This window comes from Staphylococcus kloosii, assembly GCF_032139365.1.
In the GTDB taxonomy this organism is placed as follows: Bacteria; Bacillota; Bacilli; order Staphylococcales; family Staphylococcaceae; genus Staphylococcus; species Staphylococcus kloosii_A.
On record NZ_JAVTDB010000078.1, the window covers coordinates 1 to 57,671 of the forward strand.

Annotated in this window: 62 protein-coding genes and 1 riboswitch (1 of these 63 running past the window's edge); of the genes, 46 read left to right on the top strand and 16 right to left on the bottom strand. The window is 34.2% G+C overall.

What is annotated here, in order from left to right:
• Positions 1–282: 282 nt before the first annotated feature.
• The 11 genes from xylB to bioB all read left to right on the top strand — a co-directional run bounded on the left by xylB (position 283) and on the right by bioB (position 12,055).
• A complete protein-coding gene (xylB, locus tag RPL90_RS10790) occupies positions 283–1,791 on the top strand; it encodes a xylulokinase (protein ID WP_313549252.1) in 1,509 nt (502 codons plus the stop codon).
• A 90-nt stretch (positions 1,792–1,881) separates the two neighbouring features.
• A riboswitch (TPP riboswitch) is annotated at positions 1,882–1,991 on the top strand.
• A gap of 81 nt (positions 1,992–2,072) precedes the next feature.
• Positions 2,073–2,657: a thiamine phosphate synthase gene (locus RPL90_RS10795; protein ID WP_313549255.1), complete on the top strand. Its 585-nt coding sequence runs from the start codon at positions 2,073–2,075 to the stop codon at positions 2,655–2,657.
• Positions 2,650–3,768 (top strand): glycine oxidase ThiO, encoded by a 1,119-nt coding sequence (thiO, locus tag RPL90_RS10800; RefSeq protein ID WP_313549260.1) that lies wholly within the window; start codon positions 2,650–2,652, stop codon positions 3,766–3,768. Before RPL90_RS10795 ends, thiO begins: the two co-directional genes overlap by 8 nt.
• Complete coding sequence (gene thiS / locus RPL90_RS10805; RefSeq protein WP_313549265.1) at positions 3,752–3,952, top strand: sulfur carrier protein ThiS; 201 nt, start codon at positions 3,752–3,754, stop codon at positions 3,950–3,952. Before thiO ends, thiS begins: the two co-directional genes overlap by 17 nt.
• 1 nt (position 3,953) lies before the next feature.
• On the top strand, positions 3,954–4,721 hold the full coding sequence (locus RPL90_RS10810) for a thiazole synthase (RefSeq protein WP_313549270.1): 768 nt from the start codon (positions 3,954–3,956) through the stop codon (positions 4,719–4,721).
• Complete coding sequence (locus RPL90_RS10815; protein WP_313549717.1) at positions 4,721–5,719, top strand: ThiF family adenylyltransferase; 999 nt, start codon at positions 4,721–4,723, stop codon at positions 5,717–5,719. The genes RPL90_RS10810 and RPL90_RS10815 overlap by 1 nt, the downstream gene beginning before the upstream one ends.
• Before the next feature lie 232 nt (positions 5,720–5,951).
• Complete coding sequence (locus tag RPL90_RS10820) at positions 5,952–7,211, top strand: MFS transporter (RefSeq protein WP_313549273.1); 1,260 nt, start codon at positions 5,952–5,954, stop codon at positions 7,209–7,211.
• Positions 7,212–7,454: 243 nt separating this feature from the next.
• Positions 7,455–8,501, top strand: a complete 1,047-nt coding sequence (gene argF / locus RPL90_RS10825) for an ornithine carbamoyltransferase (RefSeq protein WP_313549277.1) — start codon at positions 7,455–7,457, stop codon at positions 8,499–8,501.
• Positions 8,502–8,800: 299 nt separating this feature from the next.
• Positions 8,801–9,649 carry an AhlS family quorum-quenching N-acyl homoserine lactonase gene (ahlS, locus tag RPL90_RS10830; RefSeq protein ID WP_313549283.1) on the top strand — a complete coding sequence of 283 codons (849 nt, stop codon included), beginning with the start codon at positions 8,801–8,803 and terminating at the stop codon, positions 9,647–9,649.
• A gap of 43 nt (positions 9,650–9,692) precedes the next feature.
• Entirely contained in the window at positions 9,693–10,826 is a 1,134-nt protein-coding gene (locus RPL90_RS10835; RefSeq protein ID WP_313549290.1) for a zinc-dependent alcohol dehydrogenase family protein, read from the top strand.
• A gap of 242 nt (positions 10,827–11,068) precedes the next feature.
• A complete protein-coding gene (gene bioB, locus RPL90_RS10840; protein ID WP_313549296.1) occupies positions 11,069–12,055 on the top strand; it encodes a biotin synthase BioB in 987 nt (328 codons plus the stop codon).
• Between the two features lie 50 nt (positions 12,056–12,105).
• Here bioB and RPL90_RS10845 read toward each other — a convergent pair whose 3' ends face one another.
• Entirely contained in the window at positions 12,106–13,302 is a 1,197-nt protein-coding gene (locus tag RPL90_RS10845; RefSeq protein ID WP_313549300.1) for an ROK family protein, read from the bottom strand.
• 134 nt (positions 13,303–13,436) lie between these two features.
• On the opposite strand from RPL90_RS10845, the gene RPL90_RS10850 reads away from it, so the two are divergent.
• The 11 genes from RPL90_RS10850 to RPL90_RS10900 all read left to right on the top strand — a co-directional run bounded on the left by RPL90_RS10850 (position 13,437) and on the right by RPL90_RS10900 (position 23,053).
• The gene (locus tag RPL90_RS10850) at positions 13,437–14,765 is read left to right on the top strand and encodes a PTS sugar transporter subunit IIC (RefSeq protein WP_313549305.1); all 1,329 of its coding nucleotides are present in this window, start codon (positions 13,437–13,439) and stop codon (positions 14,763–14,765) included.
• A 24-nt stretch (positions 14,766–14,789) separates the two neighbouring features.
• Positions 14,790–15,686 carry a DUF7916 family protein gene (locus RPL90_RS10855; protein ID WP_313549311.1) on the top strand — a complete coding sequence of 299 codons (897 nt, stop codon included), beginning with the start codon at positions 14,790–14,792 and terminating at the stop codon, positions 15,684–15,686.
• A 14-nt stretch (positions 15,687–15,700) separates the two neighbouring features.
• Positions 15,701–16,021, top strand: coding sequence for a PTS sugar transporter subunit IIB (locus RPL90_RS10860; RefSeq protein WP_313549315.1), 321 nt, complete (start codon positions 15,701–15,703; stop codon positions 16,019–16,021).
• Between the two features lie 28 nt (positions 16,022–16,049).
• Positions 16,050–16,358: a PTS lactose/cellobiose transporter subunit IIA gene (locus tag RPL90_RS10865; RefSeq protein WP_313549720.1), complete on the top strand. Its 309-nt coding sequence runs from the start codon at positions 16,050–16,052 to the stop codon at positions 16,356–16,358.
• A 251-nt stretch (positions 16,359–16,609) separates the two neighbouring features.
• The gene (locus RPL90_RS10870) at positions 16,610–17,404 is read left to right on the top strand and encodes an amino acid ABC transporter substrate-binding protein (RefSeq protein WP_313549320.1); all 795 of its coding nucleotides are present in this window, start codon (positions 16,610–16,612) and stop codon (positions 17,402–17,404) included.
• Positions 17,388–18,107 carry an amino acid ABC transporter permease gene (locus tag RPL90_RS10875; protein ID WP_103295647.1) on the top strand — a complete coding sequence of 240 codons (720 nt, stop codon included), beginning with the start codon at positions 17,388–17,390 and terminating at the stop codon, positions 18,105–18,107. Before RPL90_RS10870 ends, RPL90_RS10875 begins: the two co-directional genes overlap by 17 nt.
• Complete coding sequence (locus RPL90_RS10880; protein WP_313549327.1) at positions 18,104–18,835, top strand: amino acid ABC transporter ATP-binding protein; 732 nt, start codon at positions 18,104–18,106, stop codon at positions 18,833–18,835. Before RPL90_RS10875 ends, RPL90_RS10880 begins: the two co-directional genes overlap by 4 nt.
• A gap of 161 nt (positions 18,836–18,996) precedes the next feature.
• A complete protein-coding gene (locus RPL90_RS10885; protein ID WP_313549330.1) occupies positions 18,997–20,937 on the top strand; it encodes a BglG family transcription antiterminator in 1,941 nt (646 codons plus the stop codon).
• Positions 20,938–20,947: 10 nt separating this feature from the next.
• Positions 20,948–21,388, top strand: coding sequence for a PTS sugar transporter subunit IIA (locus tag RPL90_RS10890; protein WP_313549333.1), 441 nt, complete (start codon positions 20,948–20,950; stop codon positions 21,386–21,388).
• Positions 21,389–21,393: 5 nt separating this feature from the next.
• A complete protein-coding gene (locus RPL90_RS10895) occupies positions 21,394–21,678 on the top strand; it encodes a PTS sugar transporter subunit IIB (protein WP_313549336.1) in 285 nt (94 codons plus the stop codon).
• 22 nt (positions 21,679–21,700) lie between these two features.
• Positions 21,701–23,053, top strand: a complete 1,353-nt coding sequence (locus RPL90_RS10900) for a PTS ascorbate transporter subunit IIC (protein WP_313549339.1) — start codon at positions 21,701–21,703, stop codon at positions 23,051–23,053.
• Positions 23,054–23,113: 60 nt separating this feature from the next.
• On the opposite strand, the gene panE is transcribed toward RPL90_RS10900, so the two are convergent.
• Entirely contained in the window at positions 23,114–24,031 is a 918-nt protein-coding gene (gene panE / locus RPL90_RS10905; protein WP_313549342.1) for a 2-dehydropantoate 2-reductase, read from the bottom strand.
• A gap of 306 nt (positions 24,032–24,337) precedes the next feature.
• Here panE and manA point away from each other — a divergent pair, with 306 nt between their 5' ends.
• Positions 24,338–25,273, top strand: a complete 936-nt coding sequence (gene manA / locus RPL90_RS10910; RefSeq protein ID WP_313549345.1) for a mannose-6-phosphate isomerase, class I — start codon at positions 24,338–24,340, stop codon at positions 25,271–25,273.
• Positions 25,274–25,294: 21 nt separating this feature from the next.
• A complete protein-coding gene (locus RPL90_RS10915) occupies positions 25,295–26,185 on the top strand; it encodes an ROK family protein (RefSeq protein WP_313549350.1) in 891 nt (296 codons plus the stop codon).
• 60 nt (positions 26,186–26,245) lie between these two features.
• Here RPL90_RS10915 and RPL90_RS10920 read toward each other — a convergent pair whose 3' ends face one another.
• The 3 genes from RPL90_RS10920 to RPL90_RS10930 all read right to left on the bottom strand — a co-directional run bounded on the left by RPL90_RS10920 (position 26,246) and on the right by RPL90_RS10930 (position 28,965).
• Positions 26,246–26,704, bottom strand: coding sequence for a threonine/serine exporter family protein (locus RPL90_RS10920; RefSeq protein WP_313549356.1), 459 nt, complete (start codon positions 26,702–26,704; stop codon positions 26,246–26,248).
• A 12-nt stretch (positions 26,705–26,716) separates the two neighbouring features.
• The gene (locus tag RPL90_RS10925; RefSeq protein WP_313549362.1) at positions 26,717–27,469 is read right to left on the bottom strand and encodes a threonine/serine exporter family protein; all 753 of its coding nucleotides are present in this window, start codon (positions 27,467–27,469) and stop codon (positions 26,717–26,719) included.
• Between the two features lie 215 nt (positions 27,470–27,684).
• Positions 27,685–28,965 carry a homocysteine synthase gene (locus tag RPL90_RS10930; RefSeq protein WP_313549369.1) on the bottom strand — a complete coding sequence of 427 codons (1,281 nt, stop codon included), beginning with the start codon at positions 28,963–28,965 and terminating at the stop codon, positions 27,685–27,687.
• Between the two features lie 229 nt (positions 28,966–29,194).
• Here RPL90_RS10930 and RPL90_RS10935 point away from each other — a divergent pair, with 229 nt between their 5' ends.
• From RPL90_RS10935 to RPL90_RS10950, 4 genes are all read left to right on the top strand, one after another.
• Positions 29,195–30,340 (top strand): aminotransferase class I/II-fold pyridoxal phosphate-dependent enzyme, encoded by a 1,146-nt coding sequence (locus RPL90_RS10935; RefSeq protein ID WP_313549376.1) that lies wholly within the window; start codon positions 29,195–29,197, stop codon positions 30,338–30,340.
• A gap of 141 nt (positions 30,341–30,481) precedes the next feature.
• Positions 30,482–31,186, top strand: a complete 705-nt coding sequence (locus tag RPL90_RS10940) for an ABC transporter ATP-binding protein (RefSeq protein ID WP_313549384.1) — start codon at positions 30,482–30,484, stop codon at positions 31,184–31,186.
• Between the two features lies 1 nt (position 31,187).
• Complete coding sequence (locus RPL90_RS10945) at positions 31,188–32,318, top strand: ABC transporter permease (protein ID WP_313549389.1); 1,131 nt, start codon at positions 31,188–31,190, stop codon at positions 32,316–32,318.
• 9 nt (positions 32,319–32,327) lie between these two features.
• Positions 32,328–32,978, top strand: coding sequence for a TetR/AcrR family transcriptional regulator (locus RPL90_RS10950; protein ID WP_313549394.1), 651 nt, complete (start codon positions 32,328–32,330; stop codon positions 32,976–32,978).
• Positions 32,979–33,043: 65 nt separating this feature from the next.
• Here RPL90_RS10950 and RPL90_RS10955 read toward each other — a convergent pair whose 3' ends face one another.
• From RPL90_RS10955 to RPL90_RS10990, 8 genes are all read right to left on the bottom strand, one after another.
• On the bottom strand, positions 33,044–33,511 hold the full coding sequence (locus RPL90_RS10955) for a thioesterase family protein (RefSeq protein ID WP_313549397.1): 468 nt from the start codon (positions 33,509–33,511) through the stop codon (positions 33,044–33,046).
• Positions 33,512–33,663: 152 nt separating this feature from the next.
• Complete coding sequence (locus RPL90_RS10960) at positions 33,664–34,500, bottom strand: urease accessory protein UreD (RefSeq protein WP_313549400.1); 837 nt, start codon at positions 34,498–34,500, stop codon at positions 33,664–33,666.
• Complete coding sequence (gene ureG / locus RPL90_RS10965; protein WP_313549402.1) at positions 34,500–35,114, bottom strand: urease accessory protein UreG; 615 nt, start codon at positions 35,112–35,114, stop codon at positions 34,500–34,502. The genes RPL90_RS10960 and ureG overlap by 1 nt, the downstream gene beginning before the upstream one ends.
• Positions 35,115–35,125: 11 nt before the next feature.
• Positions 35,126–35,815 (bottom strand): urease accessory protein UreF, encoded by a 690-nt coding sequence (locus RPL90_RS10970; protein WP_313549406.1) that lies wholly within the window; start codon positions 35,813–35,815, stop codon positions 35,126–35,128.
• Entirely contained in the window at positions 35,808–36,260 is a 453-nt protein-coding gene (gene ureE / locus RPL90_RS10975) for an urease accessory protein UreE (RefSeq protein ID WP_313549409.1), read from the bottom strand. The genes RPL90_RS10970 and ureE overlap by 8 nt, the downstream gene beginning before the upstream one ends.
• A gap of 11 nt (positions 36,261–36,271) precedes the next feature.
• Positions 36,272–37,987, bottom strand: coding sequence for an urease subunit alpha (gene ureC, locus RPL90_RS10980; protein ID WP_313549412.1), 1,716 nt, complete (start codon positions 37,985–37,987; stop codon positions 36,272–36,274).
• A complete protein-coding gene (locus RPL90_RS10985; protein WP_313549415.1) occupies positions 37,984–38,397 on the bottom strand; it encodes an urease subunit beta in 414 nt (137 codons plus the stop codon). Before RPL90_RS10985 ends, ureC begins: the two co-directional genes overlap by 4 nt.
• A gap of 12 nt (positions 38,398–38,409) precedes the next feature.
• Positions 38,410–38,712: an urease subunit gamma gene (locus RPL90_RS10990; protein WP_061853774.1), complete on the bottom strand. Its 303-nt coding sequence runs from the start codon at positions 38,710–38,712 to the stop codon at positions 38,410–38,412.
• Positions 38,713–38,924: 212 nt separating this feature from the next.
• Here RPL90_RS10990 and yut point away from each other — a divergent pair, with 212 nt between their 5' ends.
• The 10 genes from yut to RPL90_RS11040 all read left to right on the top strand — a co-directional run bounded on the left by yut (position 38,925) and on the right by RPL90_RS11040 (position 47,588).
• Positions 38,925–39,845 carry an urea transporter gene (gene yut, locus RPL90_RS10995; protein WP_313549422.1) on the top strand — a complete coding sequence of 307 codons (921 nt, stop codon included), beginning with the start codon at positions 38,925–38,927 and terminating at the stop codon, positions 39,843–39,845.
• Between the two features lie 38 nt (positions 39,846–39,883).
• Positions 39,884–41,368: a nickel ABC transporter substrate-binding protein gene (gene nikA / locus RPL90_RS11000; RefSeq protein ID WP_313549425.1), complete on the top strand. Its 1,485-nt coding sequence runs from the start codon at positions 39,884–39,886 to the stop codon at positions 41,366–41,368.
• Complete coding sequence (gene nikB, locus RPL90_RS11005; RefSeq protein ID WP_313549428.1) at positions 41,358–42,329, top strand: nickel ABC transporter permease; 972 nt, start codon at positions 41,358–41,360, stop codon at positions 42,327–42,329. The genes nikA and nikB overlap by 11 nt, the downstream gene beginning before the upstream one ends.
• The gene (nikC, locus tag RPL90_RS11010; RefSeq protein WP_313549431.1) at positions 42,326–43,153 is read left to right on the top strand and encodes a nickel transporter permease; all 828 of its coding nucleotides are present in this window, start codon (positions 42,326–42,328) and stop codon (positions 43,151–43,153) included. The genes nikB and nikC overlap by 4 nt, the downstream gene beginning before the upstream one ends.
• A complete protein-coding gene (locus tag RPL90_RS11015) occupies positions 43,146–43,934 on the top strand; it encodes an ATP-binding cassette domain-containing protein (protein WP_313549436.1) in 789 nt (262 codons plus the stop codon). The genes nikC and RPL90_RS11015 overlap by 8 nt, the downstream gene beginning before the upstream one ends.
• The gene (locus tag RPL90_RS11020; protein ID WP_313549440.1) at positions 43,918–44,625 is read left to right on the top strand and encodes an ABC transporter ATP-binding protein; all 708 of its coding nucleotides are present in this window, start codon (positions 43,918–43,920) and stop codon (positions 44,623–44,625) included. Before RPL90_RS11015 ends, RPL90_RS11020 begins: the two co-directional genes overlap by 17 nt.
• A gap of 24 nt (positions 44,626–44,649) precedes the next feature.
• Positions 44,650–45,561, top strand: coding sequence for an ABC transporter substrate-binding protein (locus tag RPL90_RS11025; protein WP_313549446.1), 912 nt, complete (start codon positions 44,650–44,652; stop codon positions 45,559–45,561).
• A gap of 187 nt (positions 45,562–45,748) precedes the next feature.
• The gene (locus RPL90_RS11030) at positions 45,749–46,165 is read left to right on the top strand and encodes a MarR family winged helix-turn-helix transcriptional regulator (RefSeq protein WP_313549454.1); all 417 of its coding nucleotides are present in this window, start codon (positions 45,749–45,751) and stop codon (positions 46,163–46,165) included.
• Between the two features lie 38 nt (positions 46,166–46,203).
• Complete coding sequence (locus RPL90_RS11035) at positions 46,204–46,584, top strand: VOC family protein (RefSeq protein WP_313549460.1); 381 nt, start codon at positions 46,204–46,206, stop codon at positions 46,582–46,584.
• 194 nt (positions 46,585–46,778) lie between these two features.
• Positions 46,779–47,588: a Cof-type HAD-IIB family hydrolase gene (locus tag RPL90_RS11040; RefSeq protein ID WP_313549466.1), complete on the top strand. Its 810-nt coding sequence runs from the start codon at positions 46,779–46,781 to the stop codon at positions 47,586–47,588.
• A 102-nt stretch (positions 47,589–47,690) separates the two neighbouring features.
• On the opposite strand, the gene RPL90_RS11045 is transcribed toward RPL90_RS11040, so the two are convergent.
• Complete coding sequence (locus RPL90_RS11045; protein ID WP_313549472.1) at positions 47,691–48,113, bottom strand: universal stress protein; 423 nt, start codon at positions 48,111–48,113, stop codon at positions 47,691–47,693.
• Between the two features lie 76 nt (positions 48,114–48,189).
• A complete protein-coding gene (locus tag RPL90_RS11050; protein ID WP_313549477.1) occupies positions 48,190–49,254 on the bottom strand; it encodes a quinone-dependent dihydroorotate dehydrogenase in 1,065 nt (354 codons plus the stop codon).
• A gap of 203 nt (positions 49,255–49,457) precedes the next feature.
• Here RPL90_RS11050 and RPL90_RS11055 point away from each other — a divergent pair, with 203 nt between their 5' ends.
• The 6 genes from RPL90_RS11055 (at position 49,458) to RPL90_RS11080 (ending at position 55,568) form a co-directional block, all read left to right on the top strand.
• Positions 49,458–50,312 carry a fructosamine kinase family protein gene (locus RPL90_RS11055; protein WP_313549480.1) on the top strand — a complete coding sequence of 285 codons (855 nt, stop codon included), beginning with the start codon at positions 49,458–49,460 and terminating at the stop codon, positions 50,310–50,312.
• Positions 50,313–50,564: 252 nt separating this feature from the next.
• Positions 50,565–52,082 carry a CoA transferase gene (locus RPL90_RS11060; protein ID WP_313549483.1) on the top strand — a complete coding sequence of 506 codons (1,518 nt, stop codon included), beginning with the start codon at positions 50,565–50,567 and terminating at the stop codon, positions 52,080–52,082.
• A 244-nt stretch (positions 52,083–52,326) separates the two neighbouring features.
• Complete coding sequence (locus RPL90_RS11065) at positions 52,327–53,079, top strand: trypsin-like serine peptidase (RefSeq protein ID WP_313549486.1); 753 nt, start codon at positions 52,327–52,329, stop codon at positions 53,077–53,079.
• A 253-nt stretch (positions 53,080–53,332) separates the two neighbouring features.
• Positions 53,333–53,875 (top strand): M23 family metallopeptidase, encoded by a 543-nt coding sequence (locus tag RPL90_RS11070; protein WP_398573868.1) that lies wholly within the window; start codon positions 53,333–53,335, stop codon positions 53,873–53,875.
• Positions 53,876–53,944: 69 nt separating this feature from the next.
• On the top strand, positions 53,945–54,370 hold the full coding sequence (locus RPL90_RS11075; protein ID WP_313549495.1) for a 6-pyruvoyl trahydropterin synthase family protein: 426 nt from the start codon (positions 53,945–53,947) through the stop codon (positions 54,368–54,370).
• A 154-nt stretch (positions 54,371–54,524) separates the two neighbouring features.
• The gene (locus RPL90_RS11080; RefSeq protein WP_313549498.1) at positions 54,525–55,568 is read left to right on the top strand and encodes a PTS sugar transporter subunit IIC; all 1,044 of its coding nucleotides are present in this window, start codon (positions 54,525–54,527) and stop codon (positions 55,566–55,568) included.
• A 115-nt stretch (positions 55,569–55,683) separates the two neighbouring features.
• Here the strand turns inward: RPL90_RS11080 and RPL90_RS11085 are convergent, their stop codons facing one another.
• Complete coding sequence (locus tag RPL90_RS11085) at positions 55,684–55,974, bottom strand: hypothetical protein (RefSeq protein WP_313549501.1); 291 nt, start codon at positions 55,972–55,974, stop codon at positions 55,684–55,686.
• Between the two features lie 569 nt (positions 55,975–56,543).
• Between RPL90_RS11085 and RPL90_RS11090 the strand changes: the two genes are divergently transcribed.
• Together RPL90_RS11090 and RPL90_RS11095 are read left to right on the top strand one after the other, a co-directional pair.
• A complete protein-coding gene (locus tag RPL90_RS11090; RefSeq protein WP_313549505.1) occupies positions 56,544–57,308 on the top strand; it encodes an aggregation-promoting factor C-terminal-like domain-containing protein in 765 nt (254 codons plus the stop codon).
• Positions 57,309–57,666: 358 nt separating this feature from the next.
• On the top strand, positions 57,667–57,671 hold the 5' portion of the coding sequence (locus RPL90_RS11095) for an aminotransferase class I/II-fold pyridoxal phosphate-dependent enzyme (protein WP_313549508.1). The gene runs 1,153 nt beyond the window's last position; only the first 5 of its 1,158 coding nucleotides appear in the window; the start codon lies at positions 57,667–57,669; the stop codon falls past the right edge of the window.

Sequence of the window (57,671 nt, forward strand, 5' to 3'; positions counted from 1 at the left end):
TTAAATTTGTTTTTACATTTAATATGATTAGTTAACCTTTATTAAGAGACATTGTTATTTTAACAATATAGAGATGTTACATATAATACGTTAAATGGTATGTCTGAAAGATTGTTAAATCAACATTTTAGACGTCCAGTAGTCTTAGTCAGAAGGTGACATTTTTCGGTTGGAAAGTAGTAAAATATTGTAGTCGTTAAGTAAAGAAAGGGACTTGTCAAAAGTAAGTGAATGATGTATTAATTAATTTAAGGTGTTGAGTTAGGAAAGGAAAAAATTAATGTGGAAAAATTAGTATTAGGCATTGATATTGGAACGAGTTCAATCAAGATCTTAGCAGTTAATAACAGAGGTAATATCATTGCTGCTGCGAGTTCGCCATTAACGATTCAACATGCTTATCCTGGTTATAGTGAACAAGATCCCGATGAATGGGTTTCAGTAACTATTGCAACGATGCACAAAGTTATAAATGATTTAAACCAAATTCACTTTGATTTTGAAATAAATGGTATATCGTTTTCTGGTCAAATGCATGGTTTAATTGTGTTGGACAAAGCGTACAAAGTCATTAGACCTGCAATATTGTGGAACGATACGCGTTCTACTGCCCAATGCGAAGCAATTAAATCGCAACTAGGTGACATTGTGTTGGGAAATCCAGTGTTAGAAGGCTTTACGTTAACTAAATTAATGTGGTTAAAGCAACACGAACCAGAGCATTGGTCTAAGACGAAAGTATTTTTATTACCTAAAGACTACGTGCGCTTTAAATTAACAAATACAATCAATATGGAATTGTCCGATGCGTCGAGTACATTGTTATTAGATCCAGTGACAAACCAATGGTCAGAAAAAGTTGGTAAACAATTTGGGGTTACGAATATTTACCCAGCACTGGTTACCTCGGATACACAAGTTGGGTATTTAAAGCAGTCGATTGCCGACAAGTTAGGCATTACGAATAAAGTTGCAGTATTTGCTGGTGGTGGCGATAATGCTTGTGGTGCTATTGGTGCCGGCGTCATTGAACCTTGTCAATCATTATGTAGCATTGGGACGTCAGGCGTGATTTTGTCATGCGAAGCAAAGCAAGATGCCGAATATGGTCATAATATTCACATGTTTAAACATGCGGTGAATAATTTATCGTATGCTATGGGTGTGACGCTCTCGGCTGGCGATAGTCTGAATTGGTTTAAACGACAATGTGGTCAAAATTATTCTTTTGCTGAAATTATGAGATGCGCCGAACGATCTAAAATAGGTGCTCAAGGGCTTATTTTTGGACCTTACTTAGCCGGAGAACGCACGCCACACGGTGATGCTAATATTCGTGGTAGTTTTATTGGACTAAGTGGCTTGCATTCATTTGATGATATGGCTCGCTCAGTCATCGAAGGCATTACTTATTCCTTATATGAATCCATAGCTTACATGCGCACGCAAGGTAAGCATATAACGGAAGTTGTCGCTATTGGTGGCGGTGCAAAAAGTGATTTCTGGTTACAACTGCAAGCAGATATATTTAATGCAAAAGTATATAAACTTAAACATGAAGAGGGACCATCTATGGGTGCAGCAATGATCGCTGCTACAGGTTTGAAATGGTATGATGACATCGCCTCATGTGTTGAGCAATTTATCCATAAAGATAAAATATTTGAGCCAAATAAAGAACGTCATGTTGCTTACCAAAGTTATTTTGATGTATATCAAGCAGTTTATAATCAAACGCAGCCCTTAACTAAAAAGTTACTTGAGTTAACTAAAGCAAATGCGCACAATTAATCACAAAGTAGTTTGCAATTTCTAAAATCTTGAGTTACATTAACGTTATTGGTTCATTGATTTTTACAACACAAAAGTTAACAATTTTATATAAACCACTGGAAGTGCCTTTTTAAAAGGCTGAGATCGAAATCGTCATTTCGAAATTCCCCGAACCTGATCCAGTTCATACTGGCGTAGGAAAGTGGCGTTACTTAGACGATTTTTATATTTGAGTATAAACGTTATTTTTCTATCCAGAAAAATAACGTTTTTTTTATTTTATATAGAGGTGAATACCAATGCTTATAGCTATCACACCATACAAAATATTAACTCAGCTAGATATTGAGCATTATAAATCAATTTTAGAATATTACGATTGCTTAATTATACGTACCCCTATGACGACATCTCAACTTATTGATTGGATAACTACAGCTATTGAACACGGTATTAGTAAAGATAAATTAACTGTACATAGTAATGTAGATGTATTTATTGCTTGTGCTATGACGTCTATTCATTTCAGTGAATATCATAGTGCACTAAAAAAATTTAAAACTCAACATCCTCAAGCAGTAGTGAGTATGTCTACACACAGTGAAGAAAGTGTTATTTATGCAGAACAACAGCGCTGTGATTATGTATTGTTTGGTCATGTTTTTCCCACACCATCCAAACCGCATCAAGCACCTAGGTCGCAACGTGAAATGACACAAGTACTAAACAAAGCAATTAAAGTTATTGCACTCGGTGGCGTAAATGTTCGCACTTTACCGCATTTGCCACGAGGTTTTGCAGGCATTGCTGGTATTTCATTATTTTATAACAGTAATAGTCAAACTTTACGAAAAGTTATAGAGGAGTGGTCAAATTATGTTTGATGTACTCATTATCGGTTCCGGTGTGATGGGCATGTCTGTTGCACGTAATTTAAAACAACATAAGTTGAGTATAGGTATTATCGATAGGGATATTGATGGCATGCATGCTTCTTATAAGGCAGGCGGTATGTTAGGTGCCCAAAATGAGTTTTCTAACGATAGTCCAACGTATCGCTTGGCTTTGGAATCCCAACAATATTTCAAACAGTTGCGTGACCAGCTGCGCTCGGAAGTTGGAAGTGATATTGAATATAAAGAAACAGGATTGATTAAATTAGCTTTTGAGCCAAAAGACAATAGCAAAGTAATAGCACAACATAACTTTTTGGCACATGGTAATCCTGATGTGAGACTGTTAGATCAACAAGAAGCTCATCGTTTAACGAGTAATAATCTTAATATTGAAGACATCATGGCATTATATATACCTAATGATCACCAAATCAATGCGAATAAGTATACAAAAGCTTTGTATCAATCGCTAGAAGTGAACAACGTTGAACGCATCCAACATACAGAAGTGCTAGCAATTACAAAAGGCAAAGGCATATATAAAGTGGTTACGAATAAAGGTAATTATTACGCGCCAAAAGTTGTCGTTGCAGGTGGCGCATGGAGTCATAAATTAGTGCAAGCGCAATTAAAAGATCGTCAATTAACAGGTGTAAAAGGCGAAGTTGTATTGATGGAACAAGAAGATTTAGGCTTGCAGTCGACGTTATTTATGACGAATGGTTGCTACTTAGTACCGAAAAATAAAAATAGAGTACTTATTGGTGCTACAAGTTATTTTGATGACTATTCAGTAGGTGTCTCGCAACGTGGTGTAGATTGGTTAATCAATAGCGCTACCCAACATATACCTAAACTAAAATATGCGCGTACACTCAAACAATGGTCAGGCGTTCGTCCGCATGTTGCCAATGAAATTCCAATAATGGACGAAGTTGACGAAGGATTATTTGTTATTACCGGTCATTATCGTAACGGTATTTTATTATCACCAATTGTAGGTGAACTTATGAGTAAATGGATACTTACAAATATAAAACCATCAATTTTAAATGATTTTACAGTAAAAGGATGTGTATTGAATGGAAGTCATGATTAATGGTGACACATTTAAGTTTGACGAACAATTATCGTTATTAGCATTATTACAACAACTAGAAATTGATGAACAACGCGTTATTGTTGAACATAATAGCAAGTTAATTAAGCAAGACGCTTTTGCATCACAAGTAGTTTCAGCAAATGACAAATTAGAGTTATTAGAATTCGTTGGAGGCGGTTAATATGTTTAAAATTGGACAATTTGAAATAAAGTCTAGATTATTACTAGGTACTGGTAAATTTGAAAATGAAACTATACAAACACAAGCAATTAATGCTGCAGAAACTTCGGTTTTAACTTTTGCGGTAAGAAGAATGAATTTATACGACAAAAACTTACCTAATCCGTTAGCAAATATAAATTTACAAGACTATATTACTTTCCCTAATACAGCAGGAGCAAAAACAGCAGAAGAAGCAATTAGAATTGCGGAAATAGCTAACCATGCTGGCGTTTGTGACATGATCAAAGTAGAAGTAATTGGGGATGATGAAACGTTATTGCCTGACCCATTAGCTACGTATGAAGCATGTGAAGTTTTATTAGAAAAAGGGTACACTGTATGTCCTTATGTATCTAATGACGTCGTATTGGCGAAGCGTCTCGTAGAGTTAGGTGTACATGCGATTATGCCTTTAGCATCACCTATTGGTACGGGAAGAGGCATTAATAACCCGTTAAATCTACGCTACATTATCGAAAAAGTAGACGTACCAGTCATCGTTGATGCTGGCATTGGCTCTCCTAAAGATGCATGCCATGCGATGGAACTAGGCGCTGATGGCATTTTATTAAATACTGCTATTTCAAGTGCACAAGATCCTGTTAAAATGGCCGAAGCTATGAAATTAGGCATTCAAGCAGGTAGATTAAGTTATGAAGCGGGCAGAATACCAGTTAAATATACTGCACAAGCATCAAGTCCTGTAGAAGGTATTGGTTTCCTATGATAAACCGCTATAATCGTCAATCGCGGTACCAACGTTTTGGCGAGCAAGGTCAACAACATTTGCAGACAATGCATGTCATGATCTTAGGCGCAGGTGCACTTGGAAGTAACATTGCAGAAATGTTAACGCGAATGGGTGTACATGAAATTTCGATTATTGATATGGATATCGTAGAGTTAAGTAATATACACAGACAAGCATTATATGATGAAGCAGATGCACAACAAATGTTGCCTAAAGTTAAAGCTTTAAAAAGTAAATTAAATAAAATCAACACGTCAGTTAAAATCAATGTTCTATATGAAGAACTGACTGCCACAAATATTGAAAAAATACTAAGTGATTATAATCCAGATATTGTGATGGATGGTATGGATCATTTCGAAATTAGGTATCTTATTAACGAAGCTTGTTATAAATTACAAATCCCTTGGATTTATGGTGCGGCTGTAGGTAGCAAAGGTACGGTTTATGCTATTGATTATAAAGGACCGTGCTTCAAGTGTTTATTGCAAGCAGTACCAAATACTGGTGAAAGTTGTGCCATCAACGGCGTCTTACCACCGGTAATTAATCAAGTCGTTAGCATGCAAGTGTCAGAATTGATGCGTTATGCTGCAGGTGAAGGATTTTCAAAAAAGTTAATTACGATTGATACGTTTGATTTAAAACAACAAGCAATCAATATTGATAGGTTAAAAAATGACCAATGTCACGTTTGTAAACAAGGTAAATATGAATTGCTAAATAAGCCTCAGTATAGTCAAATCGAAGCAATGTGTGGCAATGCATATTTATTTAGATTTAAGAAACAGGCATTTGATTATGCAACTTTCTTCCCAGGTCGTATTATTAAAGAAAATGCATTTGCTAAGTTAATGCAATATAAAGATGTGAATTGTACACTCTTTAGAGACGGTCGTATGAATGTGCATGGTATTAAAGATGACTCGACAGCGCGACAATTATATGAAGCATTTAATAAACAATTAAAATAGATGAATATAAAAATGAGTGATAAGCAGCTACATAAGCTTATCGCTCTTTTTTATAGTGAAAATGAAGTAACACTAAAAACGAAAATAAGTGAAAATAAATAAAAATAAATTTGCATTATAAGAAAAAATCAAATAGAATATAATAAATAAATGAAAGCGTTTTCCGAAGTGTGAAAGACTCATTGTATCTTGTTATTTGGAAAACAAAAATGATAAAGGGGTGTCGTTACTTATGCATAATAAATTGGAAAAAATGGGTATGCCGCCAACACTGCTATGGGGATACATTGGTGTGCTTATCTTTATGATGGGTGATGGATTAGAGCTAGGTTGGATAAGTCCATATCTACAAGAACATGGATTATCGGTACAACAAACAGCAGCCTTAACTACGAGTTATGGTGTTACGATAGCAATTGGTTCATGGCTTTCAGGGGTTTTAGTTGAAGTTATAGGACCTAGAAAAGTTATGTTAATAGGGACAACGTTATATATTATAGGACATGCAGTCTTTGCTGGAATTGCAGTACCTTCAGGGCAATTTGAACTAATGATTCCTACATATGCGATTAGAGGTTTTGGTTATCCTTTATTTGCGTATTCATTCTTAGTTTGGGTGGCTTACCGTTCCCCACAAAAACGTTTAGGCGCAGCAGTAGGTTGGTTCTGGTTCGTCTTCACAGGTGGCTTAAGTGTATTAGGTTCATTCTATTCTTCATTTGCAATTAAACAAATTGGTTACTTTGGTACATTATGGACTGCCATTATTTGGGTGCTTATTGGAACAGTACTTGCTGTATTCGTTAACAGAGATAAATTTTCATTAGAAGATCGTGAAGGTGGCGCTAAAGAACATATGAGAGAAATATTTGCAGGTATTTCTATTTTATATAGAGAACCTCGTGTTGCTGTTGCGTGTATCGTACGTATTATTAATCAAGCAGCACAATATGCATTTCCATTATTCTTACCACTCTATTTATCTAAAAGAGGAATTGAAACAACGACTTGGTTGAATATTTGGGGAACAATCTTTATCGCCAATATTATCTTTAATTTAATTTTTGGTGCATTAAGTGACAAAATTGGTTGGAAAAATACGATTAGCTTTATCGGTGGTGTAGGCTGTGCGGTCTTTACATTAGGCTTATACTTCTTACCGGATTTATTTACAGGTAATGTCTTTGTAGTCGGTCTTGTCGGCTTCTTATGGGGGATGTGTTTAGCAGGCTTCGTGCCAATTTCTGCATTAGTACCATCACTTGTTGGTGAAGGAGATAAAGGACCAGCTATGGCAATATTAAACTTGGGTGCAGGGCTATGTGTATTCGCAGGACCAGGACTTGTTTACTTATTCTATAGTACAATTGGCGTCAAAGGTATGATGTTCCTTATTTTCGGTCTTTATGCAGCTAGTGCAATTATGACACGCTTCTTAAAAACACCAGAAGAACGAGCGCGCAATAGTAAAAGAAAACAAGCAACGTCTTAATAAAATATTCGAAAAAGATGAGTGCTAGCACTCATCTTTTTTTATGCTTTAATGTATATAAAACTGTGTATTATAACACTTTTTTGTAATTGGGTGTTAACAAGAATGTTGTTACTGTTTGATTTGTGTTGGAGTTGAAGAAACTTATTTTAATACATTCATTCAATAATATACAATAAAAGGTATAAATATACTTGATTTTTATAACTTCTCTCGTTATGATAGTAAGTAATCTTACAAATATTGGAGAGTGATTTAGATGGGGCGTACACAACAACACTAAAACAATTGCAAGACTTTAAAGGTAAAAGTTTTTTAAAAACTTGTGATTTTTCTTATGATGAATTAACTACATTAATAGATTTCACAGGCGAATTAAAAGAAAAGAAAAATAGAGGGATTCCACATCCATATTTAAAAGGAAAAAATTTAGCGCTACTTTTTGAAAAACCATCTACGCGTACACGCTCGGCATTCAGTGTTGCAGCATTTGATTTAGGTGCTACGGCTGAATACTTTGGTCAAGGTGATATTCATTTAGGTGCTAAAGAATCTACCGAAGATACTGCTAAAGTGTTAGGTAGAATGTATGATGGCATCGAGTTTAGAGGTTACAATCAAGCTGATGTAGAAATGTTAGCAAAATATGCCAATGTGCCGGTATGGAATGGTTTAACGAATGAATGGCATCCGACGCAAATGATCGCTGATTTCTTTACGTTGAAAGAAAATTGGGGCACTTTTGAAGGTAAAACTTTAACATATGTAGGGGATGCACGTAACAATGTAGCACATGATTTATTAATTACTGGTGCAATCTTAGGTGTTAATATTAATATTGCTGCCCCAAAAGATTTACAACCACACGATGATATTCAACAAATGGCGCAACAATATGCACAACAGTCTAATAGCAAAATATTAATTACTGAAGATATCAAAGCGGCAGTATATCAAACTGATGCGCTCTATACAGATGTATGGTTCTCTATGGGTGAAGACCACTCTGTATATCAACAACGTATAGAGCAATTATTGCCATATCAAATTAATAGTGCGATGTTAGCTAACACATGTAATCCTGATATTATCGTGCTGCATTGCTTACCTGCTTTCCATGATTTGAACACCCAAATTGGCACAGAAATTTTTGAAAAGTTTGGTATCACCGAAATGGAAATAAGCGATGAAGTATTTCGTGGTGATCATTCAGTCGTATTTGATCAAGCAGAAAATAGATTACATTCAATCAAATCAATTTTATCTGTAACGCTAGGCGATGTTTTTTAAAATTAAATAGTAAGTTAAAGAGTCTGGGACTTAATAGTTGTCTTCAGGCTCTAATTTTATATAGGCAGTAGATGACTGAAGTGAAAATGTGCTTGTATAAAGTTGATTTCAACGCTAGTCATCTTTCTCGGGTCGGGGCTACACAAGCTTCTAATAAAAATAAGATTTTTGTCCAGCTCCCTTTTTAATATGTCACTAAATAACAAATGGTTTAATTTAAAAGTTAAAAATGTGCATATATTTGTAAGCGCTTACTCTAAAGTGTAAAATATAACTACAAATATAAGGAGATGATAGTTATGGTGAACTATAATAAAGAGCGTATGAAGATTTATGTTTTAGACAATGGTCGTATGAAGATGGATAAAAACTTAATGATTGCCAACTCGAACCAAGCTACGTTAGATCATCCAGAAGCGCCTAATGAAATGCATGAATTTCCTATTTACACTGTATTTATTGATCATCCAGAGGCAAAGATATTATTTGATACTGCATGTAATCCTAATGCTATGGGAGAAAATGGCAGATGGATTAATGCAACACAAAAAGCATTTCCGTATTTTGCCGATGAAACTTGTCATTTACCTAATCGATTAGAGCAAATAGGTGTCGATCCTAAAGAAGTAGATTTTGTAGTTGCATCACATTTACATTTAGATCATGCCGGTTGTTTAGAATATTTTACTAATGCAACAGTCATTGTACATGATGATGAATTAAGCGGCACTATGAAAACATATGCACGTAACCAACAAGAAGGTGCATATATATGGGCAGATATAGATGCGTGGATTAAAAATAATTTAACTTGGAAAACGATTCAAAAAGAGGACGACAACATTAAATTAGTAGATGGTGTTAAAGTTTTAAACTTTGGTAGTGGGCATGCATGGGGCATTATTGGCTTAGAGATAGAAAGTGCTGAACTAGGTACAATAATTTTAGCGTCTGACGCCATTTATACTAAAGAAAGTATGGGCAATCCCCCTAAACCACCAGGCATTTTATATGATTCTATCGGTTGGACAAAATCAGTAGAAAAAATTAAAAAACTTGCCGACGAAAAAAATGCTCAAATTTGGTTTGGTCATGATGGTGAGCAATTTGAAGGGTTCCGCAAATCAACAGAAGGGTATTATGAATAGTAATATTCACTTTTATTAATGTTTGAAAAGGGAGAGATTGACTATGAAGACTAGAGCAGCAGTGCTACACGACATGGGTGCCACTACGCCTTATTCAGAAAGTAAACCATTAACCATTGAAACATTAGAATTATCTGAACCGCAAGAAAATGAAGTGTTAATCAAAATTAAAGCGACGGGTTTATGTCATTCGGACTTATCAGTGATTAATGGTAGTAGGCCAAGACCTATGCCTATGGTATTAGGGCATGAAGCAGCGGGTGAAATTATTCAGATTGGTGACCGAGTAACTGACTATGAAGTTGGAGATCATGTCGTTTGTACATTTATTCCAAGCTGTGGCCACTGTATTCCATGTAAAGAAGGAAGACCTGCTTTGTGTGAAACGGGTGCAGCGTCAAATGCAACAGGTGAAATGATAGAAGGTGGCTATCGTTTACAATCTGACAAAGATGATGTTATGCATCATTTACTAGGGGTAGCTGGATTTTCTGACTATGCTGTTGTTTCGACTCATTCCATTGTTAAAGTAGATAAAGATATTCCATTTGAAAAAGTAGCAATCTTTGGTTGTGCTGTTATTACAGGTATCGGAGCAGTAATTAATACGGCTCAAGTCCGTTCAGGAAGTACCGTTGCCGTAATAGGGTTAGGTGGTATAGGTTTAAACGCGATTATGGGTGCCAAATTAGCTGGTGCAAGTGAAATTATTGCTTTAGATATTAATGAAGATAAATTTGATTTAGCTAAAAAGTTAGGCGCTACTGCAGTCTTTAACTCAAGCGATGATAATATTGTTGAAGCCGTTAAAGATTTCGTACAAGGTGGGGTCGATTTTGCGTTCGAAACAGCTGGTGTGGTACCTGCCATGGACGTTGCATACAAAATAACAAAAAGAGGTGGCACGACGACGTCTACCGGCCTACCTGACCCAAAACATGAATTTGCATTTCCGCAAGTGACATTGGCAGCAGAAGAGAGAACGATTAAAGGTTCTTATGTAGGAAGTTGTGTGCCAGATAGAGATATTCCGCATTTTATTAAGTTATATAAACAAGGACGCTTACCAGTAGATGAATTACTAACGGATACATTGCCACTCGATGACATCAATGAAGGTTTTGATCGTTTGGCTCGAGGAGAAGCGGCACGTTTAGTCGTGACCATGGATAATTAATATATAATGGAGTCTGGGACACAATATTATCTCAGACTCTATTTTTATATGAGCAGTAGATGTCTGAATTAAACATATGCTTGTAGCATATTTTTTTCAACTTTAGCCATACTTGACTGGGCGGGACTACTTTCTGTCTCGCTCTTTTTTTATTGTTAAAAGATAGCGTTATAAATGTAAACTTAATTTTATTTTAAGTTTACATTTGTGCTATAATCTATATATCTTAAGGGGGAAGATATATGAATTTAGCTCATAATATTTTAGCAGGAGAACAGTTAACAAAAGAACTAGCCTATAAAATTTATACTAATCATGATATCGAAACGATGGAATTAGTGAATGAAGCGTATAAATTGAGACATTATTATTATGGTAAAAAAGTGAAATTAAATATGATTTTAAATGCTAAAAGTGGCATATGTCCTGAAGATTGTGGTTATTGTGGTCAGTCTAGAGATATGAGGCATAAAGAACGTTACGCTTTAGTCTCTCAAGAAGAAATAGAAAAAGGGGCAGCCGCTGCCGATGAAAATAACATTGGTACTTATTGTATTGTCATGAGTGGCAGAGGACCGAGTAATAAAGAAGTAGACCATATATCACGTACGGTAGAAAATATTAAACTTAATCATCCACAACTTAAAATTTGTGCATGTTTAGGTTTAGCTAATGAACAACAAGCAGCACAACTTAAGGCAGCAGGCGTAGATCGTTATAATCATAATCTTAATACGAGTGAACGTTATCATGGAGAAGTTGTTTCGACGCATACATATGAACAACGTGTTAATACTGTTGAAGTTATGAAACAAAATAATATTTCTCCTTGTTCGGGTGTAATCTGTGGCATGGGTGAAACTGATGAAGATAGAATAGACATGGCTTTTGCTTTAAAGGAAATCGATGCTGATAGCATACCAATCAATTTCCTTCATCCTATTAAAGGGACAAAATTTGGAACTATGGACGAACTGACGCCAATGATTTGCTTACGTATTTTGGCAATGTTTAGATTAATTAATCCAACTAAAGAAATTCGTATTGCAGGTGGTCGAGAAGTTAACTTACGTTCCTTGCAATCAACAGCTTTATTAGTCGCTAATTCAATCTTCGTGGGTGATTATTTAATTACAGGTGGTCAACCTAATAAATTAGATTACGATATGATTCAAGATATGGGATTTGAAATTGATTATGGTTTTAACGAATTAGCACAACAAGAATAATAAAATGGCGTAGCTTAACGAATGCTTTATTCGCTAAGCTACTTTTTAATTTAGTGAGACCAAATCAACGAATGGAACAAAGCTAGGGTTGCCGCGCCACGTGCACCATTTGTTACATCATAAGGAATGATGTCAAAATCAATCTCCGGTAAACCGTGATATAAATTTTTATAACTTAAATACTCAGTCAAAATTTGATGCGTGATCATCTCGTTAAATAAAGGACCATGCAAATAAATCTTTGAAGTGTCAATTAACATTGATAAATTATTTAAAGTAACAACGACCGCATTTATCGCCTCTTCGATGATTTGTGTAATAGCCGTATCGCCTAATCGATATGCTTCAGCGATGTTAGTAAGTGTTATATCGGCAGGATCGGCGACTAGTTTCTTTAAAATTGAATGTTGATTTTGATGATAACTATGTTGTGCTTTTTTAATTATATTAAAGCCACCCAAATAATTTTGTAAGCAACCAAATCTACCACATTCACACTGCTCACCATTTGGATAGACAATTGTATGGCCGATTTCACCTACAGAGAAATTGTTGACCCCATATAAACTTTCGTTATAAATACTTGATGAAAAAATCCCTTGTACGGCATGGAAAAACACAAAATTTTGTCCTTTATTAGTTGTAGAGATAAGGTGTTCATACAGACTCATACAATGGACATTATTTTCTAAAAATAGTGGTAATGGTGCTTCTTTAATTAAGCGACTTAAATCAAATTTTTGCCACTTAGCTGAAGAGGCAATGCATTGATTCTCTTTATCGAAATGGCCCGGTAATGCGATACCTACTGCTTCGATATTTATATTTTGATAGTTTGCTAAACAATTGTTTACTACAGATAATAAGTAATTTATTGCCTCAGCATTGGAATAATTTAAAATTTCAACTTCATGATGTTGTGTCGTTATTACTTCGCCAGCATTATTGATTAGACATAATGTTAAAAAATGACGAGATAATTCTATGCCAATATAGTAACTATGATTATTAGTAATTGATAACGTTACTTTTTTGCGACCGGCACGATTCTTTGATTTAGAGTCGTTATCAGTTAAACTATTAGCTTCAATTACTCCTTCGCTTATAAGTTCGCCAGTTACAGCCGTGGTCGTGGCTGGCGTAACCCCAGTATTGTGGGCGATATCTTTTCGTGATATTGGTCCTCGTAAATATAATTCATTTAAAATTTTCCCACGGATTTCTTTTTGTTTGTCAGTCATAGTCATCACAATCCCACCATTATTGTATCGATATAGTTATTAAGATTATAACAGGATAAATGTACATTGACACTTAATTAATTATAAAATATAATTAATTAAACTTATGAAATCGCTTACATTAAGTGGGGGTGTATAGAATGAGTAAATTTAATGATGCATTAGAAAAACATTTGCTTCCGGTAGCTTCTAAATTAGGCTCGAATAAAATATTAATTTCTTTGCGTGACGGTATTATCATAGCAATGCCATTAATTATTATCGGCTCTATCTTTTTAGTTATTAGCGGTATTGCTATTCCGGGGTGGATAGAATGGCTAACGTCTACCGGCATTTTAGAATATTTAACAAAGGCAGTAAATGGAACATTTGGATTGATGGGCTTAGTAGCTTGTTTTGGTGTAGCGCATAGTATCGCCAAACAATATAATACTGATGGCGTATCGGCAGGAATCATTTCTATGGCTGCATTTTTAGTCGTTACACCTAATGTAATGACAGGCGGCAAAAAGCCAGAAGAAGCGATTCCACAAATTTATATGGGGAGTCAGGGATTATTTGTCGCTTTAATTATTGGTATTATTTCAGGACTTATTTTCCAATGGTTTATTAATAGAGACATTAAAATAAAAATGCCTGATCAAGTACCACCGGCAGTTTCTAAAAGTTTTAGTGCCTTAATTCCCGGCGCAGTCATTATTATTTTATGGCTATGTGTTTATGTGGCATTAGATTTATTACCGTTTGGCAACATACACAAGCTGATTATTAATACGTTAGGTGTACCGTTAAGTTTCCTAGGTGGTTCACTAATTGGAACTATTATCTTAGTAGGACTTAATAGTATGTTTTGGTTTGTAGGTATACATGGTGCGAATGTCGTCAATGCTGTTATGCAACCGATTTGGTTAAAAAACATTGATGAGAATCGTTTAGCATACCAAGCACATCCAAACGGAGATTTACCACATATTATTACGCAACCTTTTATCGATAATTTTGTATTTATGGGCGGTAGTGGTTCGACAATAGGGCTCATTGTAGTAATCGCTGTTCTCGCTCTAAAACACCGTGCAAGTAAAGTGACGAAAATGATGGCACCATTAACATTTATACCGGGGTTATTTAATATTAATGAACCTACGATGTTCGGCATTCCCGTCGTATTAAATATCAGACTTATCGTACCATTTGTTTTAGCACCAATGATTAATGCGACGATAACTTATACTGCGATGACGACAGGTTTGGTGCATCTAACGAATGGCACTGCAATGCCGTGGACGATGCCCCCAATTTTAAGCGGCTTTTTAGCGACGGGACATATTAGTGGTTCGCTCGTACAAATTGTCTGTATCATTATCGATATTTTGCTATATTATCCATTTTATCGAGCGATGGAAAAGTACAATATTATTGCTGAACAAGAAGGACAAAGCCAAGTATCTGAAGGAAATAAAAACAATTAACATAAATTTTAGGAGGCTATTACAATGGTAAAAAGATTAATAAGCGCAAATGCATCAGAAATTTTACAAATGTCACCTACAGAATTGAAACAAAGTATTAAAGCGAGTGACGGTAGGGTTATTTTAGCGGAAAATGTTGTGACGAGAACGCCTGTAATTCCAGATATTACGAATGCTGAGTTATCTCGTGCTTTTGGAGCAGATTTAATTCTATTAAATGGGTTAGATGCGTTTGAACCAAAAGTGGTTAACGTCGATGAAGATAAACAGGTAGTTGAAGAATTAAAACGTTTAGTAGGACGACCAATTGGAGTTAATCTTGAACCAGTTGATGAAGTAGCGAACATGGCGGAAGAAAAATTAAATATAGCTGAAGGGCGTCAAGCTAATACGAAAACAGTACAAGCTATTGAACAATTAGGTTTAGATTTTGTCTGTATGACAGGAAATCCAGGTACCGGTGTTACAAATGAAAAAATTGTAGGGGCAATAGACAATACCCATAAACATTTCTCTGGATTGATTATAGCGGGGAAAATGCATAGTGCAGGGGTTGATGAACCAGTAATTACGACAGAATACGTAGAAAAATTTATTAATGCTGGTGCAGACATCATTCTTGTTCCATCTATTGGCACTGTACCTGGTTTTGATGAACATCAACTTAAAGAAATAGTGAAAGCGGTCCATCAAAATGGCGGTCTCGTGATGTCGGCAATAGGTACGAGCCAAGAAAGTTCAGATGCTAGCACAATTCGAGACTTTGCTATTAAAAATAAAATTTGCGGGGTAGATATTCAACATATTGGTGACGCTGGATACGGTGGTTTGGCGCCGGTTGATAATATTTTTGAAATGAGCAAAGCAATACGAGGACAAAGACACACTGTTTCCATGGTGGCACGTTCTATTAATAGATAAAGGATGGGATGAATATGGCTGAAAAAACAATAATGCTCGTTTGCGCAGCGGGTATGAGTACCAGTATGTTAGTGAAGAAAATGGAAGAAGCGGCAAATAACCAAGGCTTAGACCGTGACATTTTTGCGGTTTCTACTTCTGATGCAGATGATCATATTAACAATGAAGACATAGATGTCTTATTGTTAGGGCCACAAGTAAGATATAAAAAAGAGGAATTTGAACAACGCGCGAGGGGTCATAATATTCCCGTAGAAGTTATACCGATGACAGATTACGGTACGATGAATGGCGAAAATGTTATTAACTTAGCAGAGCAATTGATGTCTCATTAAGGTGGTGTCTTAATTGGAAGAAAATAAAATGATGGAACAAGCAATGTCATTAATCGCATTTGGTGGAGATGCCAAAAGCAGTGCGATGGAAGCTATTTACGCCGCAAAAAAAGGTGATTTCGACAATGCCGAACAAAAAGTGGCACAAGCACAACAATCACTAACAAAGGCGCACCATATTCAAACAACGATGTTAACAGAAGAAGCTCAAGGTAATCACCAAGAACTCACTTTATTAACGGTGCATAGTCAAGATCATTTAATGACAGCCATCGCCTTCAATGACATTGCTAAAGAAATGATTGATTTATATAAAGCGGTCAAAGGGCAACTTTAAATATTTAGTGTGTATTTGATCAGCAACTTTATATGGCAGTAAAGGCTATGACGAAATGATGTCATAGTCTTTTTTTATGTTTAATCATAAATAAGCGTAGCGTAACATCGTTTATAACAATAAAATTTGTCTGAAAAATTAAGCACAATTAAAAAAGTTGTGTAATTTTTAAAAGTTTTTATTGACTATTTATATGGATGGAGCTAAAATATTTTTAATCTGATAAGAATAATAGGAATAGAGGTCATGTGATGAAAAAGATTCTTTTTGGTTTATTAGCTTTAGTTATTGTTGTGACGGTAGCTGCTTGTGGTAATAATAGCTCTAATAAGAAAAGTAGTGAAACTAAAACCGTTGGTAAGGAAAAAACATTTGTCGTAGGTACAGAAGGGACATATGCACCATTCTCATATCATGATAAAAACGATAAACTCACAGGTTATGACGTTGACGTGATGAAAGCAGTAGCGAAAGAAATGGGTTACAAAGTTAAGTTTAAAGAAACACAATGGGATTCAATGTTTGCAGGATTAGATTCTGGTCGCTTCAATGTTATAGCAAACCAAGTTGGTATTAATGACGAACGTAAAGAAAAATATCAATTTTCAGAGCCATACACGTATTCTCAAGCAGTATTAGTAGTTAACAAAAACAATAAAAATATTAAATCATTCGATGACGTTAAAGGTAAAAAATTAGCACAAACATTTACGTCTAACTATGGTAAGTTAGCGAAAGCAAAAGGTGCTGAATTAACTAAAGTTGATGGTTTCAACCAAGCTATGGATTTATTACAATCTAATCGTGTTGAAGGTACATTTAATGACAATATTTCATATTTAGATTATAAAAAGCAAAAACCAAATGCTAAAGTTAAAGCAATCGAAGGCAACGCAGAAAAAAGCCAATCTGCACTAACTTTCACTAAAAAAGAAGATAAACAGACAATTGAAAAAGTGAATAAAGCAATAAAAAAACTAAAAGATAATGGCGAATTAACAAAAATAAGTAAGAAATGGTTCGGAGCAGATGTTTCTAAACCTTAACCATGAACAACAACACGCGTTGAACGCAGCAGGACAAGCATTCGGCCCTATGTTGGAAGGTCTTGTAAAATATTCTATTCCAATTACGTTAGTTACTTTCGTACTTGGTTTAATTATCGCTTTATTTACAGCGTTGATGAGAATATCTACAAGTCGCGTGTTGAGAGGCATTGCTAGAGTTTACATTTCAATTATTCGCGGAACACCTATGATTGTACAACTATTTATTATCTTTTATGGTATACCTGAACTGGGTAGACTCATTACTAATAACTCTGATAGCCAGTGGACTTTAGCACCGGTAGTTGCGGCGATTATTGGTTTATCGTTAAATGTTGGTGCTTATGCTTCAGAGATTATTCGAGGGGGTATTTTATCAATACCGAAAGGACAAACAGAGGCTGCATACTCTATCGGAATGAATTACAGACAAACAGTGCAACGTATTGTATTGCCTCAAGCAATTCGCGTTTCAGTACCTGCGCTAGGTAATACATTTTTAAGTTTAATCAAAGATACATCGCTCTTAGGTTTTATCTTAGTGGCAGAAATGTTCAGAAAAGCACAAGAAGTAGCATCGACGACTTATGAATATTTAACAATATATATATTAGTAGCTCTATTATATTGGGTCGTATGTTTCATTATATCTATCATACAAAACTACTATGAATCTTATCTCGAAAGAGGGTATCGCTCATGATTGAATTAAAAAATATCAAAAAATCGTTCGGCGATACTGAAGTGATTAAAGGCATTGATTTGACTGTGGAACAAGGTGAAGTAGTGACTTTAATAGGGAGATCTGGTTCTGGGAAGACGACATTATTACGTATGATAAATGCGTTAGAGTTGCCTTCTTCAGGAGCGGTATATGTCGACGGTACAACATATAGTAATGGCGACAAAAAATCACAAATAGCAGTGCGCCAAAAGTCTGGTATGGTTTTCCAAAGTTATAACTTATTTCCACATAAAACGGCTTTAGAAAACGTAATGGAAGGGCTAATTACTGTTAAAAAAGTAAAAAAAGCTGAGGCAGAAAATCAATCTTTAGCTCTATTGGCTAAAGTTGGTCTTACAGAAGTTAAAGACCAACGACCTCATGCTTTGTCGGGTGGACAACAACAACGTGTGGCAATTGCTAGAGCCTTAGCAATGAACCCACAAGTTATGTTATTTGATGAACCAACATCTGCATTAGATCCAGAGCTGGTTAATGATGTATTAAATGTTATAAAAGAATTAGCAAATGAAGGCATGACGATGGTAATTGTAACGCATGAAATGCGTTTCGCTAAAGAAGTATCTAATAAAATTGTATTTATCCACGATGGATATATTGGTGAACAGGGCGAACCACATCAAATTGTAAATTACCCTCAAACAAATGAATTACAACGGTTTTTAAACGTTATAAGAGAAGTCTAGTGCAATGTCGCACTAGGCTTTTTTATTTTGCTTATTTTATTACACTTATATTATAAATCGCATTTAGCAAATTGGATGTGCAATATTTCGGAAGTTTAAGCGAATCATATTACACATCTGTAAAGTTAAGTAAGCGTTTACAATATAAGTATGAGGAGGCAATGCAGTTGCTAAGTATGAGACAACGACAAATTCTTGATTTTGTAGGTGCACAAAGACAATATGTTTCAGTTCATGAGTTAGCCGCAAAGTTTCAAGTTTCAGAACGCGCTATCCAATATGATATTGAATTCATTGAATCTATGACTAAGGTATTACATATAACTTTAGACAGAGATAAAGCGAATGGCATTAAAATAACTACTATGCAACAATACATTCCTAAAACGTCTCAGAATAGAGTAATACATTACGCGAAAAGTGAGCGGATATTATATATCATTTTAAAACTTTTTGAGTCATCACAACCTACGTCCTCACAAGCATTTGCGGAAATGGTGTCAGTTTCACGTAGAACTATCGTAGAAGATTTGAAAGATGTTCAAAAGTGGTTGGATGAACAATCATTAACTTTAACATATGTAAAGAACAAAGGATTTGTTATCGAAGGTGACGAACACAATTTTAGAAAAGCTTATGCTGCTCGTGTGAATGAGTATTTTGATACGCATACTCACCAAATTGGAAATCAATTGTTTTCGAATCAAGATTTAAAACAAATTCGATTAACTGTGACTTCAATTTTAACGGAATATCAGTATCAGTTAGTTCAAAGTGCTATTGATGGCTTGATTTATCATATTTTGATTGCGCTACATCGTACAAAAGAAGCATACACCTTTAAAATACCAAAATCAGAATATGAGCGACTATCTCAAACTGATCAGTTTCAAATAGCGACAGTTATAGCACAGCGCTTGGAAGACATATTTGATATTCAATTTCCTACGAGTGAAGCAGCCTTTATCACATTGCATCTTTTAGGTGCAAAGAGCGTTGAAGAAAATGTGATGATTGAACGAACGGACAATTTGGAACTATTCATTCTCGAACTTATTGAGCATATGAGTGGCGAACTTGGCGTCGATTTGATGTCGGATAGTAAGTTGTTAAATGGTCTGCGCGTACATCTTCAGCCGGCAATTTATAGAATGAAGTTCAATATGAGCCATGATAATCCTTTGCTGGCAGAAATTCAAACACAGTATAGACATATTGTCGACGCGTTAAACAGACACCTTAATGCGATTGAATTGGCATACGATATGCACTTTGATGACCATGAAATTGCTTATATTACATTACATTTTGCATCGGCTATCGAACGTGGTTCATCCTTAAAAAGAAAATCGATAAAAGTCGTTTTATTATGTGGCTCAGGCATTGGTACTTCACAGTTGTTAAAAAGTAAAATCATCAATATTTATCCAGAATTAGAGGTTGTTGATGCATATTCCGTCTATGAAATATCGGAAGAGCAATTAAGACATGAAGGTGTAGATTACGTTATTTCAACTGTACCAGTAAATTCGTTATCTGTACCTGTCATCAATGTTAGTCCGTTTTTGGATGCAGAAGATCGCATTAAATTAAATAATATTATTAATGAAGCAAGGGAACAATATGTAAGTAGTATTAAATCAGTAGGTCCAACGTTGAATCAGGTTTTACCACAAGCAAATATTTTAGTTTCTCAGCCTAAAGTAGATCGAGATACAGCGGTTATTCAAAGTGTAGATTTGTTAGTGAAACAAGATATTGTCGACACGTCATATGCTCAGGCGATTATCCAACAACTAGATAAGTTTGGGCCGTACATGGTTATTAGTCCACAAATTGCACTTATTCATGCTAATCATGATCAAGTAAAGCAAGGTGTAGGATTTAGTCTAGTTCATTATGCAGAAGGCATTCATTTTAATCATAAGCAATATGACCCGGTACGCGTTGTAATAACTTTAGCTACCGAGCAACCAAAAATTCACTTAAACGCTTTAAGACAACTAAGTGAACTACTTATGGACGAACAAAAAAGAGCGTCATTGTTACAAGGTAATTTAGCTCAAATTATATCGAGCATTGATGAAGTAAGTAATAAATAGGGGGGAGCCGATGAGCTTAGAAATGTTAACGCCAGATAAAGTTCAAGTTAAAGACCAAGTAAATGACTGGTCTGAAGCAATAGATATTGCCTCGCAACCGCTATTGCAACAACAATATTTCGATGAACGATATATACAAGCAATGATTGATAGCGTGCATAATTTAGGGCCTTATATCGTCATAGCACCAGAGATTGCAATTGCACATGCAAGACCAGATGAATCGGTTAATAAAGTTGGTTTGAGTTTATTGAAATTAGAAAATCATATCAATTTTTCTGCAGAAGGACATTATGCTTCATTGATATTTGTATTAAGTGCCGTAGATAATACGAAACACTTAGAAATATTAAAACAATTGGCTCAAGTTTTAGGAGATCAGCAAGTAGTTGAACGATTATTACAAGCAACTGATAAAAATAAACTCATAAGTATATTAAAAGGAGAATGATAAATATGAAAATTTTAGTAGTTTGCGGACATGGTTTAGGTAGTAGTTTTATGGTTGAAATGAATGCACAAGAAGCATTGAAAAATTTAAATGCCCCTGCAGATATTGAAGTAGAACACAGTGACGTTATGTCAGCGAGTTCTGATATGGCAGATTTATTTATTTGTGGTAGAGATCTTGAAGAAAATACTAAAAATCTTGGAGATGTTTTAGTGCTAGACAACATTTTAGACAAAGAAGAGTTACAACATAAATTAAATGACAAGTTGCAACAACTAGGTAAGTTATAAAAATTAAACTGGAGGGGATGTTATGAAACCGATTCTAGATTTTATCGTTGATATTTTAAGTCAGCCAGCAATTTTAGTTGCTATGATAGCATTAGTTGGCCTCTTAGTTCAAAAGAAATCAGCCGTAGATGTAACGTCAGGGACAATTAAAACAATCCTAGGTTTCCTTGTATTAAGCGCTGGGGCAAATGTAGTTACACAATCCTTAGAGCCTTTCGGAAAAATCTTCCAACACGCATTTGGCGTACAGGGCGTCGTACCAAATAATGAAGCTATTATTTCTATTGCGTTAAATAAATACGGCACTACAGCGGCATTAATTATGGTATTCGGTATGATTGTAAATATATTAATTGCTAGATTTACTAATTTAAAATATATCTTTTTAACAGGTCATCATACTTTTTATATGGCAGCCTTTTTAGCCATTTTATTATCAGTAGGCAAAATTACAGGTACTTTAACTGTAATCATTGGTGCAATTATTCTTGGTTTAATTATGGCAGTCTTGCCGGCATTGGCACATCCGACGATGAAGAAAATAACGGGTAACAACCAAGTTGCATTAGGTCACTTTGGTACAATTAGTTATTGGGCTGCAGGAGTAGTCGGTAGTCTATTTAAAGGTAAATCTAAATCAACAGAAGACATCAAGTTTCCAAAAAGTTTAGGTTTTTTAAGAGAAAGTACAATTAGTATCTCTATTACAATGACATTGTTGTACTTTATAGCATCACTATTCGCGGGACCTGCATACGTTCACGCAGATATAAGTAAAGGACAAAACTTCATCGTCTTTTCTTTAATACAAGGTGTAACTTTTGCAGCAGGTGTGTTTATCATTTTAACAGGCGTACGTTTGATTTTAGCTGAAATCGTTCCAGCCTTTAAAGGTATTTCTGAAAAACTCGTACCAAACACTAAACCAGCATTGGATTGTCCAATAGTGTTTCCTTACGCTCAAAATGCAGTGCTTATTGGGTTCTTTGTCAGCTTTATCGTAGGAGTTATTGGTATGTTTATTCTATTCCTTTTCGGCGGAGTTATTATATTACCAGGTGTTGTAGCGCACTTTTTCTTAGGCGCAACAGCAGGCGTTTTTGGTAACGCAAGAGGTGGCATTAAAGGTGCAGTGGCAGGCTCGGCGCTTAACGGTATTTTAATTACATTTTTACCATTATTATTCTTACCATTCTTAGGAGATTTAGGAGGCGCTGCTACTACTTTCTCTGATACAGATTTCTTAGCAGTAGGTATCATATTTGGCAATATTGCCAAATACTTAGGCATTATCGGTATTGTTATATTAGTAGTTATTATAGCGGCAGTTTCGATTCTAATTCAAAAACGTGCAGATCAAAAACAAACAGAATAATATTTAATTAAAAAGTCTGGGACATCCAAAAGATGCCTCAGACTTATATTGTTGTACTGATTAATTTAACATTTCGTTATAAACATTTAGATGTTGATACGCAGAACGTAATAACGGCGCTTCAAAATTATAGTGATGAGCTAAGTTTAGCATATAGCCTTGAATATGATGACCTTCAATATTGAGACCTTTTTCCATGTCTCGTTGCATTGATGTTTTGAAATGGTAAGACAAGTTGTCTAATGACTTCATGTAATTATTAACGATATTGTTTGAAATTGGTGCTTGATGTATACGCATTATTTGAGCCACTTCATTGTACATATCTTCAATATACGATTTGCCACCTTCACTATCCCTAATTGGCCCTATAGGCGCATGCATTAACGTAGTCACACTAGACATGACAGTAATCATTAAATATTTATGCCACATATCTTTATTGATATTGTCACTTAAGATAATTTTAGCTCGAGTGCCGGATAGCGCGCTTTCTATCTTTTGAGCACGTGCTGTTGCTTCACCATTTAATTCACCGAAAATGAGTTGGTCAAAATCACTCGTATGATTAACTTCACCTTGTGAATCTAATGTAGTTTCAATTATACATAAGCCACCAAACACGTTATCTTCACCGAAAGCTTGTTGTAATTTGGCGACGTGTGCAATGCCATTAAGTAAAGGTATGATAACTGTTTGTTCTCCTATAAATGGTTTTAAATCTTCAATAGCGTTATCTAAGTGATATGCTTTTGTCGATAATAAAACGACATCATACGGTTCAGTTTTTTCTTCTTTTGTAATTAATTTAGGTGAAAAGACATAGTTGCCGTTGACGCTATTAATTATTAGACCATTTTCTGTTAATGATGCTTTACGTTTATCACGTACTAAAAATGTAACGTCTTTACCACTTTCTGCTAGTCGACCGCCAAAATAACCACCAATACCACCAGCACCTAACACTAATATACGCATGTAATACACTCCTTTGTTATGTATCAAAAACTTATGTTACACGTAGTTAACTCACTGTTATTAGTTATTAAAATTATTATAATATTATTACCCTTAAAAATGAACACTTTAACGTTTTTGTATAAATTATTAATCATAGGTTATTATTCCATGTACTAAATTTAGCAAGATAAGTTGCTTAAATAGTCTTAACTTATTAAAATGGTAAAGTGGAAAACGTTTACAATGAGTGACAATATTAAAAGTTAAACTCATACCATTGATAGTATAAATTCACAGTTTAAAGACACAGAAGGAGTGAAAGACATGCCATTATTTTTGAAACCTGTATTTCAAGAGCGTATATGGGGTGGCACGAAATTGACTGAATTCGGTTACGATGTACCTTATGATAATACGGGAGAATGCTGGGCCATTTCAGCTCATCCAAATGGCGCAAATACGATTTTAAATGGACATTATAAAGGATATACGTTAGATCAAGTATGGCAAGAGAACCGTGCGCTTTTTGGTAATGATGATAGAGCAGCATTTCCACTATTAACAAAAATATTAGATGCTCAAGATAAATTGTCGGTACAAGTTCATCCCGACGATGCATATGCTAAAGAACATGAAGGTGAATATGGCAAGACGGAATGTTGGTATATACTAGATGCTGAAGAAGATGCTGAAATCATATATGGCGTTAATGCACAAGATCAAGAAACATTAAACCAAATGATAGACAATCGTGAATTTGATAAATTGTTTAATACTGTAAAAGTACAAAAAGGAGATTTTTATTATGTCCCAGCCGGTACAGTGCATGCAATAGGTAAGGGCATTATGATATTGGAAACACAACAATCTTCGGATACGACTTACCGTATTTACGATTACGACAGAAGGGATAAAAACGGTGCACAACGTGCATTGCATTTAGACGAAAGTAAAGCAGTTATAGATTTGTCTCAAAGTTCACCAAATGCCACGCCAAAAGCGTTAACTAGAGGCGATGAACACTATACGCAACTTGTGACTAACGCATTTTTTACAGTCGAAAAATGGGATGTTTCACAGCAAGTTAATTTTGAAAAGCCACAAGATTACTGTCTAGTTTCTATTATAGAAGGTTCAGGTGAAATTATCGTTGATGATGATGCCTATGAGCTTGAAAAAGGGGAACACTTTATCTTAACTACAGAGGATAACGCAGTTCAATTTAATGGCGAACTTACTATGATTGTAAGTTATGTCTAAAATCATGGAAGGATGTATGCAATGTATAAACTAGCAGTCGATATTGGAGGAACAAAGACAATAGTTGGTGTAATCGATGAGAGTATGGAAATTATTGATTTCCAAACTTTTGAAACCATTGCGCCAAGTCCACAACAACAATTTGATAAGATAATTTCGTTAGCTAAAGAATATAAAAATAACTATGATCATTTGGCACCTCAAACATTAAATATTGCTATGCCGGGACCATGTGAATACAAAGAAGGTATCTTTTTAAATCCGCCTAACTTGCAGCAATATAATGGATTTAATGCAGGTGACTACATACGTCAACATAGTGACTTTGACCCTGCTTTTGTCAACGATACTGATGCGGCTATTAGAGCCGAATATCGAGACTTAGATGTAAATGAAGCATCATTTATATACTTGACGATAAGTACGGGCATAGGCTTGGCATATATGAATAATGGGAAACCCTTACCAGGCGTTGATGGGAACTTTGGAGAAATTGGACATACAATCATTAAAACAGATAGCGATTATCAATGTCCTGTATGTAAACAATACGGATGTGTGGAAAATGAAATTTCAGGCTTAGCTATTAGTAGAAAAGCAACTGATATTATGGGCAAAGAAACGTCAACACGACAAGCTATTGATATGTATATGAATGATGAACATAGAGGGATTACTGCAATGTTGGATGAAGTAATGAAAATGACCCAACAACTTTGTAACAACATTTATAGTTTATATAATGTATATACGATAGTATTAGGTGGCGGTGTTACGAATAGTGCATTACCATATAAAGAAAGTATTGAAAGTTATGCGAAAAAGCATAATCTAATGACAGAAGGTGCGTTTAAAGTGAAAATTAGTAACTTAAACTCAAATGTTTTAGCAGGATTATATGATGTAAAATAAAAAAGGATTGGGTATGACTGATGCGCGATTAAACAACGTATCTTACATACTCAATCTTTTTTATAATTTATTTTTTTTAACACGCCAATATTTTGTAATGTTAAGCGTTTTTGATAACTGATCTGATAAGAGTAAACCTAAAGCAATTGAGCCTGCAATCAAAATTGCTCTAATAAATGTTGTACCAGCACTAGTGAAATCAAGTGTTACAAGTTGTTGCGTTGCTCGAAAAGCTAAACTACCTGGCACCAAAGGAATAATTCCAGGTATCATGAAAATAACGACTGGAGATTTTAATAAACGACTTAATATTTGGCTTATTAAGCCTAAAGTTAAACTGCCAATTAAACTCGTATAAATTGTATCCATCTGCATGGTTTCAATAAAAATAAAATGTACCATATATCCTGAAGCACCTGCTAAACCGGCAGGTATAAATAATTTTTTAGGTGCATCGTAAATAAATGCAAAAAAGTATGAAGCGGTAAAACTAAAGAAAAAAGAGAATACGAATGTCATTACGATACCTCCTTAATAAATTAAATACGCAATAGCTATACCAGAGCCTATGGCAAATGCAATTACAAGTGCTTCTAGAAATTTAGCAGTAAACATTAACATATGACGGCTAAATAAATCTTGAATAGCAGTGGTGATTACGACACCAGGTACTATAGGCATGACTGAAGCAATAATGGAAGAACCTAAGTTACCACTGACACCCAATAGTTTTGACCCTAATATGGCAATGGATCCTAAAATAAAGGAGCCGATAAATTCTGGAATAAACATTGTTAATGATTTACTTTGCATGTATTCGACGATGAAGTAACCAATTGAACCAGCAAGAAGTGTAATGATTACATATTGCCAAGTACCACCTAATAAATAAAGAAAACTTAAAGAAATTAAACCAGCGGCGATAACTTTTTTCCATAAAGCACTACTTAAAGTGGTATGGTCGATAAGTTTTAAATTGTCGTGTGCCTCATATATAGAAATGCGATTGCTCGTTAACTTTCTAGAAATTGAATTGACTTGGAATATTTTAAGTAAATTCGTGATGTTTTTATCAATTCTTATGATTCGTGTATCGTGATCAGAACTTAAAGAAAAGTTGATAAATACATTAATAACGTAACCTTGGCTATTGTAATATCCCATACTTATCGCCATGCGACGCATAGTGTCTTCTACTCGAGAGACTTCTGCTCCGGAAGAGAGCAAGATTTTACCTGCCAAAAGAATAACAGTCATCGTAATTTTGTCTTTGTCATTATCCATCAATATACCTCCAATCACGAGAATTAAATTAATTATCCCAGTATCAAACTGTAATTTCAAAGGAATTTAAAGAAAAAATGTATATGTCAGTCTGAGGTTTGTCTGACGTCAGAATGAAAGGGAGTCTAATATACAAATTTATAAGCCACAAAAGTACCTACACACAAGTGAAATTGTATGTAGGTGTATTTTTAATATGCTTATTGGTTGGCTACTTAAACTTTTGTTAAAGCTTGTTTTAAATCGTTAATGATATCATCAATATTTTCTGTTCCAATAGATAAACGGACTAGTTCAGGAAGTACGCCAGACGCTTGACGTTCTTCTTGTGATAATTGTAAATGAGTCGTACTTGCAGGATGAATAACTAATGATTTAGAATCACCGACATTTGCTAAATGTGAGAATAGTTGCAAGCCGTCTACGAAATTTGAAATTTCGTTAACAGTACCATCAATACCAAATGTTAATATGGCACCTTGGCCGTTTGGTAAATAGTGTTGTGCTAAATGATGGTAAGGATTATCTTCTAATCCTGGATAATTTACCCACGTTACTTTAGGATGTTTATTTAAATATTGAGCGACGCGCAACGCATTTTCAGAATGTCGTTGCATACGTAAGTGTAAAGTTTCTAAGCCAATTAAAAATTCATGAACGTTAAATGGTGATACTGCAGAACCTAAGTCACGTAATAATTGAACACGAGCTTTCGTAATATATGCGGCTTCACCAACATCATTTACATAAGAAATACCGTGATAACTTTCGTCAGGCTCAACTAAACCAGGATACTTGCCGTTATTCCAATTGAAATTACCACTATCTACGATGACGCCACCAATTGATGTTCCATGACCACCGATAAATTTAGTAGCTGAATGAACGATAATATCGGCACCAAATTCGAATGGTCTTAATAAATAAGGTGTAGGGAATGTGTTATCAACAATTAAAGGTAATTCGTTAGCATGCGCAATTTTAGCTACAGCTTCAATATCTAGTACATCAATACGAGGGTTACCAATTGTTTCAGCATATACTGCTTTTGTTTTATCATTAATTGCTTGTTTAAAGTTTTCAGGGTTACTTGGATCTACAAAATGTACTTTAATACCCAGTTTTTTAAAAGTGACATTTAATAAATTGTAAGTACCACCGTATAAATTGGAGGAGGCGACAATTTCATCACCAGTTTCTACGATGTTTAATAATGCTAAATGTATGGCAGCTTGTCCCGATGATGTTGCTAATGCACCTACACCACCCTCTAGTGCAGTTAGACGTTCCTCTAACACGTTTTGAGTTGGATTCATGATGCGCGTATATATATTACCTTCTTCTGCTAATGAAAATAAGGATTGTGCATGGCTAGTATCGTCAAAAGTATAACTTGATGTTTGATAAATTGGGACTGCACGCGATTTTGAAAAGTCATCGACTTCTTGTCCGGCATGTATGGATAGTGTATCTAAATGCCATTTTAGTTCACTCATTGTAGGCACTCCTTTTAGTGAGAATTTTCTGATAATTGTAACTATACTATTTCTTTTTTTAGAAATCAATATATCTTACTAAAAAGATAAGAATTATTGGTTTAAATGATTGCGAGTCATAATTTAATTATTGTATAATACTTAACGATTAATTAAGTATTGATGCATATTACTAGGTTATGCATTTCAGTCATGGGAAATAAATATAGAGAAACAAAGGAGAATTATTATGAATAAAAAAACTCAATTGATACATGGTGGCCATACAACGGATGAATATACTGGAGCCGTGACGACGCCAATTTATCAAACAAGTACTTATATGCAAGACGGTATTGGTGATTTAAGACAGGGCTATGAATACTCACGTTCGGCTAATCCAACGCGTGCTTCATTAGAAAGTGTTATAGCAGACTTAGAACAAGGTAACTATGGTTTTGCTTTTGGTTCTGGTATGGCTGCAATTACAGCAGTCATTATGTTATTAGATGAAGGTGACCATTTATTAATTAACTCAGATGTTTACGGTGGTACTTATCGTGCTTTAACTAAAGTATTCACACGTTACGGTATTAAAGTTGATTTTATAGATACGACACATGCAGAGCAAATTGAACAACACATTACACCGCAAACTAAAATGCTTTATATTGAAACCCCTTCAAATCCATTATTGCGTGTTACTGATATTAAAGCAGCTGTAGATATTGCTAACAGAAATAATTTAATTTCTGTAGTGGATAATACGTTTATGACACCTTATTTCCAAAATCCTTTAACGATTGGTGTAGATATCGTGTTACATTCTGCTACGAAATATATCGGTGGTCACAGTGATGTTGTAGCAGGCTTAGTTGCGACAAAACGTGATGATTTAGCTGAACGTATCGGTTTTATTCAAAATTCAACTGGCGGCGTATTAGGGCCTCAAGATAGTTATTTATTAATTAGAGGCATTAAAACATTAGGTTTAAGAATGGACCAAATTCAACGTAATACGTTAGCCATTATTGAAATGCTACAAAATCACGTTGCAGTTAGCACTGTATTCCATCCAAGTATTCCAAGTCATTTAAATCACGATATTCATGAAAATCAAACTTCTGGTCATACGGGTGTAGTTGCTTTTGAGGTTGCAGATATAGACAAAGCGAAACAGGTTATCAAACAATCACAATACTTTACTTTAGCTGAAAGTTTAGGCGCTGTTGAAAGCTTAATTTCAGTACCTGCGCTTATGACACATGCATCAATTCCAAAAGATGTTCGTGAAAAAGAAGGTATTGCAGATGGCTTAATTCGTCTATCAGTTGGTATTGAGGATACAGAAGATTTAGTACAAGATTTGCAACAAGCATTAGATACAGTTAAATAATAAAATATATTAACTTAAAAGTGAGCCTAAGACAGCATATTGTCTTCAGGCTCCTTTTTTTATTGACAACGAATAGAAAAAGAGTAATATGTAAATAAAGTGAGTGGTCACTCATTATATTGGCGTGAGGAGGAATACTTTATGATAGAGGTAAAAAACGTGAGTAAGTCCTTTGGTAAACAGCAAGTACTGGATGATATATCGGTATCATTTAGTGCTGGTGAGGTTGTGGGCTTAATAGGCCCTTCAGGCACCGGGAAAACAACGTTAATACAATGTATTTTAGGCATGGAGAAAACAGATGCCGGCAAGGTTTCGATTCAGGAACATTTAATGCCAAATAGAAAAATATTATCGAATATTGGCTATATGGCTCAAAATGATGCCTTATATAATGATTTGACTGGACGCGAAAATTTAACGTTTTTCGCAAAAATTTATATACATGACAAAGAAGATATTAAAAAGCGAGTGAACATATGTAGTTCGATGGTTCAATTAGACAATGATTTGGATAAGAAAGTCGAAATGTATTCTGGAGGAATGAAACGACGATTATCTTTAGCAATTAGTTTTCTACAAAATCCTAACATCCTGATTTTGGACGAGCCAACAGTCGGTATTGATCCTAAATTGCGTCAGGCAATTTGGAAAGATTTAACTAAAGCAAAGGCAGAAGATAAATGCATTATAGTGACAACGCATGTATTAGATGAAGCTACACGCTGTGACAAGCTCGTATTAATGAACCAAGGAAAAATATTGGCAACGGGTACACCTGATGAAGTGAAAAAACAATATCATACAGATACGATTGAAGGCGTATTTCTGAATATGGAGGGATAATATGAATTCGTTGCACATAGCAGGGCGCATTTTCAAACAGACGATTCGAGATATTAGAACGTTGGCACTCTTACTTATTGCACCTATATTAATATTGTCGCTACTATATTATATTTTCACAGTCGCCGATAATACTAATGGCATAAAAGTTGGGGTGCACGATGTACCAGATTCATTAATTACTGAATTACAGGATAAAGATATTCACGTTAAACATTATAATAATAACGATGATATCAATGATAAAATTAAAGACGACAAATTAACAGGATTTTTACACAACGATGGGCAACAAATAGCAGTGACTTATGCTAACGATAACCCTACACAAGCAGGAGAACTAACAGGTGCAAATCAAAAGTGGTTAATGAGTCATAATATGAATGCCATGAAAGATAATACTAATAAATTGCATCAAGCGTTAACTAAAATACAACAAAAAATGCCTAGGGATGGGGGAAACACGACTCATCAAGTGATGGCTAAACCATACAAACTAACAACGCACTATTTATATGGTTCATCAGATTCTACGTATTTTGATATGATAAATCCTATATTAATCGGGTTTTTTGTCTTTTTCTTTACGTTTTTAATTTCTGGCATTGGCCTATTAAAAGAGCGTACTTCTGGCACATTAGAACGTTTACTTGCCTCTCCAATAAAAAGAAGTGAAATTATTTTGGGGTATGTTTTCGGTTACGGTAGTTTTAGCGTAATCCAAACCGTAGTCGTCGTATTATATGCAATTTATATTCTGCATATTAATTTAGTAGGTTCGATATGGTTCGTGTTATTAACGGCAATATTGACAGCACTTGTCGCTGTGACATTCGGTATATTATTATCTACGTTTGCTTCCTCAGAATTCCAAATGATTCAATTTATACCATTAGTCATAGTACCACAAGTCTTATTTGCAGGGATTATACCAATTGAATCAATGAATAAAGGCTTACAATACTTTTCACATATCATGCCATTATTTTATACCGGACAAACGATGCAAAATATTATGATCAAAGGTTACAGATTTAATGATATTTATATTTATTTAATTGTGTTATTCGCATTTTTCATATTCTTATTGATGTTAAATATTATAGGCATGAAAAGATATAGAAAAGTTTAGGAGGTCAATATGAACCAAGATATTAAGTCATTAGTTGAAACCATTGTGCCGCAACTTGAATATTTAAGCGATAAACAAAGACGTGTCATAGAAAGCGCTATTGCATTATTTAGTGAACAAGGGTTTGATAAAACGAGTACTAAAGAAATTGCACAGCGTGCAAATGTTGCAGAAGGAACGGTATTTAAGCAGTTTAAAAGTAAAAGAATGTTATTATATGCAGGCTTAATTCCAATTTTAAGAGATCATATCGCCCCTGTAGCTGTTAAACAATTTACAGATGAATTAAATGAAACGATGCATTTTGATGCGTTTATAAACTTATTTGTAGATAACAGGTCTCAATTTATTTATGACAATAGACGCATGCTTAAAGTCATCTTCAATGAAGCGATTACTAATGAAGATTTTCAAAATATATTAGTTAATATTTTTACCCATAAATTAACGAGTAAATTAAAAGATAAAATTGAATGGTTTATAAATAATGGTGACATGCGCAACGTTAAACCTGAGTTTTTTATACGTACGGTCATAGCCCAAATTTTAAATTTAAATATCCCTATCATAGTCAATAATGACTATACTAAGGGCGAAAACTATAAGCAATTTGCATTATTTGTAAAAGAGGGCTTGTATAACATGTTTAAACAAGCATAAACACCATGCAAAATACGAAATAAGAGGTTGAGAAATGATCGTTTCTCAACCTCTTATTTATTAAACTATTTTTTTGGGATACCGATGACGTGACCCACTTGTTTAGGAACTTCAAATTGTGGTTGTTGTGCATAATAATCTGCGATAGCTTGATAAATTTTATCTGGGAATGGCGCACTCTTACGTGTCTCATTACTTACACTAATCATCATTACTTCATAGGTAGCAACTTTTTCGCCATGTGCGTTAGACATTACTAAAATTAGATGCGTACGTTTGGCATCATAATCATAAATATAAGGTCTTACAGTAAAAGTATCACCTAAACGTAATTCTTTTAAGAAAGAGATATGTGATTCTAAACTGAAAATGGTTACCGGTAAATCTTCACGTTCAAATTCATAACCTACAGATTTGAAGAAATAGACGACACAATCACTAAATAATGAATAATATTTAGCATCATGCATGTGGTCATTATGATCTATCCAAGATGTTTCGACCGTAAAGTTGTACTCAAATGTTGTTGTCATTAGAAGTCCTCCAATTAATTTCACTCTAACAATTTTCTCAATGGTATTAGTTTATACCAAATTAATAGGTTGTGTATAGAATAATCGTTTAAGACGCTTAATTTTCTTAAAAATTGAGATCCAAAGCGCACTTTGAATCTCAATAACGGAATTTAATATTTTCTTAAAAAATGAGTTTCTCTGTTATAAGTAGTACGTACTATAAAATCTTGAACATGCGCTAATATCTTTTCGATAACTTGAGTTTTTAACGACAATATACGGATTGTTAAACCATGCGTAGCCAATTTAGTAATACCGAAACGACAATCGTATTGTTGTACGACGTGTTTAATTTCATCGTAAATACTATCAATATATTTTTGTGTCACTTTCGGATGAATGAAATAGCATGAACCAATATGCGTATAGCCTTCCATGTAGCCAATATCACTCACGTTATTCTGTTCAGGTGATAATAATAAATTGTCATAAGCCACAAGTTGATTATCTACGTATATTTCATTTAACAAATGCATATATTTATAGCTAAAGAGTGATTCGTCCTGCGCATACCCAGGTGTTAAGATGTCGCTATAAAATAGGGAACCAGTCATATCCAAATTAAAAATATTATGTTGATAAAATTTAGCATTTGTATAGGCGATTACTGGATCAGCGACATATTCTAGATAACCGTTATGACCTATGGTAAAAGTTTGATATTGCTCTACTCTATCATTTAATGTTTTATATATTTTTGTGGCACCTTGAGAAGTGAGCGTTACCGCTGCTTCGTCTTTCACGGTGAAGTCCATTTTATAACGGTCTCCATCCAAATATCCGCCTCCAACGTTTACAATATAAAAAGTCGGAATATCGGACTGATTTAAATAGATAGGGCGCATAACTTTTAACGCCTTATCAAAGAAAATATCTCTTGCTACAGATTTACGACCATTATTGAACACGGTTAACTCAAGTTGGCCAGTCCAATGTTCTTCTGTCATTATGCTAATCCTTTTAAGAATACATCATTATCTATCCAAGAAAGCACATTTTCTAGTCCTTCATCAGTTTTAAGATTTGTAAAAGCAAATGGACGATTTTTTCTAAATGTTTTAGTATCTTCAGCCATTTGCTCTAAAGATGCGCCAACATATGGTGCTAAATCAGTTTTGTTAATAACGAAGAAGTCTGATTTAATCATACCTTGTCCACCTTTACGTGGGATTTTTTCACCTTGCGCAACATCGATAATATAAATTGAAAAGTCGACCAATTCAGGGCTGAAAGTAGCAGCTAAATTGTCTCCGCCTGATTCTATAAAAATAAGTTCAATGTCGTCGTTGCGTTCTTTTAGTTCGTCTATAGCAGCGAAATTCATAGAAGCATCTTCACGAATCGCTGTGTGAGGACAACCACCAGTTTCTACACCGATTATACGGTCTTCAGGTAAAACCCCCGTATTAACAAGGATTTTTTCGTCTTCTTTGGTGTAAATATCATTTGTGATAACACCGATACTAAACTCTTTAGACAAACGTTTAACTAATTTTTCGATGAGTTGTGTTTTGCCGGCACCGACTGGACCGCCGATACCAATTTTTATTGTTTGTGTCATTTAATATCCTCCTATGAAATGAATATTCTTACATTAACGTTCTCATGTTCCATTTGATTTAATTCTATGCCTGGTGCGGTAATACCTAATTGCGATTCATCTAATTGTAAAATATTATCTCTTACTTGAGTAATATTAGGTATCATGTCATTAATAATTTTTTGACCGGCTGTCTGACCTAGTGGTATAGCGCGCACGGCATTTTGAGTTAGGCTAGCTACATTTTGATATAAATAATAATCAATAATAGTTGCTATATCTACTTTTAGGTAATGACCAATCATTGTAAAGCATATGGCTGGGTGTAAGTGTACGGACTTCTGTTCCATTTGAGTTTGGTACCATTGAAGCCAATCGCTGTCGTATAGTGAGTTTGCTAATTTAACCATACGATTACCCATTTGTTTTGAACCTTGGCGTGTTTCACGCGGTAAACTTTGTACATACAACAAATTATCTAATTTAATAATTTGCTTCGTATTTTCTTGTTCTAATGCCTCGTAAATTAAACGCATTGTTAATCCATCGCTATAACTTAACTGTTCATTCATAAACAAAGTTAACCAGTTTGTAAATGTGTGTTCATCATGCACTTCATCGCGTTGAATATAAGTTTCCAACCCAAAAGAGTGACTAAAAGCACCTGTAGGTACTTGAGAGTCACAAAATTGGAACAGACGAAATGCTTGTTGATTAATCATGTGAATGACCTATATGGCGAAATGCTTGGTTAACTTTTCGATCTTCACGTTGGTAGGGAATACCTAAATCCTTTAATAGCGATTCAACTAAATAATCATATTGTACTAACATTTCTGTTTCTGTAAATTGTGCCGGTAAATGACGATTACCTAATTGATGAGCGATATCTCCCATTTCTTGCAATGTGCGAGGCTGAATAACAAGTAAATCTTCAGAATTAACGTCGACAATAATCATATTGTGGTCATCTGAATATAAAATATCGCCGTATTGTAAATCTATTGGCTGAGATAAACGAATCCCGATTTCATTATTGTGGTCAGTAGTGACGCGTTGGATACGTTTTACTAAATCTGAGTTTTCCAAATAAACCTTCTCCACATGCTTTTGTTTTTCTTCTGGTGATAAATTGGCAATATTGCCTTTGATCTCTTCAATAATCAAGTGCGTTCCTCCTAGAATAAGAAATATCTTTGTGTTAACGGTAGTTCTGTTGCTGCTTCGCTTGTAATTTTCTCGTCATCTACAAAGACTTCATATGTTTGTGGATCTACATCTAATTTAGGTGTAGCGCTGTTGTTTTTCATGTCTTTTTTACTTAATTTACGTATATTTTGAACTGGGCGAACTTTACGGTTTAAGCCTAATTGTTGCGCAATATCACTTTCATAAGCTGTTTTGGAAACGAAAGTCATTGCAGTGCCAGCCATATTAGGACCATATTGACCATACATTTTACGATATTTTAATGGTTCAGAAGTTGGGATTGAGCCATTGGCATCACCATTTACAGCTGTATTGATTAAGCCGCCTTTAATAATTACATCTGGTTTAACGCCAAAGAAAGCTGGGTCCCATACTACTAAGTCCGCTAATTTTCCGTTATCAATAGAACCTACATAATCTGATATACCGTGAGTGATAGCTGGATTGATTGTATATTTTGCGATATAACGTTTTATACGATTGTTATCGTTATATTCTGCATCGCCTTCTAGACTACCTCTTTGTTCTTTCATACGGTGTGCCACTTGCCAAGTTCGAGTAATCACTTCACCGACACGTCCCATCGCTTGTGAATCTGAGCTGACCATGCTGAAGACACCCATATCTTGTAACACGTCTTCTGCGGCGATAGTCTCTTTACGTATTCTTGAATCAGCAAAAGCAATGTCTTCTGGAATAGCAGCATTTAAATGGTGCGTGATCATTACCATATCTAAATGTTCATCTATTGTGTTTACAGTATAAGGTAAAGTTGGGTTTGTAGATGAGGGCAGAATATGTGAATAAGATGCCGACTTAATTAAGTCTGGTGCGTGTCCGCCACCGGCACCCTCTGTATGGTACATATGAAGCACACGTCCTTTGACTGCTTTCATAGTGTCTTCCATAAATCCAGCTTCGTTTAATGTATCAGCGTGTAAAGCGATTTGTACGTCGTAATCGTCAGCTACGTCAAGCGCATGACTTAATGCTGAAGGTGTTGCACCCCAGTCTTCGTGTACTTTTAAACCGATAACGCCAGCATGAATTTGTTCAATTAGAGCAGTATGATTAACTGCTTGCCCTTTACCTGTAAATCCAATGTTGAGAGGTAGAGATTCTGCTGCTTGTAACATGCGATGTATATGCCATGGTCCAGGTGTTACTGTCGTTGCTTTAGCACCTTCACTAGCGCCGGTACCGCCACCTATATGTGTTGTGATGCCGCTTTCTAAGGCAACTTGTGACTGCTCGGGATTAATAAAGTGTACATGAGTGTCAATACCACCTGCAGTAACGATTTTACCTTCAGCTGATATAACATCAGTCGTTGCACCAATAATAATATCTACATTGTCCATGATATCTGGGTTGCCAGCCTTGCCAATACTCATAATGTAGCCATTTTTCACACCAATATCTGCTTTAATGATTTTGTTGTAATCAATAATCATTGCATTAGTGATTACAAGATCAGCAACATTTTTATCATCGCGCGTAACATTAGGGTTTTGTGCCATGCCATCTCTAATAGACTTACCGCCACCGAAGGCAGCTTCATCACCATAAGTAGCATAGTCTTTTTCAACGCGAGCGAATAAATGAGTGTCTGCTAATCTAACAGAGTCTCCTACAGTAGGACCATACAAACTTGTATATTGAGATTGTGTCATTTTAAAACTCATCGATCATACCCACTTTCTTTATTAGCATTTTCACTTTTTTTATCTTCCGGTTTGATGATTTCTTCATTAGAACTATCATCTTTGGCACGGTATATACGTGATTCATCAATTGGTCCATCCACTTCACCATGAAAACCATAAATATGTCTACGTCCGCTGTACTCAACAAGTTGGATATCTTTTTCGTCTCCTGGTTCAAAACGTACCGCTGCGCCTGCTGGAATGTCTAAATGTTTACCATATGCTTTTTCACGTTCGAACTTTAGTGCAGGGTTTGCTTCGAAAAAATGGAAGTGTGAACCTACTTGTACTGGTCTATCACCTGTATTTTTTACTTCAATAATTGTAGCTTCATGACCTTTGTTAACTTCTATTTCGGTTCTTTTTACAATGATTTCACCTGGTTTCATCCTGTTACCTCCTTAAACAATAGGGTGATGTACAGTAATTAATTTTGTACCGTCTGGGAACGTTGCTTCAATTTCCATTTCTGTAAGCATATCTGCAACACCATCCATTACATCATCTTCGTTCAAAATTTGTTTGCCGTAACTCATAAGTTCAGCCACTGTTTTGCCATCTCTAGCACCTTCTAACAGTTCATAACTAATAATAGCAACTGCTTCGGGATAGTTTAATTTCAAACCTCTGTCTTGACGTCTGCGAGCTAAATCTGCTGCAATAACGAGCATTAATTTATCTTGTTCACGTTGTGTAAAATGCACATAAATCCCTCGACTTTCTCCGGTAATTTTTACAATAATATAAAAGCGTTCCGCATCTTTAATGTTATGCCCATTATTTATATAAAACAAGAGTTACACATTGAAAATATTTTTAATTTATAAAGTATTGTGAAAAACCCTATTGGAAAATCTAAAATTTATATTATATAGTATTTAATTGAGGCATATATTTAAAGAAATAAGGTGTAGAATTGAAGTATATAAGTATCTTAATGAAGAATGTTGCCCAAGTGTTATTATTAGAAAATGCCTGGACTGGTTTGTTCGTCATTGTTGCGCTGTTTATTGGCAATTGGAAGGTTGGTTTAGTAGCATTAATTGCTAGTGTAATTGCTCTATTATTAGCTAAACATACAAATTACAGTCGTACAGAAATTGACAGCGGCTTAGCAGGATTTAATCCTGTTTTAACTGGTGTAGCGTTGACGTTATTTTTAGAACACACATGGTATAGCTATATAATTATTATCGTTGCGATTGTTATTACGATGCCTGTTGGCGCTGCAATTAGAGAATTATTTAAGACATATGATGTACCGATGCTCACAATTCCGTATGTATTCGTAAGTTGGAGTGTTTTATTAATGTCATTCCAATTTAAGTTTGTGAGTGTAAACGTTAATATTTTACCACAATCAGTTAAGAAAATTGCTTTTTCACAAAATGCGATACATTATATTAGTAGTTTTTTATCAGGTTTTAGTGAAGTCTTTTTATTGAAAAGTACATTAGCTGGATTGTTAATATTAATTGGAATATTTGTGGCGTCTCAGAAAGCAGGATTATTAGCAGTAATGGCCAATTTAATTGGTTTTATGATGGTTTTACTATTAGGTGCAAATCATAGTCAAATTAATGATGGACTATTTGGCTATAATGTTATCTTAACCGTGTTAGCATTAGGAGTAGCCTTTAAAACACGTATTAATCGTTATATCAATATCATATTGGGTATTTTGTTAACGATTTTCTTACACGCAGGTTTAACTACGTTATTGACCCCATTCGGCTTACCCGTCTTTACGTTACCATTTATCATTGCAACATGGACAATCCTTTTAGCAGGAACTCGAATGAAAAAACAAACAATTGAAGAACATGACGGCAAATAATGTAACTTGATTATTTATGATAGAAAGAAGGAATAGATATGAAAAAGTTGGTTGCTCTCATAAGCATGGCATCAATAATCTTAGCAGGGTGTAGTGCTGATAACCAACACAACAAAAAAGATACGCTGAGCGTGGAGTTGCCATTAAAAACGACTACGTTAGCACCATATGAAACGGATGTACCAGTTAAAATTGGTGCGGTTGAAACTTTATTTAAATCAACTGCTAACGGCAAAATAGAAAAGGTATTAGTAGATTCTTATAAACAACCTTCAGCTAAAAAGTTAGATATAACGTTGAAAAATAATATTAAATTCCAAAATGGCAGTAAATTAACTGCTAAGGCAGTAAAAGAAAGTCTTGAAGAGAGCAGTAACAAAAGTGATTTAGTAAAAGGTTCGTTACCAATTAAAAATATTACAGCACACGGACAACATTTAACGATTACTACGAAACACAATTATCCAGAATTAGTTTCTGAATTGGCGAGTCCCTTCGCTGCGATATATGATGTAGAAGCTAACAATAGCGTGAATAAACAACCTGTTGGTACAGGTGCTTATAAAATTAAACATTACAAACAATCCCAGAAAATTGAACTTGATCGTAATAACGGTTATTGGCAAGGTAAACCTAAAATGAAGCATGTGAATGTTACATATCAAGAAGATGGTAATGTGAGAGCAAGCGATTTGAAATCAGGGAAGGCTGACGTTATTACTGATGTGCCAGTGGAAAAGGTTAAAGCGTTAAAAGACAGCGATAAAACAAAGATTTCGGATACTTCTGGATTTAGAACGGGACTTATGCTTTACAATCACACAAGTAAAAAAATGACAAAACCGGTGAGACAAGCATTAGATAAAGTGATTGATAGACAAGGCATTACGAAGAAAATTTCAAAAGGCTATGCTAAACCAGCAGCTGGTCCATTCAATGATAAAGCTAAATATATTAATGAAGGACAACCGCAAAAACAAGACATACAAGGTGCTAAAAAATTATTGAAAAAAGCCGGGTACGATAAGCAACATCCACTAAAAATAACGGTACCAACATATAATGGGCGTCCTGAATTGCCTAAAATTGCACAAGTAATACAATCAGACGCTAAAAAAGCAAACATTGATATTGATATTCGAAATGTAGACGATATTGAAGGTTACTTGAAAGATAAAAAGCAGTGGGATGCGTCAATGTATAGCTTTGGTACATTGCCAAGAGGTGATACAGGTTACTTCTTTAACCAAGCTTACAAATCTGGTGGTGCTATCAATAAAGGCGACTATCACAATGAACACGTAAATCAATTGATTGATCAACTGAATGAGACTGTGAAAACATCAGAACGTCATAACTTATCTAACGACATCATCAAATTAACGAATAAAGATTATGCCAATAGTTATATTACGTATAACGATACGTTAGTTGGTTTAAATCAAAATGTTAAAAATTTAACAGCAACACCAGAAGGTATTTATTTAGTAGATTATAAGGTTGATAAAGCACATGATAATTAAAAATATACTCGCTAGAATTGGACAAATGATCATCGTATTATTTGTCCTTTCTACAATTACGTTTATTTTAATGAAACTTACACCGGGTGACCCTGTAGATAAAATATTGCATCTTGATGTAAGCAATGTCTCAAGTGATCAAATTAATAAGACTAAAGATAAGCTTGGCTTGAATGATTCTGTTTTTATGCAATATATTCATTGGTTAGGCCAAATTATCCATTTAGATTTAGGAAACAGTTTTCAAACCGGTGAGCCAGTAATTAAAGAATTGATATTTTATGCACCAACGACAGTGATTATTGCAGCCTTAACTATAATATTTACGTTCTGTACAACTATCCCTTTAGGTATTATAGCGGCTAAATATTACCATACTTGGATCGATTCACTAATACGTTCGATAACATCGTTTACTGTGAGCATGCCCTCTTTCTTTATTGGTATTGTATTAATTTATATCTTTGCACAAAGACTTCAAATTTTACCGTCTTCTGGCATCGAATCAATAACTGGTTATATTTTGCCAGTCTTGTCATTAAGTGTGGGAATGAGTGCTTACTATGTACGTTTATTACGTTCAACTTTAATTGATTTATACCAATCTCCCGTTGTAACTGCGTCAAGATTACGCGGTATGTCTGAGACTTATATTTTATGGAAAGATGTATTTAAACCAGCGTTAATACCCCTTGTAACGATGCTTGGGATGTCTGTAGGCGGATTAATAGGTGGTACAGTAGTTGTCGAAAATTTATTTGGTATACCTGGACTTGGTTATTTTTTAGTTGATAGTATTAGAGCCAGAGACTACCCGGTGATACAAGGTGCGGTACTATTTATAGGTACACTTGTAGTTGTGACAAATATAGTCAGTGATTTAGTGCTTTTATGGTTAGACCCAGAGCGCCGTTATAGTAACAGTAATAAGATTAGTGAACAGGAGCGTGATGTTTCATGACACAACAAGTGAAACAGCGCATCGTATTAGGCGTTTTCATACTATATTTATTGGTTATTGTTGGTAGTCAGTTTATCGTTCACTATCACGATGCCATGGACGTTCATTTAAATCATAGTTTAGCGATGCCTAATTTCCATCATTGGTTAGGAACGGATGAATATGGTAGAGACATGTTGAGTAGAATAATCGTTGGTGCACGTTATACGTTGCTAGTGAGTCTATTAACATTAATGTGTGTATTAATTATTGGTTTGCCTCTCGGTTTAGTGGCAGGCTACAAACAAGGATGGTTAGACACAATTATAATGCGAATACTTGATATAGGCCTTAGCATTCCTGATTTTGTCTTGATGATTGCACTGGCGAGTTTCTTCAAACCTAGTATTTGGAATTTAGTCATTGCTATTACATTGATAAAATGGATGAATTATACGAGATTATCACGCAATATTGTGAAAGGTGAAATAAACAAACCTTATATTAAAATGGCCAAATTATTACATGTTCCAAATAGCGTTATTATCATTAGACATATATTACCGAAAGTTTGGCCTGCTATGACAGTATTATTAATCGTTGATTTTGGGAAAATTATTCTCTATATATCTTCTTTATCATTTTTAGGGTTAGGTGCACAACCACCATCTGCTGAATGGGGCGCCATGTTAAATACTGGGCGTGCTTATATAGAGAGTAATCCATTATTAATGATTGCGCCAGCAGTGATGATAACAATCACGATCTTAATTTTTAATTTCGTAGGTGACGCCATTCAAGATTTTTTATTAGATAATAATAGGAAGCGGGATAGTAATGAGTAACTTATTGACTATGAAGGGATTGACAATTAGCGATAATCGACACAACGAATTGTTACACAATATAGATTTTAATATAGAACAAGGTCTTGTTAACGTGCTTATTGGCGAAAGTGGTTCTGGCAAAACATTGACAGCCAAAGCATTAGTCCACAATTTACCACATAATTTAAAGATGCATTATGACTCAATGTCTATTAATGGTGAACAAGTAAATAATATTCATCCATATCTAGGACGAACAATAGGGTTTATATCTCAAGATTATGTGCATAATTTAAATAACCATACTAAAATTGGCCAACAATTAATAGCGATTTATCGTTATCATTATCAAGTATCTAAAAAGAGTGCACAAAAATCTGTAATCGATGCCTTATCGCGAGTTCATTTAGACGTAGCAACAACAATGAAGCAATATACATTCAATTTATCTGGAGGACAATTAGCAAGAGTTCAAATTGCGAGTGTTATTATGTTGCAGCCGCAACTTATAATTGCCGATGAACCCATAGCATCATTAGATGTAATCACTGGACGTAAAATTATGGCATTACTTAGCGAATTAGTAAAAGAAAAAGACGTTACATTACTAATTATTACGCATAATTTAGCTCATGTTTTACGTTTTAGTGATGTAATACAAGTTATGCGACAAGGAACTATTGTCGATCGCTTTTATTTGAATGAAATGCAAGCACAACACTTAACAAATTACACGCACAACCTTTTTAAACAACGAAGTAAAATCATAAAGGATGAAACTTATGATTCAGTTAACTAATTTAAACTATCAAATTAAAAAGCATAATATTTTAAAAAATATTAATTTAGCTATTCAAAAAGGTGAAAAAGTTGGTATTATAGGAGAAAGTGGTGCAGGTAAAACGACTTTAGCGCAAGTATTATTGGGTGTTATAAATCCTACCAGTGGTAATTGTAATATAAATGCCAAAACGATATTACCAATATTTCAGCACCCTTTAGAAAGTTTTAATCATGTTTATACGATTCAACATTCTTTAGATGAAGCGATTCGCTACTTTAGCATTGAAAATAATACCATCATAAGACAACGTTTGAAGCAATTGTTAAACACTACAGACTTAAGCGCACAACTATTAAATCGTTATCCTGATGAAGTCAGTGGGGGACAATTACAAAGGTTTAATATTATTAGGTCTTTAATGTTAGAACCAGAAATATTAATTTGTGATGAAATAACTTCAAATTTAGATGTGTTAGTCGAACAAAAAGTAAGTTCACTCTTAAAACAATACAATAATAGTAATCAACACACGATGCTATTTATATCGCATGACTTAGCGTTTGTCTCGCAAGTGGCCGATAGAATTATAGTAATGAAAGAAGGTTCGATTGTTGATGATTTCCAACGAACACAACTTTTCAATGCAAATAGGCATGAATACACACAAGCCTTATTAAATATGAATGAAATTGAAATAAAGAAATAAATTATTTATAGAGGGGTTCAGAAAATGAAAAAATTAATTGTCACATTAATTGCGATGTTACTTGTGTTAACAGCTTGTAGTAACGGTTCTAGTAATAAAAATGATAAAGAGGCAACGAAAAATTATAAACAAGATTCAGGGAAAACAATTAAAGTTCCTAAAAAACCTAAACGTATCGTAGTTTTAGGTGCGACATATGCGGGTGGTTTAAAACAGTTGGATGCTAACGTCGTTGGCGTCGCTAAAATTGTAAACGACAGCAAAGTGTTAAAAAGCAAATTTAAAGATGTGAAAAAAGTAGATCCAGAAAACGTTGAAAGTGTAGCGAAATTAAAACCGGATTTAATCATTGATTATAGTACTGATAAAAATCTTAAAAAGTTACAAAAAGTAGCGCCTACAGTAGCATTTGATTATCAAAAACATGATTACAAACAGCAACATATTGAATTAGGTAAACTTGTAGGTAAAGAAGATAAAGCGAAACAATGGGTTAAGGATTGGGACAAAAAGACAAAAAATGACGGTAAAACAATTAAGAAAGCTATCGGTGATGATACATCAGTTTCAATCATTAAAGACTTCGATAAAAAATTATATGTGCTAGGTAAAACATATGGACACGGTAGTGAAGTATTATATGATTCATTCGGTCTGAAAATGCCAGCTAATGTAGCTAAAGCAACTAAGAAAAATGATCTTGCTGAAATTTCGGAAGAAGATATTCCAAAAATGACTGGAGACTATGTAATTACTCCAGTAGCTAAAGGTGCTAAATTATCATTTGGTGATAAAGACGTTTGGAAAAATAGTAAGGCAGTAACAGAACATCATGATATCAAAGTCGATGAAGGTATTTATTGGTTAAACGATCCTTATTCATTAGACTATGAACGTAAAGATTTAAAAGCACAATTATTAAAACAACAAAAATAAGATAGTTCGTTGCTAATAACAATAACTCCCATGATAGATTTGTCTACTATGGGAGTTATTTTTATCCAAACAAAAGGAAGTATGTATATTATAGTACCAAGAACTTCAAATACTAGTGCAAATCATATATACTTAAAAGACTGAAAAACGATAAGCACAAAATATTAAGGAGGTGTGAGTTGGATAGATGAGACAAGATCAACAAATTGCACAATGGTTGGAATTAACGCAGTATGTGCATTATATCGACACAATGATGGAGAAGAGTTTAAGACAACAATATAACCTCAGCTTAAAAGAATTTTATGTATTATACGAAATTAACAACGCTAAAGGTAATAAGTATAAAATCAATGATTTAATTAAAGTAGTCGATTTAAGTCAAAGTGCTATGTCACGGTTGATTAATAGGTTAGAAAGTTTTTCACCTAGTTATGTAACTCGGAGAGAGTGTGTAGAAGATCATCGTGCTATGTACATTTATTTAACAGAAACTGGTTCCAATATTATAAATGATGCGAGTAATACGTATGCTAACCTTTTAGAGAAAGTTGATTTTAATCATATGTGTCAACTTGCACAACATTCAAAAAGCGATGCTTAATCATTGGCACGGTTTCTATTTAACAAAGGGGATGTAAAATGAAAATCACAAGTAACTGGTTAAATTTATGTGTTGCTGATTTGGCACAAAGTGAAGATTTTTATAGCAAAATAGGTTTTGAAATTAAGAAAAAAGAAGAAATGCTAGATAAAATGTTAGGTGTCGAAACGGCAGACGGCCATATTATTATGTTGATTGAACAACAACAATTTAAAAAAGCAGCAAATGTAAATGACACAACAAACAATGGCGCATTAGTTTCTGTATCTGTAGCTACAAATGATGAAGTAGATGAATTGTTAGCTTTAGTAGATAATACCAATGGTAAGGTCTTACAAAGAGGAACTGAACTAGAAGGTTTTTATGGTGGATTGTTTAGTGATCCAGATGGCAACCGTTTTAATATCATTACAATGTAAAAAAGTAACTAAAATATGATTTCATCTTGAATATTATGATATTATATTTTCTGTAGTAAGCTGTCGTAAACGTTAACATATTTGCGATGAAGGTATCATCTATGATGGAGTGGGACAATGAAGTCTATGTTATAACTTAGATTTCTGTCGCACTTTCTTTCTTGTTACTAATAATGTAGGAAAGTAGGGGTATTTTGATTAAAGCAATAGCAGTAGACAAAGATGGAACATTTTTAAATTCGAAGCATTCATACGATAAAGCTTATTTTGATCGATTATTTACCGAAATCAAGCGCGAAAACATAAAATTTATCGTTGCTAGCGGGAATCAATATGCACAATTACAATCATTTTTCCCAGACAAAGACGGAGATATTACTTATGTCGGTGAGAACGGGGCTGTTACATACTTCAATGATAAATTGCTAAATGCACATCATTTCGATGCTACGCTCATCGAAGATGTAGTTAAATTTTTAGAACAAGCGCATCATATAAAAAATATTATTTTAAGTGGTGCTAAGACATCATATTTGCGTCATGATGCACCTGAAGCATTTAAGGCATACGTTAAATTATATTATAAAGATATTACATATGTAGATAACTTCGATGATTTGAGTCACGACAAAATTGTCAAAGTAGCAATGCACATCGCTGATGAAACTTTATTGAATGATGTTGTTAATGAATTAAATGCTAAATTTGGCCAGTCTATTCGTTCGGTGACGAGTGGTTTTGATAGTTTAGACTTATTGGTACCTCACGTTAATAAAGGACAAGCCATTAAAGCGTTATTAACAGAGTGGGATATACAAGAAGACGAATTATTAGCATTCGGTGACGCTAACAACGATATCGAAATGCTACAATTAACGTCACATAGTTATGCAATGGCAAGTTGCAGTCCGGAATTGGCAGAAGTCGCGCATCATCGTGCACCTTCTAATGATGACTCAGGTGTTTTACAAGTAATTGAAAAGTATTTGAAAGAACAACGATAGTGGTTAGTTGCTATAAAAAATAAAATGGTTATCTCCTTCGAATTGGGAGATAACCTTTTTTATTTTAATATTTATTTTGAACTTCGTGAAAAAATAAAAGAATTAGTTTACGATGTGAACGGGAACAGGTGAGTTGTTAGCTACTTTATGTGTAACGTTCCCTAAGACGTTACTTAAGTTTGCTTTATCGCGTTTATTGCTCATCACTACAACGTCATAATTATTATTTTCAAGTTCAGTTAAAATTTTACTTCGGATTGGGCCAGAGCTAAATTTTATATTAACTTGTACGCCTGTAGCTTGTAGTTGTTCTACAAAAGGTTGTAACCGCTCTTCTTTTTTAGCCGTTAAGTCTTCAACATGTTCATTGTCATAACGCACGGAGCTCTGTAATTCTGCATCAGAAATTACATTGTAAATAGTTACCGTCACATCATTTTGGCCACCACTAAGATTTTCAATTGCTTTTGGCACGTTCGTAAATGAGTTTTCAAAGTCATATGCTAATAAAATATTTTTATACATAACCTTTGCCCCCTTTATAATACGTATACCCTGTTTTTGAAAAAATATATGTCACTATTGTTAAAATAAATTATGCTTATACATCTAATCCAATAATTTCGCTAACGTTATTATAGTTATGTTGAACTAAATAAGTAGCCAACGCTTTATTTAATTTTTTAGTTAGTCCTGGACCTTGCAATACGAGTGAACTATAAATTTGTACTAACGATGCGCCGCTACGTAACATAGTTATGACATCTTCTGTAGTGAAAATGCCTCCCGTGCCAATGATTAAGAAGTTGCCATTAGTTTCTTTGTAAGTCCATTTGATAAGTTCTAAGTTACGTTCAAATAATGGCTTACCACTTAAACCGCCAGTTTCGTTCTTATGTCGTGACGTCAAATTATTTCTTTTTTGGGTAGTGTTTGCCAATACTATGCCATCAAAGGTTTCAACAATTGACGGTAATATGTGTTTTAATTCAGATATTTCTAAGTCAGAAGTTAGTTTAATAAAAATTGGAATTTGCAAATGATGTTGTTTCTTATAATCAGTAATGGCTTGGCATAGCATTGTAAATTCATCTTTGTCATGAAAGTTTTGTAAATTTGCTGTATTTGGTGAACTAATGTTAACAGTGAAATATGATACATCATGTTTAAATGTCTCAATAACTTTAATGTAATCTTGGTATCTCTCTTCATAAGGTGTGATTTTGTTCACGCCTACATTAAGTCCTATAGGTAATGAGTAAGCAAAACGTCTCAAATTACTTAATGCTTTATTCATTCCTATATTGTTAAAGCCCATGCGATTTATTAATGCATCATCTTCAAGCAAACGATACATACGTGGTTTAGCATTACCATCTTGGGGCTGTGGCGTAATGCCGCCAAGTTCTATTGCACCAAATCCTGCCATTTCGAGTGCTTTTGGTACTTCACAAGACTTATCAAAACCTGCTGCTAAGCCAACTGGATTTGGAAATGTTATCCCTTTAATATGTTGCTTTAGTGTAGCATTTTCATAATAAAAAATACTTTTTATAGTAGATAAAAAGAAGGGATGCTTTTGAGTTAATTTTAATGCGTTTATTGTTTTGCCATGGGCTTCTTCTGGATCCATTTTGAATAATAAAGGTTTCATTAATTTATACATTGATTACGCTCCAATAATTTGATTTTGAAAATACAATTTAGTCTTAATAATTATCTTTATTCTATAATAAAATGGAAGGCAAAATAAAGTTACTATAAGAAAATCGTATCTTTATCTTGTAAATGAAGTTGCAATAATGAGATTAATAAGTGTGGAAATAGGTAATATTATAATTGTATGACTTGAAAGAAAGTAGGGATGTAATGAATAAATCATGGCAAGAACAACTACCACTAAATAATATTGAAAATATTTCTCCAGTTAGTGGAGGAGACGTTAATGATGCCTATATAGTAGAGACAGATAATGCTACTTACTTTTTACTTGTACAAAAAAATAGAGATGCAGATTTTTATGGCGCAGAGATTGCCGGTTTAAAAAAATTTGAAGAAGCGGGTATTAAAGCGCCTATAGTAGAAGGCAATGGTCAAATAGATAATGATGCCTATTTATTATTAAGTTATATACAAGAAGGTGGACGTGGGGATCAACGAGATTTAGCAAAATTGGTTGTTAAAATGCATAGTCAGCAACAACCTGATGGTAAATTTGGATTTGAGATGCCGCATGAAGGTGGCGATATCTCGTTTGATAATAGCTGGTGTGATACTTGGCAGGTACTATTTGTTGAAAGACGTTTAGAGCCATTGAAAGAGGCACTAGTAGATAAAGGTTTATGGATAGAAGATGATGTAGATACTTTTAATCAAGTTAAAGACGTCATTAATAAAGCTTTAAAAGACCACAATAGTAAACCCTCATTGTTGCATGGAGATATGTGGGGAGGCAACCATATGTTTTTAACTAATGGAGAACCTGCTTTATTTGATCCTGCGCCTCTTTATGGTGACAGAGAATTTGATATAGGTATTACCATGGTATTTGGTGGTTTTAATCAAGCATTTTATGATGAATACAATAAGCAATTTCCTTTAGCTAAAGGCGCAGACTTTCGCATGGAATTTTATAAGTTATATATGTTAATGATTCACTTATTAAAATTTGGTGGTATGTATGCTACGAGCGTTGATCGTTCGATGGCTAAAATATTAAATTAATAATGTTTAAGAGTCTGGGACATCATATGGTCTTCAGGCTCTACTTTTATAGGGGCAGTAGGTGACTAGCGTTGAAAATGCGCTTATATTAAGCTGCTTTCAACGCTAGTCATCTTCGCCAGGGCAAAACTACAAAATCTTCTTATAAAAGAAGATTTTATCCCGCTCCCTTAATTTTATATGAACAGACATATAGGCGAAAAAATTGTAAAATTCATAAATTAGTAGAATGATTATCTTTGAGTAATAAATATGAGGAGGAATTATATGGATAGTAAAAGACTAAAAGAGACTTTGTTAAACAATTACAATGAACGTATTATATCAGCCGAACAAGATGATTTTGATATTAATACAGAATTAGAAAATGTTTTAAATGGTATTGGCTATTCTGCAAAAGACACTGGTGGTAAAGTCGAATTTTACGGTAAAGATCCTATACAACCTAGTACTTTGAAAATAGCATCTCTTGCAGGTATTGGATTAGCAGCGAAATCGGTAGCTATTGCATCTTTATGGAAGAAAAGAACGGGTGTTGGCCAAGATATAGAAGTAGATATCAGAAAGGCGTTAAAAAGACTTTCACCATTCTATGAAAAGAAATGGGAAACCGTGAACGGTTTTGCAGCAAAGGCACAAATATTTCCCGATAATCCTACACGTTTTGATTTCTATCAAACAAAAGATGGACGTTGGGTCATGCCATTAAATCCTTACCCTAGTGCGCAAAGACATACTTTAGAATTATTAAATGCGCTGCCAAACAAAAAGTCAATTACGCATGCAATTAGACAATGGCATTCACATGATTTAGAAGAGAAAGCCGCCGAAAAAGGTGTTGTAATGCCTGTCGTACGTACTGTGCCAGAATTTTTGAATGAAGAGCAATTTGAATATATAGCTCAAAATCCATTAGTGACAATTGAAAAGATTGGAGAATCTGAACCGGAACCTTTTACTAGTAACCCTGCTCAACCTTTAGATGGTATACGTGCCTTAGGTATGGGTCATGTCATTGCAGGTGCTGGGTTAGGGCGTGGCTTAGCATTACATGGAGCTGATGTATTGAATGTGTGGCGTCCTTCTGAATTTGAAGAGGAATCGCTGCTATTAACTTCACACGTTGGCATGCGTTCAACTTATTTAGATATTGACAATCAACCAGAGCATCGTCAAAAATTCGATGAATTATTACGAGATGCCGATATTTTCTTTTTAAATAAACGTAGCGGTTTTATGACTGAAAAACATTTAACACCACATGAGCTAGCAGAACAAAGACCAGGTATTATACATTGCTCTGTAAGTTGTTATGGTGAAGAAGGACCATGGTCAGACAGAAATGGTTTTGATCAAACAGCAGGATGTGTAACAGGCGTCATGGATTTGGAAGGCACACCTGATAAACCGCAGTTACCACCTATCGTTGTAGTTAACGACTATGTTATTTCTTGGTTAATGGAAACGGCTGCCATTAAAGCACTTGAAAGAAGAGCCCAAGAAGGGGGTAGTTACAAAATCCAAGTGAATCTAAGTCGTATATCTTTATATCTGTTATCTTTAGGCATTTTTGATAAAAACTATGTAAATAGTACTTATAACTCTAACGATGAACATGCCATTGTTAGTCCAGAGCAATTTGAAGACGATACGCCATTAGGTCATTATGTTGGCGTCACTGATCAAGTAAAAATGACTGAAACACCTGGAGAATATAAATATACATTAACGCCAAGAGGTGCAAGTAAACCTGAATGGTTAACATTTTAACGCTAAATTATTAACTAAGTATTAAAATCGAAAGTTACGTATTTTAAATAGCCCGTACGCTTACTCAAAACACGGGCTTATTTTTGTAACTATTTATGCAATGCATAATAATATTAGTACTTCTTCAAAAATGGTTAAGTCTAACTCGAAAGTAATTGGTTTTTAAATTAATTTTATAAAATAATTGATTATTTTTCGTATAAAATATAAATTAAGTATTAAGAAAAAATAGGAGGTTTTTATTATGTCAAAAAAAGTATTAACGAGTTTAGCGACCGTAGTAGCTATATCTTCGGTAATTAATTTCAGTCATCATAATATTAAAGCTGCGACTAATAATAGTGAACAGAATGCTCAACAGTCAGATCAAACTAGTGTTAGAGTAATATTACCGAATAATGATAGACACCAAATATCTGATACTAAGAGCAGTCATTATCAATCTTTAGGTTTTGTTGATATGGGGGAAAATATTGCCACAGGCGTTGTTATTGGTAAGAATACTATTTTGACAAATAAACACGTTACGAATTTGTCTAACGGGAATATGAAGTTTGCACCGGCAGCATCCGATGAGTCTACATATCCGTATGGTGAATTTGAAGAAGAAAGCAGTGAACAATATGACGGTGATGCTGATTTAGCAGTCGTTCATTTTAAAACTAATGATAAGGGCCAACATTTAGGTGATGTGGTTAATCCAGCTAATATAGGAAACGCGAGTCAAGAACAAAAAGGAGATAATATTACGGTAACTGGTTACCCAGGTGATAAACCTACCGCAACAATGTGGGAAAGTAAAGGCAAAATTTTATCAAATAGTGATACAAGCATGACTTATGACGCAAGTACATATGGAGGTAATTCTGGCTCTGGTGTATTTAATGACGAAAATGAGCTGATCGCATTACATTATGGTGGCGTTGAAAATGAGAGTAATAATGCCGTACCTTTAACTGGAGATATACTGAAATTCATTAATGACAACAATAGTTAACTGTAGCTATTTATATACAATCACAATATCCATGTTAAATAAAATAAGCGCATATTGTGATTTTTTAAATTAGATAAAAATAGTGTTAATTAGTTCATCAGTAAAAATTTAACTAGTTTCTACTATATAATATGTAAATCGTTCGCATTTAATATAGTAGAAAAGTATACTTAATAATCTAATCTTATTTAAATAAGGAATGATTAGTTAAGTGAAAAGCATAATAAAAATGTGTGTTTGGATATTAATAATTGTGGTGCCCATCATTATATTCACTTTTAATATTGGTAACGTTAAGCATCATTTATATGATATATTTCAAAACAATGTCGGTATAGAAAAAAGATCATCTGAATTTAATGACTTTATGTCTCAACAACGAAGTAGAGAAACTGAATCATTTGGGAAATATAAAAATAAGCAACTCAGTAGCGAAGGGAAACATTATGGCATTGATTATGGTGTACCAGAAGACACTAAAATAAAAGCTGTGACACATGGAACTGTTACACGAACTTTTGATAATGCTTTTGGCGGCAAGGTATTACAAATTGCAGAAGATAATGGTCAATATCATCAATGGTATATGCACCTTAATAAATACAAGGTCAAAGTTGGCGATAAAGTGAAACCAGGTGATGTTATTGCATTATCTGGTAACACAGGTAAACAAACTACAGGGCCTCACGTTCATTTTCAAAGAATGAAAAATGGGGTGGGTAATAATTATGCTGAAGATCCAAAATCATTTATCGATAAACTCCCTGATAAAGAGCGTAGTATTTATGAATTATGATGGCACTTATCTTTAATTATTGAGATAAAGGGTAAATATACTAGAACAGTACGCTAAGGGAGGATATATATGTCTGATATAAAAAATGTGCATCCACCAGAACAATTTAAATATAAAAATACTGCAGTTAGAATAAAAAATTACTTTCAATTTACTTGTGATAATCGAATATACTTTTCGAAAACAAAGCATATTGATTTGACGAATCATCTTTATAAATTTGATGTGGAAATCTTGTCACCAATTGATAACATAGGTTTGGCATTAGATTTTAATGAGGTTGATAAAATTTATAACGAAGACATCGCGCCATATTTAGATAAGCAATTAGTGAACGAAACGTTACCTACGATGAACACGACTGCTGAAAATATCGCGTTATGGATTTGGGATCAATTTGATAGTATTTTACCTGAAGGTAATAAATTAGAAAAGTTAACATTTTTTGAAAATAAGACACAAGGGTTAGTTCTCGCAGCAGAAGACATGCAATAATTTAAATTTTAGCTTATTACATAATGAACAACGTTTATTTTGTGATAGGCTAATATTTGATGCAAAATTTGTATAAAAAAATTAAAAACTATTTTTTTTATAAATGATACATGGTATATTATATCTTATATTTTACCATGGAGGTAGATTTTATATGGAAAAAGTCAGTCCTAAACAATTTTTATACAATATTTTATCAGGTGTAGCAATTGCGATTGTAGCTGGTCTTGTACCTAACGCAATTCTAGGAGAATTGTTAAAATTTTTAGCAAATAAAAATACAGTTTTTCAAACTCCGTTACAAATCGTACTTGCCATCCAATTTACCGTACCCTTATTAGTAGGCACCTTAATTGCAATGCGCTTTAAACTACAACCATTAGCCACAGCTGTCGTAGCAAGTTCTGCTTTTGTAGGTAGTGGTGTTGCACAATTTAAAAATGGAGCGGTTGTGTTAGTTGGGGTTGGTGATTTAATAAATACGATGATTACAGCCGCAATAGCAGTATTATTTATTTTAATAATTGGTGAGCGTTTTGGCAGCCTTGGATTAATATTTTTACCAACGATAGTCGGGGTGTCGGCGAGTTTAATAGGTGTCACAATACTACCTTACGTAAAATTAATCACTACAGGTATAGGTAATCTTGTTAATACATTTACTGAGTTACAACCTATATTAATGTCTATTTTAATAGCTATCGTCTTTAGTTTTCTTATTATATCTCCAATTTCAACAGTAGCAACATCATTAGCTATAGGTATAACTGGCTTGGCGGCAGGTTCAGCATCAATAGGTATTGTGTCATGTGAAGCGGCACTTGTAGCCGGAACAATTAAAGTAAATAGGGCAGGCGTACCATTAACGATATTTTTAGGCGGTGTAAAAATGATGATACCCAATATGGTTCGTCATCCTATGATTTTACTACCAATATTCACTACAGCGATTATTTCGGGCTTTGTTGGAGGATTATTAGAAATTAGTGGCACCAAAGCGTCGGCTGGATTCGGGATAATAGGAATGATAGGTCCAATTAGTGCTTTTAAATTGATGGATACTGATCCGTTGATGCGTTTGTTAGTAGTGTTTATAGCATTTTTTGTCGTGCCGTTTATTGTAGGTTTCGCGGTCAATGCTATCTATATGAAGGTCTTTAAATTATACGATAGAGAAATATTTAAATTTTTAGCGTAATTTTTTTCGGCTAACTCAAATAATATAGAATAAAAAAGGACGTTCTCTAATAAGTTAGAGGACGTCCATCTCTTTAGCTAAAGTAAGTGTTGGTGTATGCGTAATGCTGTTAAAGTTACTTCATTCGTTCTAACATAACTGATTTTAGTGGTCTAATTAAATGATAGTTAGTATTTTTAGTGTTATTTTTTACTAATTCTTCTAACAAATCAATCAGTTCGATATCACTTTTATGACTATACCAATTATACAGTTGGTCGTCAGATAGTTGACTCAATTTATACTTTTCAATGTCATAATAGTAATCGGCACCAAGTCCACCTTCATCAATCATAGTAGAAATACGTGGAGACCGTGTTTCGTAAAGTTTGTCGATTCTTAAACGTGTATCATCATAAGTAGTCATAACAAAATCCTCCTTTCAAATGGTAACGTGGAGTCATTTTCAACTTGCCTAAATGCTGAATACTGTTCGTTAAAATATGCTACAAACTATTATCTTCACTTATAGTGTATTATTACAAAGTTATTTTCGCAATTTCTTTGCTCAGTTAATTCTATTTTTTGGTTTTTTAGTGTGGATATCTACTGAATTTTATTAAGTAACTTAATTTCGGTGCAAATTTTTATATTACAAGAATGTAATAAAAATATGTCATGTAATTTTTCTGATAATAATAAAAATTTCAGTGAATACTTTCATAGAAGTCTATAAATAGGTAAATAATCTGCTATTAAGTTAATTTAAATTTATCGTTTAATATTACAGAACGTTACAAATCTAGATTATTGTCATATAATTTACATGTTTTGTAAATGTTTTGTTATTAGCGTGTAATACAAATGAATATTTTTTGTGGTATATTATGTCTTGTCGAAAAAGCAATACATTATTTTTTTAAGTTAGCACATACGAAATTTATGAAATTAAAATATAGTTTTACTAAACAAAAATAACTGGAGGATTTTTTAATTATGAAAAAGACAGTATTAGCTTCATCATTAGCAGTAGCTTTAGGAGTAACAGGATACGCAGCAAGCAGTGACCATAACCAAGCACACGCTTCAGAAAACAACGTAAATCAAGCGCACTTAGCTGAATTAGCATTAAACAATGCATCAGAATTAAACGAGCACCCAGTACAAGCTGGCGCTTATAACTACAACTTCAACTATGCTGGTCATTCATTCAGCTTCCAATCAAATGGTAGCTCATGGACTTGGTCTGTAGACGGACAAGCTGATTCAGAACAAGATGCTTCAGCTTCATACACTAATAACAACGCAACTAAAGTTGCTCAACCACAACAAACAACTTCTCAACAAGCTGAAGTTAAAACTGTAGCAGCACCTAAAGCTTCTACTAGTCAAGTACAAACTAAACAAGCAACACAAGCAACACAATCAACACAAGCAACACAAGCAACACAATCAACTAAAACAACAACTCAAAGTACTTCAAGTTCATCTTCATCAGCTTCAACTGGTGGATCAGTTAAGTCTCAATTTTTAGCTGCAGGTGGTACTGAAGAAATTTGGAACACTATTGTTATGCCAGAATCAGGCGGTAACCCTAACGCTGTTAACGAATTAGGATACAGAGGTTTAGGTCAAACTAAAGAATCTTGGGGAACTGGTTCAGTAGCTGATCAAACTAAAGGTTTACTTAACTATGCTAAACAACGTTATGGTTCAGTTGACTCAGCTTTAGCTTTCCGTAGCAGCAACAACTGGTGGTAAGATTTAGTTAAAATAATTATTTTTAAAGAGTCTGTGACATCATTGTCTTCAGGCTCTATTTTTATATAGTCAGTAGATGATTGAATTGAAAATGCGCTTGTATCAAGCTACTTTCAACGCTAGTCATCTTTGTCGGGCGGTACTAAAAAATCTTCTTATAACTGTAAGATTTTTGTTCCGCTCTTTATTAATTTTAATATATTTAATTATAATAAAGGTTATATAGAGCTTGTTATGAAGTTGACACACTAACTCTTTTTGTTAAACTTAATCTTAATTTGAAAGTTCAACAGAGAGAACTATATACAGAAGAAAATTGAATAGTCATTTGGTAAGTATAAAGGAAGGGGGAGTTGTATTGAT

Excerpts from the sequence above, each read along its gene's own strand:
- RPL90_RS10795 (WP_313549255.1), top strand. The coding sequence starts at position 2,073 with ATGCTTATAGCTATCACACCATACAAAATATTAACTCAGCTAGATATT.
- thiO (WP_313549260.1), top strand. The coding sequence starts at position 2,650 with ATGTTTGATGTACTCATTATCGGTTCCGGTGTGATGGGCATGTCTGTT.
- thiS (WP_313549265.1), top strand. The coding sequence starts at position 3,752 with ATGGAAGTCATGATTAATGGTGACACATTTAAGTTTGACGAACAATTA.
- RPL90_RS10810 (WP_313549270.1), top strand. The coding sequence starts at position 3,954 with ATGTTTAAAATTGGACAATTTGAAATAAAGTCTAGATTATTACTAGGT.
- RPL90_RS10820 (WP_313549273.1), top strand. The coding sequence starts at position 5,952 with ATGCATAATAAATTGGAAAAAATGGGTATGCCGCCAACACTGCTATGG.
- ahlS (WP_313549283.1), top strand. The coding sequence starts at position 8,801 with ATGGTGAACTATAATAAAGAGCGTATGAAGATTTATGTTTTAGACAAT.
- RPL90_RS10835 (WP_313549290.1), top strand. The coding sequence starts at position 9,693 with ATGAAGACTAGAGCAGCAGTGCTACACGACATGGGTGCCACTACGCCT.
- bioB (WP_313549296.1), top strand. The coding sequence starts at position 11,069 with ATGAATTTAGCTCATAATATTTTAGCAGGAGAACAGTTAACAAAAGAA.
- RPL90_RS10845 (WP_313549300.1), bottom strand. The coding sequence starts at position 13,302 with ATGACTATGACTGACAAACAAAAAGAAATCCGTGGGAAAATTTTAAAT.
- RPL90_RS10850 (WP_313549305.1), top strand. The coding sequence starts at position 13,437 with ATGAGTAAATTTAATGATGCATTAGAAAAACATTTGCTTCCGGTAGCT.
- RPL90_RS10855 (WP_313549311.1), top strand. The coding sequence starts at position 14,790 with ATGGTAAAAAGATTAATAAGCGCAAATGCATCAGAAATTTTACAAATG.
- RPL90_RS10860 (WP_313549315.1), top strand. The coding sequence starts at position 15,701 with ATGGCTGAAAAAACAATAATGCTCGTTTGCGCAGCGGGTATGAGTACC.
- RPL90_RS10865 (WP_313549720.1), top strand. The coding sequence starts at position 16,050 with ATGATGGAACAAGCAATGTCATTAATCGCATTTGGTGGAGATGCCAAA.
- RPL90_RS10870 (WP_313549320.1), top strand. The coding sequence starts at position 16,610 with ATGAAAAAGATTCTTTTTGGTTTATTAGCTTTAGTTATTGTTGTGACG.
- RPL90_RS10875 (WP_103295647.1), top strand. The coding sequence starts at position 17,388 with ATGTTTCTAAACCTTAACCATGAACAACAACACGCGTTGAACGCAGCA.
- RPL90_RS10880 (WP_313549327.1), top strand. The coding sequence starts at position 18,104 with ATGATTGAATTAAAAAATATCAAAAAATCGTTCGGCGATACTGAAGTG.
- RPL90_RS10885 (WP_313549330.1), top strand. The coding sequence starts at position 18,997 with ATGCAGTTGCTAAGTATGAGACAACGACAAATTCTTGATTTTGTAGGT.
- RPL90_RS10890 (WP_313549333.1), top strand. The coding sequence starts at position 20,948 with ATGAGCTTAGAAATGTTAACGCCAGATAAAGTTCAAGTTAAAGACCAA.
- RPL90_RS10895 (WP_313549336.1), top strand. The coding sequence starts at position 21,394 with ATGAAAATTTTAGTAGTTTGCGGACATGGTTTAGGTAGTAGTTTTATG.
- RPL90_RS10900 (WP_313549339.1), top strand. The coding sequence starts at position 21,701 with ATGAAACCGATTCTAGATTTTATCGTTGATATTTTAAGTCAGCCAGCA.
- panE (WP_313549342.1), bottom strand. The coding sequence starts at position 24,031 with ATGCGTATATTAGTGTTAGGTGCTGGTGGTATTGGTGGTTATTTTGGC.
- manA (WP_313549345.1), top strand. The coding sequence starts at position 24,338 with ATGCCATTATTTTTGAAACCTGTATTTCAAGAGCGTATATGGGGTGGC.
- RPL90_RS10915 (WP_313549350.1), top strand. The coding sequence starts at position 25,295 with ATGTATAAACTAGCAGTCGATATTGGAGGAACAAAGACAATAGTTGGT.
- RPL90_RS10920 (WP_313549356.1), bottom strand. The coding sequence starts at position 26,704 with ATGACATTCGTATTCTCTTTTTTCTTTAGTTTTACCGCTTCATACTTT.
- RPL90_RS10925 (WP_313549362.1), bottom strand. The coding sequence starts at position 27,469 with ATGGATAATGACAAAGACAAAATTACGATGACTGTTATTCTTTTGGCA.
- RPL90_RS10930 (WP_313549369.1), bottom strand. The coding sequence starts at position 28,965 with ATGAGTGAACTAAAATGGCATTTAGATACACTATCCATACATGCCGGA.
- RPL90_RS10935 (WP_313549376.1), top strand. The coding sequence starts at position 29,195 with ATGAATAAAAAAACTCAATTGATACATGGTGGCCATACAACGGATGAA.
- RPL90_RS10940 (WP_313549384.1), top strand. The coding sequence starts at position 30,482 with ATGATAGAGGTAAAAAACGTGAGTAAGTCCTTTGGTAAACAGCAAGTA.
- RPL90_RS10945 (WP_313549389.1), top strand. The coding sequence starts at position 31,188 with ATGAATTCGTTGCACATAGCAGGGCGCATTTTCAAACAGACGATTCGA.
- RPL90_RS10950 (WP_313549394.1), top strand. The coding sequence starts at position 32,328 with ATGAACCAAGATATTAAGTCATTAGTTGAAACCATTGTGCCGCAACTT.
- RPL90_RS10955 (WP_313549397.1), bottom strand. The coding sequence starts at position 33,511 with ATGACAACAACATTTGAGTACAACTTTACGGTCGAAACATCTTGGATA.
- RPL90_RS10960 (WP_313549400.1), bottom strand. The coding sequence starts at position 34,500 with ATGACAGAAGAACATTGGACTGGCCAACTTGAGTTAACCGTGTTCAAT.
- ureG (WP_313549402.1), bottom strand. The coding sequence starts at position 35,114 with ATGACACAAACAATAAAAATTGGTATCGGCGGTCCAGTCGGTGCCGGC.
- RPL90_RS10970 (WP_313549406.1), bottom strand. The coding sequence starts at position 35,815 with ATGATTAATCAACAAGCATTTCGTCTGTTCCAATTTTGTGACTCTCAA.
- ureC (WP_313549412.1), bottom strand. The coding sequence starts at position 37,987 with ATGAGTTTTAAAATGACACAATCTCAATATACAAGTTTGTATGGTCCT.
- RPL90_RS10985 (WP_313549415.1), bottom strand. The coding sequence starts at position 38,397 with ATGAAACCAGGTGAAATCATTGTAAAAAGAACCGAAATAGAAGTTAAC.
- nikA (WP_313549425.1), top strand. The coding sequence starts at position 39,884 with ATGAAAAAGTTGGTTGCTCTCATAAGCATGGCATCAATAATCTTAGCA.
- nikB (WP_313549428.1), top strand. The coding sequence starts at position 41,358 with ATGATAATTAAAAATATACTCGCTAGAATTGGACAAATGATCATCGTA.
- nikC (WP_313549431.1), top strand. The coding sequence starts at position 42,326 with ATGACACAACAAGTGAAACAGCGCATCGTATTAGGCGTTTTCATACTA.
- RPL90_RS11015 (WP_313549436.1), top strand. The coding sequence starts at position 43,146 with ATGAGTAACTTATTGACTATGAAGGGATTGACAATTAGCGATAATCGA.
- RPL90_RS11020 (WP_313549440.1), top strand. The coding sequence starts at position 43,918 with ATGATTCAGTTAACTAATTTAAACTATCAAATTAAAAAGCATAATATT.
- RPL90_RS11025 (WP_313549446.1), top strand. The coding sequence starts at position 44,650 with ATGAAAAAATTAATTGTCACATTAATTGCGATGTTACTTGTGTTAACA.
- RPL90_RS11030 (WP_313549454.1), top strand. The coding sequence starts at position 45,749 with ATGAGACAAGATCAACAAATTGCACAATGGTTGGAATTAACGCAGTAT.
- RPL90_RS11035 (WP_313549460.1), top strand. The coding sequence starts at position 46,204 with ATGAAAATCACAAGTAACTGGTTAAATTTATGTGTTGCTGATTTGGCA.
- RPL90_RS11045 (WP_313549472.1), bottom strand. The coding sequence starts at position 48,113 with ATGTATAAAAATATTTTATTAGCATATGACTTTGAAAACTCATTTACG.
- RPL90_RS11050 (WP_313549477.1), bottom strand. The coding sequence starts at position 49,254 with ATGTATAAATTAATGAAACCTTTATTATTCAAAATGGATCCAGAAGAA.
- RPL90_RS11055 (WP_313549480.1), top strand. The coding sequence starts at position 49,458 with ATGAATAAATCATGGCAAGAACAACTACCACTAAATAATATTGAAAAT.
- RPL90_RS11060 (WP_313549483.1), top strand. The coding sequence starts at position 50,565 with ATGAGGAGGAATTATATGGATAGTAAAAGACTAAAAGAGACTTTGTTA.
- RPL90_RS11065 (WP_313549486.1), top strand. The coding sequence starts at position 52,327 with ATGTCAAAAAAAGTATTAACGAGTTTAGCGACCGTAGTAGCTATATCT.
- RPL90_RS11075 (WP_313549495.1), top strand. The coding sequence starts at position 53,945 with ATGTCTGATATAAAAAATGTGCATCCACCAGAACAATTTAAATATAAA.
- RPL90_RS11080 (WP_313549498.1), top strand. The coding sequence starts at position 54,525 with ATGGAAAAAGTCAGTCCTAAACAATTTTTATACAATATTTTATCAGGT.
- RPL90_RS11085 (WP_313549501.1), bottom strand. The coding sequence starts at position 55,974 with ATGACTACTTATGATGATACACGTTTAAGAATCGACAAACTTTACGAA.
- RPL90_RS11090 (WP_313549505.1), top strand. The coding sequence starts at position 56,544 with ATGAAAAAGACAGTATTAGCTTCATCATTAGCAGTAGCTTTAGGAGTA.